This is a genomic window from Ignavibacteriales bacterium, from assembly GCA_015709675.1.
Lineage (GTDB): Bacteria > Bacteroidota > Ignavibacteria > Ignavibacteriales > Ignavibacteriaceae > H2-BAC3.
The window spans coordinates 288,357-346,027 of sequence record CP054182.1; the positions used below are offsets into that span (position 1 = coordinate 288,357).

The window sequence follows — 57,671 nt, forward strand, 5'->3', positions numbered from 1 at the left end:
TATTATATTAGCCCCACCAATAGAGAATATATATTATGCAAAGGCAGTTATTCTATTGCGTTAACAACTAACAAGGAACTTGCTCAGCGCATTAGAGAAGGTCTTTCAAATTTGAATACACCCCTATATCTTGGCTCAAATGATGGGTGGATTGAAGTTATCGCGGAGGTATCTGATGAAAAATTATAGTTTTTTACCAAGATATGGATTGGCATACGCTTGTCACCACTTTAAGAAAACGAACCCTGGTGAATTAACCGCAAAAGATTTATCAGAGGTACTTAATTTAGAACTTAGTTATTTCAGATTGGCAACAAATAATGATCCGCAAATAGAAAGTGAATTAAAGTTTGAATATAAAAATGTTGCAAAAGGAAATGCAGCAAAAGGTCTTTATTTGTCATCTCATGTACTTAGCACTGATAAATCTTCAGAACAAACTCACAAAAGTATCACAAAAATTATATCAGAACTAAAAAATGGTTCACTCGACCAACGAATAAACCTGGATAAATCATTTTCCGTTACTACAAGTAAAATTAATAATGGAAAAAGATCTCAAACCACCCCAACGGGTGAACTTGAAGAAGCTGCCCTGAGTGCAATTGGGGCAATAACGATGCGCAAACCCGCCCGATATGATGCTGTAAGCAATAACTACAGTTCAATAATACCCGACTTGGAACTCAACGACCTTATTCTTTTCATTAAGGTTTTTGAAAATATGCAATCATCAGGTCTTATGGATTCTGCAAAAACTGCAAAAGTGAACGAGAAAAAGCGTGGCTTTAAGCGACCTCAAATCAGTTATGGAAACTTTCCTTTTGCGCCTCTTGATTCAACCTTTGCGGCTATCGGACTACTGGCTGCCCTGGGGCAATGGGCTAAAAACAGCGAAACCTTTTCTGAAGAGGCGATTCAAGTATGTGAACTTTTGGGTAAAGCGCGAATTTACATAGTAAGTTATAGTGGTGTTCACCAAACCCAATTCAGTCATGCAGCGGTTTCTCTTTCAAAAAGTGGTGCTCTCTATAACTTTTTACAAAGTCTTTACAGAGCGGGCTGGCAAGGTCTGCAAAACAAACACGAAAATGACAGAAAGTTGTTTTTCTTGTTTACCGCAAGATTTTTACAGTTTTTTACCCCTCACTACTTTAAGGATTTTTTATCAATCAGAATGGAATACGAAAATGAAATTACCAACTTATTTAAGGAATACTTCACTATGAACGGTATCAAAGAAAGTCATGTGCAATCCGTTTCAACACTTGGGCGATGGATTAACAGAGCAGCATACTTTTATGCTTTGGAAAATTCAGATAACAAGCAAGACTATGACAAGATAAACACACTCAAAGCAAAAACACTTGCCGAGATTGAAAGTACTGTTTTGGCTGCAAAATCAGCCACTGCTTTAATCTCACAAGTAATCACAAGAATCGGGCGACTGAGCTATCAGGATGCTCCGGCTGAAGCAGAATTATTTATAAATGCGGTGATGACAGGTGAGATACCTTTGCAAAACTCAAAAGAATTAATCATGGCTTATTCCCGTATTAAAAACACTTCCAAAACTGAAACTGAAATTAACAACAACCCTTATCCAACTGAAGGAGTCGAAAATGAAGACAATTAAAGGAATCCTTATCTCATCCGTAGTTCCAATGGCAAATCATATTGCTAATGGCGGTGAAAAACTGCTTGGCAATGCCTCGTCAATAAAAAGAAGACCTGATAACAGAGTTTATATTTCTGGGCAGATGCAGCGTCATGTTTTGTTCCGTACAATGGAACTACTTAATTTTGAAGATGGTAACCGGGGCACTACCTATGTATCAAACGGTGACGGCGTAACCAATATGGTAGAACGCGATCTTAGGGCTGATATGGGTGGCTTCCTGCATACATCACTTGGCAGCTACTCCGGAAGAAGAACCGCACCACTTACGGCAACTCCGGCAGTTTCACTTGGCGAAAGTGAAGTAGGGCGGGATCTTCTTATCCGTCTGAAGGTTAAAAAAGATTCCGGTGCTGATCAGGCATTAGCCACTAAGGAGTATTCACAGGCAGACGACATGTTAATGAATTTCCATCTTGATCTTATTAATCTGAGCATCTCCAAAAAGTTTGAATATGCAGGTGAAAAAGACGGAATGCATATAGAAACAAAATATGTTAAACATTGTAGTGAAGAAGAACGACTGCGACGCGTAAAATTGTTCATTAACTCAACTCGCTATATGCTTCATTATGCAAATCAGGCACGAAATGCCGTTCAGGGTGAACCGCAGAAAGTGCTTATCGTACTTGATACTTTATTAAGCAGAAAAGCAATCAGATTCTTTGAAGCTGAAGAACAAGAAAAGCAAAACATATTGGCAGAATTAACCGACCGAGGTGCATTATGGTTTCTTGGTGATGATACAGGCAAGACTCCTGATGCTTCCAGTGTGCTAACTGCATATACAGAAGCACTTAAATTTTTAACGAGCTCTGAATGTCAGATCTTTGATATAACCACTGGTGCTGCACCCGTAGCGTTTGCGGAGGCGTTTAAAGAATAAGATATGTATCTGGCAAAACCAACAGGCATAACTCTTAAAGAGCATACCGCTCATGTAATGGAGGAGGCGGAGTATATTCTCTCCGCCTGCCCATTCTATGAAGAAAAGTATTTTGCTTTCACTGGCGTCCCACTGAGAGAGATGTTGTTTAATGCGGTTAAATATCATGATGCAGGCAAAATGCATGACAAATGGCAGAAGGCCTGTCAGCAAGATTATTTGCTGTTTAAACAATCTGGAGTTGATAAAGCTGTAAACCTGATGAAGGCAAATCTTCGGCATGAGTTTGCATCAATTGACTATTGTAGAATTAAAAATATTTCATTAAGCGATGAAGTTACAGTTGCAATTGCTGCTCACCACCGTAAACTCAGCAGGTATTATCAAAGTAGGCTGGAACGAGAAGGTTGGACTGATATTTTTAATCAAATACTCCGGTTGAATAACCGTGAGTTAAGCAGAAATGATAATATTTTTAATGATATCATCAAGAAAAAATTTCGTTTTTCAGCAGTTCGTGCATTGCTGCAGCTCGCAGATCACCGCGCCAGTGCTAAAGAGGGGGGTATTAATGTTCTGCCGTTAACCAAATTTTCCTACAAATTCCCTCATCCCGAGATGAATCAGGTGCAGAAACTGGCTTTAGAAGGCGCCTCTCAGCTATTGACTCTGCTAAGAGCACCCACAGGTGCAGGAAAAACCGATGCAGCATTTTTATGGGGAAGCAAATTAATTGAGAATAAACTTGCTGACAGAGTGGTGATAGCCCTCCCCACAAGATTCACTGCCAACTCCATGGCAGTGGGCGCAGCGGAAAAACTAAGCAGCACTGGACTTTATCATTCTACCTCTGATATGTTTTTGAATGATAAAAATCTCAGGTCATTATCAAGATTACTAATGACCCCGGTTACTATTACAACTATAGATCATTTGCTGATAGCTCTTACAGGTACTGAGGAAGATCATCATACAATTTTTTACAATCTTGCAAATGCGGCATTAGTTATTGACGAGGCAGATTTTTATGATTCATTTACTCAGGCAAATATTCTAACTCTCTTGCAGGCACTTTCCGTGCTCAAAGTTCCGGTATTGGTAATGAGTGCGACACTGCCCGAGGTATCACAAAAATTTTATCAGGTGGAAGGGAACCAGCTCCCTCAGATTCTTAATGATTCATTTGATGAATCAAGAATTAAGTGCACCATCAGTAAAATTGAAGAGGAAGAAGCAATCACTTATGCACTTAATCAAATAAAGTCCAGTGGTAAAAAAATAATTTTTTTCGCTAATACCATTGACCGGGCTCTTAATTACTATAAAGCAATAGAGGAGCAAGGATTTAATGCCATATTATATCACAGCAGATTCACAGAACCCGACAAGAAAGAAAAAGAGTCACTCCTTTTGAATGCATTTGGACCTGAGAGCAAAGCCGATGCAGTCAGAATTGCAATACTTACCCAAATAGGTGAAATGAGTGTAAATATCAGCAGTGACATAATGTTTTCAGATATCTGTCCGGGTGATAGAATGGTTCAAAGAATTGGCAGACTAAAGAGATTTAGTAAAGAACCAGGTGAACTTTTTTATATTGAACCTAAAGATAAAAATGGTGAGTTTTATCCAGCGCCTTATGGCGAGTTTAACAGAGCCAGCAAAGCATGGATACCAGCATTAGCCCTGCAAAAAACCCTGACACTAATAGAGCAGAGGTCATATACCTTTAAACAGCTTCTGGAATTAGTGAATAGAATTTATTCTGAACTGCCTGATTGTGATGCAACTGCTCTTGCCAATAAAAATTTATACTATTCACTAATCTGTAATAATAATATTGTGTTGCCGGCAGCGGATGCTGACGAAGACAACGCAACTGCCGGTGACTGGAAGAGCCGTCAAGGTATTGACCAGGTTAAAGTTTTTATTAATCTTAATGGTCAATTTGAGTTTGCAAACCGTTATGATTTTTATCAATTTGAATTTGAAAACACCGTGCAGATTCCTATTTACTTAAAACACAAGCTCATAAAAGACAATCTATTGGGAAAAGAAAAGGTAATCATTCGCTCTGATGAACAGGAGATAAATATACTTACTGCCCGCTTTCAGGATTATTCATTTGAAAAGGGATTTATGCCTTCAGCAGATAACGATACATTCCTCTAAATAACATCCTTATGACCGGCACATACATTCATTATTACTATCTCTGTAAAAGGAAGCTCTGGCTGTTTGCCAAGACCATTGATATGGAGCATAACTCTGATCTTGTGCACTCAGGTAAATTTATTTCCGAAAGCACCTACACAAGGGCAGAACATGAACTTAGGATTGGAGATATCACGCTGGATTTTTTTGACAGAAAAACGCGCACTATCCATGAAATAAAAAGAACCGATGCCCTTGATGAAGTGCACACCTGGCAGGTTAAGTTTTATATTTTTTATCTTGAAGCAAATGGCGTTGACGGCGTAACCGGCATAATTGACTACCCCAAACTCAGGAAAAAGATCAAAGTGCAGCTTTACCCCGATGACCGCGAGGAGTTGCAAAAAACAATTGAAGATATTAAGAAGCTCTTAGCCCTGCCCACTCCCCCGCCCGTGATTGACAAGCCATTTTGCTCTAAGTGCGCCTATTTTGATTTGTGTTACAGTTAAGCCTGATATGAAAAGACACTACTATATATTTTCAAACGGAAAACTAATACGCCGCCAGAACACTCTTTACTTTGAAGAATCTAAGGAACAGGAGTTGCGTGAGGAGACCGAGGAAAGCCCTGATACAGATTTGCTTGAGGTTGAAGATACTCAGGCAGAGGAATCTGAGGAAAGCCAGGAGCCAAAGAGGGTTCAGCGAAAACCAATTCCCGTTGAGGATATTGAATCGCTCTACTGCTTTAGTGAGCTTAAGTTTAACACAAAATTCCTGAACTTTATTGCCAAGAACCAGATTACCCTGCACCTGTTTAATTACTATGGCTACTATAGCGGAAGTTTTTACCCAAGGGAGCCCTTTGTTTCAGGACGGCTTCTGGTAGAGCAGGTGAGCTGCTACCGTGACCCTGAAAAACGCCTTGCCCTTGCCAGAAAATTTGTTTCAGGTGCGGCTGATAACATGCTAAAAAATCTGCAATACTATAACGCCCGCCAGAGAGATATGGAACCCTTCATTCAGGCAATAAAGAAGTATATGACCGGGATTGACCAAAGCCGTGATATCCCCTCGCTGATGGGCATTGAGGGAAATATCCGCTCTACCTACTATGAATCATGGCATCTGATAATCACTGAAGCCATTGATTTTAAGAAACGCGAAAAGCACCCGCCAACTAATCCGGTTAATGCCCTCATCTCATTCGGCAATTCATTAGTTTATACAACAGTATTAAGTGAGATTTATAAAACCCAGCTTAACCCCCTTATCAGTTTTCTGCATGAGCCGGGCGAAAGGCGCTTTTCACTTTCGCTTGATATTGCTGAAATTTTTAAGCCGCTGCTTGCTGACCGGGTCATCTTTACCCTGCTGAACAAAAAAATGCTTGGGGGAAAGGATTTTGAAAAAGACCTGGGATACTGTTATCTTAGCGAGCAAGGGAGAAAGATTTTTGTGAAGGAGTTTGATGACAAAATTAAAACCACCATCAAACACCGGAAACTGAACAAGCAGGTAAGCTACCGGCATCTGATACGGCTTGAGTGTTATAAAATTATCAAGCACATCCTGGGTGACAGCCAATATCAGCCATTTACTATCTGGTGGTAGGAGAACAGAGCGATGTACGTAGTGTTGTTTTATGATATTAAGAAAGGCCCAAGAGCACCAAAAGTGTTAAAATATCTGAGGCAAAAACTTATCTGGATACAAAACTCCGTATTTGAGGGAGAGGTTACCGAGGCACAGTTTGAGGAGATCACCGAAACCCTGCACGACATGATAAACACCGAGAAGGACAGCATAATATATTATACATTTGACAGCATGAAATATTCAAAAAGAGAGGTATTAGGAATAGAGAAAAACCCTACTGACTCGTTTATATAGAGAAAAAATCGTCGCACCCCCCTGTTTTTTGCAGTATTAGCCATAGACGACAGGAATGGGTAAAAAAACCGCCAAAACACCCCAAAAAGCGGGTTTTTGGGCGGACTTTAATCGCACCTATATGGAATTGAAATTCGTGTCGGTGATGTCTTAGTTGCTGACGGTAAAAACTTTAATCGCACCTATATGGAATTGAAATCTTCAAATACTTCTTTGATGCTCATGCCTGCAACATGAACTTTAATCGCACCTATATGGAATTGAAATTTAATCAGCTACACCGATAACGGCAAAGCATTTAAAAACTTTAATCGCACCTATATGGAATTGAAATGCAGGAACCTGCACGTCGAGTGCATCATTTGCGGAAACTTTAATCGCACCTATATGGAATTGAAATTTTGTTTTCAGCGAGAGCTTCCGTGAAACAATCGAAACTTTAATCGCACCTATATGGAATTGAAATTCAGTCATTTCAACCTCGTCACCGGGAATGAAAGAGACTTTAATCGCACCTATATGGAATTGAAATCGTTTCTGGTCTCTCTGGCTATGTCTGAGGTCTCAGACTTTAATCGCACCTATATGGAATTGAAATTTCTATAAATCAACAGCAGAATAGCTTCCCAATACACACTTTAATCGCACCTATATGGAATTGAAATTACTCCACGGGCAAATATCATCACCTGGTTGATGTAACTTTAATCGCACCTATATGGAATTGAAATAATGCAGATCTCACTCAGCCGACTGTAAACACGATCGACTTTAATCGCACCTATATGGAATTGAAATGAGTGAACCAATATCGGCATTTACTTTATTGTGTGACTTTAATCGCACCTATATGGAATTGAAATTCTGAAATGCTTTGCTGTTAAAGCTGGTGGAATCTTACTTTAATCGCACCTATATGGAATTGAAATTTTTTATGTTTTGTTTTAAGTTGCCGCATTACTATTACTTTAATCGCACCTATATGGAATTGAAATCTGAAACGGCGAAGCTGCCTGCATCCGGGGTGACGGACTTTAATCGCACCTATATGGAATTGAAATGGAGCCAGTTATATCCAATAAGAACCAATATCGATTGACTTTAATCGCACCTATATGGAATTGAAATTTGAATCTTTTGTTGATTCATCAATGGTTCCCCACTGAACTTTAATCGCACCTATATGGAATTGAAATTGATTTGATAACTATTATTAAAATCCTTTTCCGGCTCTGACTTTAATCGCACCTATATGGAATTGAAATTATTTTTACTCCTGTTCATTTACTCTCTTGTTGAGAGACTTTAATCGCACCTATATGGAATTGAAATTTCTTCCTTTGTTACGTTAAGATAAGGTTGCCCGTACTTTAATCGCACCTATATGGAATTGAAATGGGGATTGACGATGTTCAAAATATCGTCCCTCATCAACTTTAATCGCACCTATATGGAATTGAAATGGATTAACATATAACTCCGCTGGTGAGGTTAAGTTAACTTTAATCGCACCTATATGGAATTGAAATGAGAGACCATCGGAGAGAAGATATCGCTGGCATATATACTTTAATCGCACCTATATGGAATTGAAATACGTGCTAACATTGGACTTATTCATTGGTTTTGTGAACTTTAATCGCACCTATATGGAATTGAAATCGTACATTTCGATTTCGCGCTGGGTGAAGAAGCGTTTACTTTAATCGCACCTATATGGAATTGAAATTCAGAAAGGCAATACTAATGCTACTAATCCTTACATACTTTAATCGCACCTATATGGAATTGAAATGTATGTAAAGTTTTGTTTTCCAATTAAACCAATTCAACTTTAATCGCACCTATATGGAATTGAAATTGTTCATTACGCTTGCATAATCAGCACCGCCGCCGGACTTTAATCGCACCTATATGGAATTGAAATGAGTGTAGAACTGAGAAACTACCATAGAGATAAATCACTTTAATCGCACCTATATGGAATTGAAATGGATTCCGTTAAAGCTATATACGGCAATCCCTGCGAAACTTTAATCGCACCTATATGGAATTGAAATCGGAAAGAAGTCGTAGAGATTATCTCTGAAGCCAGAAACTTTAATCGCACCTATATGGAATTGAAATTGCAAGGAGCAGAGCAGCGGAGAATTTATCTTCACCACTTTAATCGCACCTATATGGAATTGAAATGCACTTGAAGCGCTGAGCTGATCCAGAACAAGCAGAAACTTTAATCGCACCTATATGGAATTGAAATTACCGTAACCGTATCGGTCGTTCCCGTTCCGGGTATAGACTTTAATCGCACCTATATGGAATTGAAATGGTAGATATAACGCTGCAACAGCCGGCAACAAACCTACTTTAATCGCACCTATATGGAATTGAAATCTATATACGCGCATATATTCGATATTTTGGTATTTATACTTTAATCGCACCTATATGGAATTGAAATTTTGTCCGGTACTCTTTGTAGGTGATTTTAATCTCCACTTTAATCGCACCTATATGGAATTGAAATTATATCATCTACGATAAAATCGTATTGATTGTTTATACTTTAATCGCACCTATATGGAATTGAAATGCGGCAATTGTTTGCGTATTATATAGAGTGGTGCTCACTTTAATCGCACCTATATGGAATTGAAATGACGGTCCAGAACCCAGTAGGTTGTAAGTGCCTCCAGACTTTAATCGCACCTATATGGAATTGAAATCAGAGCTTTATGTGATAAGGGAGCCGGAAGGAGAGGACTTTAATCGCACCTATATGGAATTGAAATGAGATTTCCAGCCGTGTCACCCCAGTAAAGCGTTTTAACTTTAATCGCACCTATATGGAATTGAAATTGAGGCATTTGTGCGCGATTTCTGCGGCTTCTTTTAGACTTTAATCGCACCTATATGGAATTGAAATCGACCCGTCCCTTCTTCGTGTCGGTGATGTCTTAGTACTTTAATCGCACCTATATGGAATTGAAATAGGCAAAATTGACAAAATGTCACACTGGATTTCTGCACTTTAATCGCACCTATATGGAATTGAAATAGGGTTTTATGCGTGTGTTATCGACGCCGTGCGGAAACTTTAATCGCACCTATATGGAATTGAAATTTCATTAAAACATGATTTAAGGTAAGGTATATAATTTACTTTAATCGCACCTATATGGAATTGAAATGGGCTTTATAAAAATCGTTATCAGGGGAATAGTGAAACTTTAATCGCACCTATATGGAATTGAAATCGCAAAGTAATTTCTGCAAATTACTGAGCTGATGGACTTTAATCGCACCTATATGGAATTGAAATTTCAAAGGCATCAACATGGATGAGACGCTGCGCGAAACTTTAATCGCACCTATATGGAATTGAAATGTCAAAGGTCATAGATTTTCGATTGCCTTTATGAGTTACTTTAATCGCACCTATATGGAATTGAAATTGAGGAATTACTTAATCATAAAGGATAATATATATGAACTTTAATCGCACCTATATGGAATTGAAATGCATATTTATTAGTTTGCACCTCATCTGCCTTCGGGCTTTAATCGCACCTATATGGAATTGAAATGTCTTCGCAATGCCTTATAACTCAAAGGCAAAGCATACTTTAATCGCACCTATATGGAATTGAAATAAGAGAAAATTACCGATAAAGATGTTGCTGCCTGCGACTTTAATCGCACCTATATGGAATTGAAATAGTTGAAGAAGATATGTTGTCGAAACGAGTCCATCTACTTTAATCGCACCTATATGGAATTGAAATAAATCCCAGACGGAAACATAATAAACCCAGCAACAACTTTAATCGCACCTATATGGAATTGAAATAATCAGTAGTGAACGCTTGCAGAGAGAGAGTAGAGACTTTAATCGCACCTATATGGAATTGAAATTTGCCTGAATAAGTTTTTCAAGCAATGAATTTGCTTACTTTAATCGCACCTATATGGAATTGAAATCTACTAAAGATGCAGCAATATCCTCAAGTCGTGCTTACTTTAATCGCACCTATATGGAATTGAAATAATTCTTACAGCAGAGAAATGGTTATTGAGCCAAAAACTTTAATCGCACCTATATGGAATTGAAATCCAAAAGTGCAAAATTCAGGAGGTTGGAATTGATAAACTTTAATCGCACCTATATGGAATTGAAATGTACAAAGCTCAGAAAAATCCGACTCAGTATGATCCAAACTTTAATCGCACCTATATGGAATTGAAATATCTTGAGGCGAAAATTGATTTACTTGAAGGCAAGGACTTTAATCGCACCTATATGGAATTGAAATTACTGAGCAATTATAAATAATGACGAATCATAAACAACTTTAATCGCACCTATATGGAATTGAAATTGTTATCACCGAGCAGAAGTTTTGCAGAATTGATGCCTTTAATCGCACCTATATGGAATTGAAATGAGTGTAACGAATTGATTCAGGACTTTGAGCAGGTCACTTTAATCGCACCTATATGGAATTGAAATACCTGTGCACTGTATTTTGAGGGTCAATTCGTTCACACTTTAATCGCACCTATATGGAATTGAAATTTATTTGTTGTCTCCATCCGAAACAAAAGGTATTTGTACTTTAATCGCACCTATATGGAATTGAAATCTTCTATTATTGAGGATATTAAAAAAAGACAGAGAAACTTTAATCGCACCTATATGGAATTGAAATGTACATCATCAATTCAACAGATGCGGGAATATATATCACTTTAATCGCACCTATATGGAATTGAAATGGGGGCTTTTGTTGCAATGCGCACCGGGATTACATTAACTTTAATCGCACCTATATGGAATTGAAATTGAATACTACGATGAAACTGGTGCGGCTTCTGCGGAACTTTAATCGCACCTATATGGAATTGAAATGGTTATATCGCTACGCTGCAGAAAATCATCAGCATAACTTTAATCGCACCTATATGGAATTGAAATTTTTTCTTCTGCTGGGATATAACGAATAATATCGCCGAACTTTAATCGCACCTATATGGAATTGAAATCGGAAATGTATGTGAAAGTTGCAAGCGGAACGGATGAACTTTAATCGCACCTATATGGAATTGAAATGTGGGAGTTCGGATATAAAAACACTGGCGGCGGAAACTTTAATCGCACCTATATGGAATTGAAATAGCGCAAAGCCGACGGCTCCGCCTGCCGCTGCCTGACTTTAATCGCACCTATATGGAATTGAAATATCTCTAAAACCATTACCAATGGAAGCTGTATTACCAACTTTAATCGCACCTATATGGAATTGAAATTATGGTATATCCTCAATGCCGTTTGTAGTTCTCCGGACTTTAATCGCACCTATATGGAATTGAAATCCTGAAAGCTTATCAGGATTCAGGCGGAGTTTGGACACTTTAATCGCACCTATATGGAATTGAAATTAAACTTCACCGTTAAGATATTTTTCATAAGTTTTAAACTTTAATCGCACCTATATGGAATTGAAATACGCTTTGCTGAAAAAGTATGAAAATAATCCTGACTACTTTAATCGCACCTATATGGAATTGAAATTCCTGAATAATCTTCACTATTATAAAAATGTTTATCCTTTAATCGCACCTATATGGAATTGAAATAATGCTAAATTCAGCTGAAGGCGTATGCTTGTTTAGTACTTTAATCGCACCTATATGGAATTGAAATTGAGCAGATTAAAGAACGTTATGCGAAATCCGGTGACTTTAATCGCACCTATATGGAATTGAAATCTGGGACGGAGATGATGTTTTCGCACGGGCAGAGGAACTTTAATCGCACCTATATGGAATTGAAATTTCTGTTTTGTTTATGAGTGAATGTTAAATCCTCTTCACTTTAATCGCACCTATATGGAATTGAAATTCATTTGGCAGGTAATTTAGAACCGCCATTTTGATAAACTTTAATCGCACCTATATGGAATTGAAATCCTGCTGAAGTCCGTTATCAAATTTCATTTCGGCATAACTTTAATCGCACCTATATGGAATTGAAATGCATAAGATCTGCATTTCTAAGATTTCCCGCCTTGACTTTAATCGCACCTATATGGAATTGAAATGCTGAATAAACTTTGGTGATTTCCTGTGCGTTGAGGACTTTAATCGCACCTATATGGAATTGAAATGATAGCGGGGATAAATTGGGGATAAAATTTACCGAAACTTTAATCGCACCTATATGGAATTGAAATGTAACCGACTCAATTACCTCCCTCAAAAAAGCATAGACTTTAATCGCACCTATATGGAATTGAAATATTTTTCAACATTGTTTTATAATGCGGCCGGCACTTACTTTAATCGCACCTATATGGAATTGAAATGCTTCTGTTATGCTGTAAATAACTGCATAAACAGAAACTTTAATCGCACCTATATGGAATTGAAATGGATAACTGCTATTACTATGTGGATCGGGTTATCCCAACTTTAATCGCACCTATATGGAATTGAAATTTTGAGGGTTCCACCGGCTGTTTGATAAATTGCAGGACTTTAATCGCACCTATATGGAATTGAAATAGTTCACGGTTAATTTTGTATATATTAGCCGTCATCACTTTAATCGCACCTATATGGAATTGAAATCCCTGAATCTTCCAGTAATTATCAGAAGCCGCGGCAAACTTTAATCGCACCTATATGGAATTGAAATCTATCAAGTCCAGGGAAAGAGTATCTCCCCACTCCCACTTTAATCGCACCTATATGGAATTGAAATATTTTTGGGACAGAGAAATGCTATCAGGTCTTCCGCACTTTAATCGCACCTATATGGAATTGAAATTAAGTCGTCCTTTTTGGTGCTGCGGGCAAAGGAGGGACTTTAATCGCACCTATATGGAATTGAAATTGTAATGCTCAAACAATTCATTTGCTTTACTTTGTGACTTTAATCGCACCTATATGGAATTGAAATAAATACTCCCGCTTGAAGTACAGGTCTATAAACCACCTTTAATCGCACCTATATGGAATTGAAATGTAGGTTCCTTTAAGGATGATTGGGAGAATATCCGTACTTTAATCGCACCTATATGGAATTGAAATGCGGTTTGGTGATCTCTTTACGCTGTTCGTCAAGCTACTTTAATCGCACCTATATGGAATTGAAATGCAAAATAGATCTTACCTTAAGCGGCAATAAGCGCGCTTTAATCGCACCTATATGGAATTGAAATCTATATACACGCCCCCTGAGCTCTGCACCATTGAGCAACTTTAATCGCACCTATATGGAATTGAAATTAATCATGTAGTTGGTTTTTCTCCGCTCCGGGTTACTACTTTAATCGCACCTATATGGAATTGAAATAAGCCCTGCAGAAGCTGCGGCAAGGAGATTGTTTTCCACTTTAATCGCACCTATATGGAATTGAAATGAGCAAATGGATAACTCGGGTTAGACTGCTCAATCTGACTTTAATCGCACCTATATGGAATTGAAATATCGGCTCGCCTCCGAAACGAAGGTATAAAATCCAGACTTTAATCGGACCTATATGGAATTGAAATTTCGGGGAATTATGAAGTTTGAAGTATGAATTATGAACTGATTGGGGGCCCTGTTCTTCAATTATTCATGGTTCATTATACATTGTTCATTATTTTTGTACCTATATGGAATTGAAACTTCGGGGAATTATGAAGTCTGAAGTATGAATTATGTACTGATTGGGGGCCCTGTTCTTCAATTATTCATTGTTCATTATACATTGTTCATTGTTTTCGCACCTATATGGAATTGAAACCTCTAAGAATTATGAGGTTTGAATTATGAAGTATGAATTTGTCCCGCAGTACATTACTAATTGCTAACTACTAATTACTAATTGTTTTCCGCCTTTATGGAATTGAAACCTCTAAGAATTATGAGGTTTGAATTATGAAGTATGAATTTGTCCCGCAGTACATTACTAATTGCTAACTACTAATTACTAATTACTAATTGCCCTGATTCTTCTTAGTTATAAATTATGATTTCCGTAACTTTTCTCCTTCAATCAGGAAAATTATCATGAACAAAAAACAGTGGTACGAAGAGCTTTTTGAAAATTACGCCGCGAAGTATGATCAGGAGATTTTTACGCAGGGGACGTCCGGCGAATGTGATTTTATTGAACAGGAACTGAACTTCAACAAAAACCTGAAGATTATTGATGTCGGCTGCGGTACCGGCCGGCATGCCATTGAGCTGGTAAAAAGAGGGTATCAGGTTACCGGTATTGATCTCTCGGATTCCCAGTTAAAGCGCGCCGGGGAAAAAGCCGCCGCGGCCGGGCTCACCATTGATTTCCGCAGACATGATGCACGGGATCTTCCCTTCAGCGCGGAGTTTGACGCGGCAATCATGCTCTGCGAGGGGGGCTTTCCTCTGATGGAAACCGACGAAATGAATTTTGCCATTCTGCAGAGCGTATCACGCGCGCTTAAAGAAAACGCTCTTCTGATCTTCACCACGCTTAACGGCCTCTTCCCCCTCTTCCACTCCGTAAACCGGTTTCATCAGGATCAGGGCAAGGAAGGCGGGGCTGAGTACCACAGCACAAATTTTGATCTGATGACCTTCCGTGATTATAACATCACAACATTCGAGGATGATGACGGCATCAGGAAAGAACTTCAGTGCAGCGAGCGGTATTACGTTCCGAGTGAGATAACCTGGCTGCTTAAATCGCTCGGGTTTGCCTCAGTGGAAATTTTCGGCGCCAGACTCGGGGCGTTTTCACGCAGTGATACACTCACCACGGAGGATTATGAGATGCTGGTCATCGCCCGGCGGGGTTCTCAGGGCTGAAACCGGTATGGGAGAAAAAAATCCCCGCGGATTTCCTTTCATCCGGCTATATGCTCTTTTATCAATTTTCAGCCGGTTACTCCCTGTTTTATCGTAAATTTGCGTTTTATCATTTATGCCGGAAATGTCAGAAAAACGCACGGAAAAGGAATCCCCGCTCTCAAAACTCTACCGCCTCTACCTGAGCGGCCTGAGCTTAAATGACTTTGACCGGCTGGTAAAAAAAGAGGTCCCGGGCATGTATCAGTATTACCGGGAGCAGATTACGCCTCCGGAACCGGGAACGGATAAATTTAAGCGCTCACTCCTTTTCATCAAAGATTTTTTCATCGTATTCCTCAATAAACTGACCCCTGTCCGCCGGATTGTTTACTCGGTGAGTCTTTTCTTTTTCCTGTGGGGTTATTTTATTGAAAGTTATTTCTATCTGGTGCTGGGTTTTATTATCACTAACATCCTTCTTGCGTTTGAACTGGCTGACAAGCTGAGCATGAGGGATGAGCTTGATGTCGCGAAAAAAATTCAGCAGGATCTTATGCCTGCATGCGCGCCGGAGATTAACGGGTTCGAAATTTCAAGCCATATCTCTCCCGCGCGGGAAGTAGGGGGAGATTATTTTGATTTTATCAGGACGGAAGAAACCGGGGGGCATCTTTTTGTTATCGGTGATATATCAGGCAAGGGGATGGCAGCCGCGCTGAATATGATTCAGGTGCGCACGCTCATTCATGTGCTTGCCGCCGGTCGTGACGGTAATCTGCATCTTCTGCTGCAGGAACTGAATAAGGAGCTCTGCCGTGTTTTAAGGCGCGAATATTTTTTTACTGCCAATGCTGCTTATATTGATAACCGGAACAACATCAGCTTCTGCAGGGCCGGGCATATGCCGGTGATTCACTATTCGGCTGAAAGCAAAGAAATCAAAGTATATAAACCCCGCGGTCTCGGGCTCGGGCTTACCGGTTCTTCCCTTTTTTCAGAAACCCTTGAGGTGCAGGAAATTACTACCACCCCGGGGGATGTTCTTCTGTTTTACACCGACGGCGTGAACGAGTGCATGAATGAGCACGGCGAGTTCTTCGGAGATGAGCGCCTGCTCAGGATAATCCTCCATAACGCCCACCGCCCTGCTGAACAGATTAAGCGTGATATAGCCTACCGCCTGGCTGATTTTGCCGGGGATACTGATCAGCATGATGATATTACCTTTGTGATTTTTAAGGTGCTGTGATGGATGAAAGCAAAAAACCGTTATATATCCTTGCCGCATCCCTTGCCGCGGTAAAGCTGATGCTGCATCTCCTCTTTAACGGCGGCTACGGCTACTTCCGTGATGAGTTTTATTATATAGAATGCGCCAGACACCTTGCCTGGGGCTACGTGGATCATCCCCCTCTTTCCATGCTGATAAGCCGGATTTCGCTTGAGCTCTTTGGCGATTCACTCCGCGCCATACGGCTGTTCCCCGCGCTTGCCGGCGCCGGAGTGGTATATATATCAGCCCTGACCGCCATTATGCTCGGCGGAGGAAGATATGCAGTCCTGATTACCGGTCTGGGCATTATTGTCTCCCCGGTGGTGCTCATTCTGGGGAACTTCCTTTCCATGAATGTATATGATCTGCTTCTTTCCGCTGTCTGGTTTTATTATGTTATCCGTCTGCTTAAGGATGAAAATCTGAAGGACTGGTACCGCATTGGCGCGGTTACCGGGCTGGCGCTTCTTAATAAATATACACTGCTCTTTTATCTGGTGTTTCTTCTCCTTATTCTTATTGCCGGCAGGCAAAGGCATCTGTTCCGCGCCAAAGAGTTTGTTATTGCGGTGCTGATTGCTTCGGTTATGCTGCTGCCCCATCTGATCTGGCAGATACAGAACGGTTTCCCCACGCTGGAGTTTATGAGCAACGCGGCGTTATATAAAAATGCTGATCTCTCCGCCGGTACGTTTATCGCGGAAATGATTCTGGAACTGCATCCGGTTAATGCATTGCTGCTGCTCACTTCCGTCATTCTGATTCTTACGGACAAGGTTTTCGCGCGCTATAAACCGCTGGTCTTTGCGTATATAGCCGTCCTTTTCTTTTTTATGTTTACCGGAGGAAAGCCCTATTATCTTTCCGTGTTTTTCGGCGGCTTGATACCACTGGGGTCTGTTCTCGCGGAACGTGTTATTAAAGGAAAGCGCAGAAAGCTGATTATATACAGCCACGCCTCACTGCTCGCTGTTTCGGGACTGGTTATTGCTCCGGTCGCGCTCCCCGTTCTTTCCCCTGAAGCGCTGATTTCATACACCGCGATGCTGGGCATAGAACACACTGCGCAGGAGAATGCAGAGCAGGGCCCGCTGCCGCAGTATCATGCTGATATGTTTGGATGGGAGGAACTTGTCCGCACCGTGGCTGATGCTTATAATTCCCTTTCGGAAGAGGAGAAAAAAAGTGTCGTGATCTTCGGGCAGAATTACGGACAGGCCGGTGCGGTTTCTGTTCTCGGCAAAAAATATGGCCTGCCTCCGGCTGTATCATCCCATAATAATTACTATCTCTGGGGCCCGGGTACTGATACTATTACTGCTGCAATCATTATCGGCGGAGAGGAGAACGAAAAGCATTTCGATTCTGTTGTTGTGGCAGGAGTAACAGACCACCCTTATGCAATGCCTTATGAACGGAATAAGCCGGTTTATATCGGACGCGGATTCAGGTATAACATTAAAGAGGTCTGGGGTTCCTTAAAGAATTTTAATTAACAACTTTTTACAGGAGAATTTGGTGGCACAACAACACTGGCTCTTTAAGGCTGAACCTGAAGATTATTCACTGGAGCAGTTTAAGAAAGATAAAAAAACATACTGGGACGGCGTCCGCAATTATCAGGCGCGGAACTTCCTGAGGGGTTCAGTTAAGAAGGGGGACGAGGTATTTATATATCAGAGCAATACCGATCCGCTCGCTGTTGTTGCACTTGCTGAGGTGGTAAAAGAAGGATATCCGGACTTCACGGCAATGGATCCCGATAACAGCCATTTTGACCCCAAGAGCACTCCGGAAAATCCTATATGGTATATGGTGGATATCAAACTGACAAAGATTCTTAAAACCCCGGTGCTGCTTTCCGAACTGAAACAAAACCCGAAGCTGAAAGATTTCAGACTCCTGCAGCGCGGAAACCGTCTTTCGGTTATGCCGGTCACTGCCGGGGAGCGGAATGAAATTCTGAAAATGAGTGAAAAATAAATTTTTATGAAACTAATTAACACATTCAATCATCAAAATACAGCGGATAAACTATGTACCGTTTATTTCTCTATTTACTTACAATACAGGTTATGCTGATGTCTCAGGACGCACTTGCACAAAAAGCGAAAGACTTTGATATACCGTATAAGAAATTCACGCTGAAAAACGGGCTTACCCTCATTGTGCATGAGGATAACAAAGCCCCGGTTGTGGCAGTGAATATCTGGTATCACGTGGGATCAAAAAATGAAAAGAAGGGGAAAACAGGATTCGCGCACCTCTTTGAACATCTGATGTTTAACGGCAGCGAAAACTTTAACGACGATTATTTTCAGGCGCTTGAGCGGGTTGGAGCAACCGACCTGAACGGCACCACGAATAATGACCGCACGAATTATTTCCAGACCGTGCCGGTTTCAGCGCTTGATCAGATTCTCTTCCTCGAGTCAGACCGTATGGGGCACCTGCTCGGCGCGGTTACGCAGGAAAAACTTGACGAACAGCGCGGTGTGGTTCAGAATGAAAAGCGCCAGGGTGAAAATCAGCCCTACGCTGTTACCGAAGAACTTGTTACACAGAATACCTATCCGGCAGGCCATCCTTACTCATGGACGGTTATCGGCTCAATGGAAGATCTTGATGCCGCAAAGCTTGAGGATGTTCATGAATGGTTCAAAACCTATTATGGTGCGGCTAATGCAGTTGTAGTAGTAGCCGGAGCTGTTCAGGCGGATGATGTTCTTAAACGCGTTGAAAAATACTTCGGTGATATACCTTCAGGCCCTCCTATCGCAAAACATCAGGTGTGGATCGCAAAGATGAACGGCACAAAGCGCCAGACCGTTCAGGACCGCGTTCCCCAGGCCCGTATATATAAAGTATGGAACATCCCCGAGTGGGGCACCAAAGAGTTAACCCTGCTTGATATGACAAGTGATATTCTTTCCTCGGGCAAAACGTCACGCTTTTACAAGCGGCTTGTTTATGATGAGCAGATTGCAACCAGCGTGAATGCATTCTACTCACCGGGTGAAATCGGCAGCCAGTTCTACATCGTGGCAACCGCGAAACCGGGCGTTGACCTTAAAAAAGTTGAACAGGTGCTTGACGATGAGTTTAATAAATTCCTCAAAGAAGGCCCCACAGCAAAGGAAATGGAACGGGTAAAGACCCAGATATTCGCCTCATTTGTCCGCGGTGTTGAACGCGTCGGCGGATTCGGCGGCAAATCTGATATCCTGGCTGAAAATCATGTTTACGGCGGAACACCGGATTATTATAAAACCCGCCTCAGCTGGGTTGAATCAGCCACCGCTGCTGAAATCAAAAAAGCAGCCAACGACTGGCTTTCAGACGGCGTATATATTCTTGAAGTTCACCCCTTCCCGGAATTTCAGACAACCGCTTCTGATGTTGACCGTAAAAACCTCCCTGCTAACGGAACTACGCCCGATGCAGTTTTTCCTGCATTTGAAAAGGCAGAGCTTTCAAACGGATTAAAAATTGTTCTTTCAAGAAGAAGCTCAATTCCTGTGGTAAACATGACTTTTATGTTTGACGCGGGATATGCTGCCGATATGTTCACCCATGCCGGAACCGCTTCTCTTGCGATGAATATGCTTGATGAAGGAACCAAAACAAAGAACGCACTTCAGATCAGCGAAGAGCTTGATATGATTGGCGCGCAGCTTGGCACCGGCGCCGGACTTGATTACGCGACAGTCCGTCTGAATGCACTCAAAATGAATCTTGATAAGTCATTGGATCTTCTTGCCGATGTAATGCTGAACCCAAGTTTCCCGGAAAAAGATCTTGAACGGCTCAGAGCAGAACGCCTTGCAACCATTGCGCGTGAAAAGAACACCCCCACACAAATGGGTTACCGTGTTTTTGCAAAACTTCTTTTTGGAGAAGGACACGCCTACGGTAATCCGTTAACCGGATCAGGTTTTGAAACTTCCGTAAAGAAAATCACCCGTGATGACATCGTGAAGTATTATGACACCTGGCTCAGGCCCAATAATGCTACTCTTATCGTGACCGGTGATATCACCATGGAAGAACTGAAGCCGAAGCTTGAAAAGGCATTAAAGAACTGGAAACAGGGAACACCTCCGAAGAAGAATGTTTCTGAGGTTAAGCTCCCCGGAAAGCCAGTGATATATATTGTTGACCGCCCCGGTTCACAGCAGTCCATCATCTTTGCCGGACATGTTTCTCCCTCACGCGGAGAAGATGAAATAGCTGTTGAAGCCATGAATAACGTCCTCGGCGGAACCTTTACTTCACGCATTAACATGAATCTGCGCGAAGATAAACACTGGTCATACGGTGCGGGCGCGTTCATTATCAATACTAAATATCAGCGGCCATATCTTTTTTACGGCATGGTTCAGTCGGATAAAACGATGGAATCCATGATGGAGATCTACAAAGAAGCTAAAGAATATATCTCCACCAGACCTGTTACGGCTGATGAGCTGAACAAAGTAAAACTGAATCAGACTCTTGCTCTCCCCGGCTCATGGGAAACCATCGGCGCGGTGAGCGGATCCCTTTCAGAAATGGTAATGTATGATCTGCCGGACAACTATTTTGCGACCTATTCAGACAAGGTGAAAAACCTGAGCGAGCAGGAAGTAAAAGAAACCGCGGCAAGATATATCAAACCGGATAATTTTGTGTGGGTTGTGGTTGGCGACAGAGCCAAGATCGAGCCCTCCCTTAAAGAAACCGGATACGCCATCCAGTACATGGATAGCGACGGAAATGTCGTAAAATAAAACAAATATTCCATAAAAAACCCCGCCACGTGCGGGGTTTTTTATTTTAAACGTTCGGTAGAGACGATGCACTTGTCCCGATGCAACCGGGATGCGTCGTCTCTACGGTGCTATATATATACTGTCCTCACATTACTAATTACTAATTCCTAACTGCTAATTATCCTTCCACGGTCCTGTTATCGCCAGCGTAATACCGGGATTCTGTATGTTTACAAACAGCCATTTGCCGTCAGGTGAAAAACAGCAGCCGCAGAGTTCTTTTTCATTAAGAGCATTCTTGCCGAACTTAAAGATCTCTCCGGCGGGAGTTACGATATCCAGATACTGCACGCCGGGGCCATCCTCGCAGATCACCAGATCGCCGTTTGGTGCAACAGTGATGTTATCAGCATTCTCAATTAAATCAGCGGAAGGGGATTCAATAAAGAGTTCAAGCCGTCCCGGTTTTTCCTTTTCTTTTGCCGTGCCTTCATAGATACTCGGTATATACTTAAATATCTGGCCAACTTTTTTTGCTCCGCCGTTGGTGCAGGCAAAGAACACTGCATCGTTGCCGTACCACATTCCCTCTCCGCGGGCGAAGCGTGCTGCTCCTGCCGCATATCCGCGGTAGCGGAGATCATCTTTTGGTGCCTCAACATCATCAAGATCAATCCATTCTGTTTCATATATCTCTCCCTGGGTAACCACTGCCCCTTCCCAGTTGCGGGTATCAAGTCCGGGCCTGCCTTTCACTGCAAGCGCCTGAAGTTTTCCTCCTGAGCGGAGATTCTGCTTTTCATTCGGAATAAAACGGTAAAGCAGTCCGTCTCCAATATCTTCGGTCAGATAGACAACTGAGGAATAGGGGTCAACCGCGATCGCCTCATGATTAAATCTTCCCATTTCCTTAATCGGATACGGTTCCGCAAGCGAGGGATTCATGGTCGCGGGCACTTCAAACACATATCCGTGGTCATGCTCGTATATATCATCCTTCAGGATAACGGTTTCTTCGCAGGTAACCCAGGTGTTCCATGGTGTGGGGCCTCCGGCGCAGTTACGCAGAGTTCCGGCCAGACTCAGGAATTCCTTCTCTTTTTCACCAGTTTCATTGTTAATAACTAATGTTGTGGTACCGCCGAGCGCCGGTTTTTTGCCCCGGGCGTAGTCGTAAAACCATTTTTTGTCCAGTTTCGGCAAAAGTTCGTTATCTGCCCCGAAAGCGCCGAGAGAGTTATCCGAAGTCGGGTTAATCTCATGATTCCGTATCAGGATGGTTCTGCCGTTCTCCCCTGGGAATGCAGCCATGCCGTCGGGCAGTCCGGGCACAATAAAGCCGTCTGACATCTTATCGCCGGAACGGGAAAGTATTTTATAGGTGAATCCCTTAGGAAGATCAAACACTCCTTTGGGGTCCGGAATCAGCTCTCCATACCCAAGTGCCTGCCGTAACGGGGCCTGAGTAATAGCTGAGTATGCCATCAGTTTGCTTAATCCGCTGAAACCCAGGGTTACCGCGGCAGCTCCTTTTAAGAAATTTCGCCGGGAAATTGACACGCTTTACATCTCCAATAATTATTTTACGCAAGATACACAACTCCCCCAGATTGAAAAGGAAAAGAAGTGTTATATTTCCGTTATTTCCGCGCAAAAACCGCGTTTTATAATCCTCCGTCCGTCCCAATGTTCCCCCGTTCTTGTTTTTTCTCTTCCGGTTATCCTTTCCTTACCGGATAAAGTCTGTATTTTTGTTAAATAACTTTGTTAATTCTTCTAAAAATAAAACAAACGGATAAACTCCATGAAAAATTTCCCGGTAATGTTTTTCCTGCTGGTTCTTTCGGCAGGTACATTGTTTGCCCAGCAGCAGGAGGCGCGGTTGCTCCGCTTTCCCGCTATTCACGGCGATCAGATCGTGTTCACCTATGCTGGTGACCTCTATACTGTCAGTGCCTCAGGCGGAACCGCCCGTAAACTGACCAATGATGAGGGTGTTGAGCTTTTCCCGAAATTCTCCCCGGATGGCAGGCAGATCGCTTTCACCGGCCAGTATGACGGAAACTCAGAAGTATATATAATCCCCGCCTCAGGCGGAGTGCCCAAGCGCGTCACCTGGACCGCCACTCTCGGAAGAGACGACGTGTCAGACAGAATGGGGCCTAACAACATTGTAATGGACTGGAAGAATAACGAGGAAATCCTCTTCCGCTCCCGCTGGCAGGAATTTAACGACTGGAAAGGCAAGCTTTACCTGGCAAAAACAGACGGCTCCATGGCTGAGCAGCTTCCTTTACCCCGCGGCGGATTCAGCAACTACTCCCCCGACGGCCAGAAACTCGTATATAACAGAATGTTCCGCGAATTCAGAACCTGGAAGCGCTACCGCGGAGGTCAGGCAGATGAAGTGTGGATATATGACTTTAAGACAAAAAAGCATGAACAGCTGACCAATAACCCCGCGCAGGATATCATTCCGATGTGGGGCAGCAATAATAAAATCTATTTTATCTCCGACCGCGACAGCCGCATGAATCTCTTCTCCTATGATCTGGGAACCAAAGAGACCAAAAAACTGACCAATTATGATGACTTTGACATTAAATACCCCTCTATGGGAGACAAAGCTCTCGTTTTTGAAAAAGGGGGATACATATACAAAATGGATCTGGCCTCAGAAAAGCCGGAAAAAGTAACCATTTATATCAATGAAGATTTCTCCTCAGGCAGGGGCGGATGGATTGATGTAAGCAAGAATGTTTACAACTTTGAAATTTCTCCCGACGGCAAACGCGCGCTCTTTGGAGCGAGAGGCGAGCTGTTCACCGTTCCGGTAAAAAGCGGCCAGACCCGCAACCTGACCAACAGCTCAGGCGTTCATGAAAGAAATTCCAAATGGTCACCTGACGGAAAGTATATTGCATTCATCTCCGATGAAAGCGGCGAAGATGAAATTTACATCATTCCGCAGGATGGCAGGGGCGAAAAGATCCAGCTGACCAAAAATTCGAAGAACTATAAATATCAGATCCTCTGGTCCCCTGACAGCAAAAAAATTATGTGGGGAGACAGAAATCAGAGCATTCATTATGTTGATATTGAATCAAAATCAGTCACCAAAGTTGATGAGTCTCAGTACTGGGAAATCACTTCATATGACTGGTCCCCTGACAGCAGATGGATCACCTATGGCAAACCTGTCAATGGCGATATCAACGGCGTCTATGTATATTCCCTTGATTCAAAGAAGAGCACGCTGGTTACGGATACCTGGCATAACGCATCAGGCCCGGCTTTCAGCGATGACGGAAAATATCTCTTCTTTACATCAGAAAGAACCTACAGCCCCACTTACGGCTGGACTGAATGGAATCATATATATTCAGACATGACAAAGATCTACTTTGTTACGCTGAGCAAGGATGCAAAATCCCCCTTCGAACCCAAGAGTGACGAAGTAACCATTAAGGATGATGCAAAGAAGGACGAAAAGAAGGACGAAAAGAAAGATGATAAGAAAGCAGACGCGAAATCAGTAACCGTTGCCATTGATTTTGACGGCATCACTGACCGCGTTATTGAACTCCCCTCCCCGGCCGGACAGTTCTTTAACATCACTGTTACAGGAAGCAAAGTATATTACATGAAGCGCAAGAGCGGAGACCGCAGCGCCAAGATATGGATGTATGACCTCGAAAAACAAAAAGAAACCGAAATTACCGATGCCGGCGGATATGAAATCTCTGCCGATAAAAAGAAAATGCTCGTCGGTAATATGGGCAGTTACTATATTATAGACCTCCCTTCGGCAAAAGCAGAACTGAAAGACAAACTTGACCTTTCAGACATGAAAATGAATCTTGACCGCAAAGCTGAGTGGACCCAGATATATAACGAAGCATGGCGCCAGATGCGCGACTTCTTCTACGCCCCGAATATGCACGGCGTTGACTGGGAAAAAATGAAGAAAACTTATGCTCCGCTGGTTGAGCACGTTAATCACCGCATTGATCTGACCTATATCATCGGCGAACTGATCGGTGAACTGAATGCTGGTCACGCCTATGTTGGCGGCGGCGACTACCCGAAAGCTGAAAGAATTAACCTCGGCCTCCTTGGCGCGCAGATTAACCGCGACGGCTCCGGCTATTACAAGATCAGCAAAATCTATAAAGGACGCAACTGGGATAAATCACTCCGTTCACCTCTGACTGAAATCGGCGTGAGCGCAAAAGAAGGTGATTTCATCGTTGCGGTTAACGGCGTTTCAACCAAAGGCATGAAGAATATCTACGAAGCACTGGTAGGCACTGCCGGCAAACAGGTAATGATCTCGCTTAACAGCAAAGCTTCTGAAGACGGCGCCCGCGAAGTGATTGTTATCCCCGTTGAGAGCGAACATGATCTTCTCTATTATAACTGGGTGCAGAACAATATCGAGAAAGTATCAAAAGCCACCGACGGAAAAGTAGGATATATACACATCCCTGATATGGGTGTCCCTGGTCTTAACGAATTCGTTAAGTACTATTATCCTCAGCTTGAAAAAGAAGGTCTCATCATTGACGTTCGCGGCAATGGCGGCGGAAACGTATCCCCGATGATTATTGAACGCTTTCAGAGAAAACTCACCATGGTTGATATGGCAAGAAACGGTATGCCGGGCACCAATCCAAGCGGAATGCACTTCGGACCTAAAGTAGCACTTGCTGATGAGTTCTCAGCATCAGACGGAGATATCTTCTCCTACCGCTTTAAGTTCCACAAACTCGGAAAGCTGATCGGAAAACGCACCTGGGGCGGCGTTGTGGGAATCCGCGGAACCCTGCCGTTTGTTGACGGCGGTTTCCTGAACAGGCCGGAATTCAGCCGCTATGATGTGGATGGCAAAGAGTGGATTATGGAAGGATACGGAGTTGATCCCGATATCTATGTTGATAATGATCCGGCTCTTGAGTTCGAAGGCATTGACCAGCAGCTTGACCGCGCGATTGAAGAAATCAAGCTTGAGCTGAAAAACAGAACCAAGCTTCCTGAACCGCCTCCTTATCCTAATAAGAGCAAGTAATCAGCGGTTACTGATTTATACAAGCCCTGCCGGTGAAAACCGGCGGGGCTTTTTTGTATATATAAAATTATTTTTTGTAGGGACAGCTCGCGAGCTGTCCTATACCCGTTAATGTTATTGAGATAAAACTTCCTCTGCCTTCGTTAGGACAGGTCACGACCTGTACCTACGGTTCTAAAATTCAACACAAGAAATTTGTAGGGACAGCTCGCGAGCTGTCCTATACCCGTTAATGTTAGGCCACTAATTACTATACAAGAAAACGAATCACGAAGTATAAATCAAATACACACCACCCAGAATAACAAGAATCCCGCATATCCGTTTGATCCAGAGAATGACATTTGACCCTTCCGCCCAGTTCATATAACTCTGCACTTTGCCCGCAAGCGTTCCGGCTCCGGCAATCACTGCGCAATGGCCCGTTGCGAATGCGGCAAGCAGCAATATGGAGGTGAGATACTCTGTCTGTGCAGTCTGGAATACAACACCCAGCACCGGCGCCATATAAGCAAAAGTGCACGGACCAAGAGCGATACCAAAAATCAAACCAAGCAGCAGGGGAGCAAGAAGCCCTTCAGCTTTTGTTTTGCCAAACCCTATAGCGTTAAAGTTAACAGAGATAATATCAAGAAGATAAAGGCCTGTGAGAAAGAAAATAAGCGCTACAAAATAATTTCCGTATTCACCCACATCACCCATCAGCCGGCCGAGTGAGGCAGTAATTAATCCTATCGCTGCAATTGTGATCAGAATTCCGAGAGAAAATACCAGCGCTATGACAAATACCCGTTTTGTTTTTAGTCTGCCCCGGGATGTTATATATCCGATGACCAGCGGAATGCTCGACAAATGGCAGGGTGAAAGGATAATACTCAGCACACCCCAGGCAAATGATGCGGCGACAGCAAGCCAGACCGATTGGGTCATTGCCTGGTATAGGGCCGTAAACAGTTCCTCTAGCATTGCGAAGATCTTTTATTCAATGATATATCTTTCAGACGGCAGGCCTTAGTCCCTTGCTCTTCAGAATTTTATCAATCTCCTCCTCCGGATAAAATCCCTCATGACGGTGAAACTCTTTGCCGTTTTTGTCAAGAAAAACCTGCGTCGGAATCAGCCGGATTTTATACATTGAAGCATAGTGCTTCTGTTCTTTTGTCCAGACATCATAAAAAATCACCTTAATTTGAGAACCGTACCGCTTCTCCAGTGATTTCATAACGGGGACCATCTGCTTGCAGGGAATACAGTTTACAGATCCAAGCTCAATAAAGGTTACCAGAGGTTTGTCATCTTTCCTTAGTGTTGCTTCGGCTTCATCCTGCTGAAGCGGCAGCAATGCCAAAAGAATGAGGAATACAACTTTTTTCATACTCTATCCTTTCAGCCAGTTTAACAGCTGAGCTTCTTTAGGAATAACGCCATAGCTTACAACTTTTTCATTCACCACAAGACCGGGAGTCATCATTATTCCGTACTCAACCATTTGGTTAATATCTGTAACCTTCTCAACAATTGCATCTATCTGATGCTTTTCGATAAGCGCGCGGACGTTAGCTTCGAGTGTGTGGCACTTTTTGCATCCCGTGCCTAATATTTTAACTGAAATCATAGTAATAGTCTGCTGATTTATAAATGTGATGTGATATACTCTTCAAGGAGCGCTTTCATGTTTTCGTCGTAGACAATCTTGTGCATCAGGCGGTTATCACCGTCAAAAAGCAGAACGGTCGGTGTAAACAATGCATCGTAGAATATCTGGAGATCGCAGTTATCGTAACTATCAATAATCCAGTAGTACATGGAATGTCTCCTGCCGAAATCAATTATATCAAGGCTCTGCTTCCTTGCCATCTCCATCGTGCAGGGGCAGGAAAGCGAGGCACTGAAAAGAATAATTTTGATGCCCCGGTGATTAAAGAACTCATCATAACCAGCCTGATAAAACATCGCGGAGAACTGCAGGTACCACAGATTAAACAGTACCAGAGATGAATCTGTTGTAATCATTTTTGAAGCAGTTTGATATCCTTCCAGATCTCTGATAAGCGAATCAATTTTTTGATTCTCATCCTCAGCGGCTGATAAAGCCAGGAGGTGTGAAGAAAGCCCGGTAAGTTTTTCTTCAGCAGAAGGTTCATACCGGGAAAGTGAGAGGAAATAATCCCCGGCTTTTTCCTTGATGCTGCTGTAACTCTGTGCAGGCATGAGGCACTGCATGAGAAGTATTAATGCACTGATAATGCGTAGTTTCATGGGAGAAGCAAATATCGCGCTGATCTCAGTTTCACAGTTTAAACCATTTCCGTCAGCCAGTGAGTAAGTGTCGATTTAACAGGGATTTTCCCGCTGACAAGCACTTTGCCGTTCACCACTAAGCCTGGTGTCATCATAATGCCAAAATCTGCAAATTTTTCCCGGTCAGTTATTTTTTCTATCTGTGCTTCAAGATTGTTTTCAGTAACTACTTCTTTAACCAGCCCTTCAAGTCTCACGCAGTTTGCGCATCCCGGACCTAATACTTTAATGTCTAACATGATCTTTTCCTTTAAATATATAAGTCTAATAATTTCTGCTGCTAAAAAAATGCTCCAAACACCATTCCGCTTATGGTAGCCATAACTACTACCAGCGACACATATACAACGGTTTTTTGCGTTCCGATAACGCTTTGTATAACCAGCATGTTCGGAAGTGAAAGTGCCGGACCCGCAAGCAGAAGTGCGAGCGCCGGGCCTTTGCCCATACCGCTGTTCAGAAGCCCCTGAATGATGGGGATTTCCGTCAGCGTCGCGAAATACATAAATGCTCCGGCGAAGGATGCAAAAAAGTTTGCCCAGACTGAGTTTCCGCCGAGTAAACTTTGTATCCATTCCTTCGGAATAATTCCGCCGTTTCCTTCAGCGCTTCCGAGAAAAAATCCGGCAACCAAAACACCTGCACCCAGCAGCGGCATAATCTGGCGTGCAAAGCCCCATGTCTCGCCAAGCCACTGATTTGGTTCATCCTTGCTCAGGCTGAGCGCAATAGTTGTGGCAATGACTGCGGTTATGAAAGGAACTTCCGGAGTATCATAAAAAAAGTAACCCGCCAGGGTGACAAGCAGCGTCCCGGCAATAACATGCCATTTGTTTATTTTGATGATATATATCATTGAAGCGGCAAAGGCAAGTCCGAATGCAGCCGTGATGAACCACTTAGCGGCGAACATATAATACCAGAAGCCCCCGGTATCACCGGCTGGTTTTCCCCAGTTTACAAATACCAGAATGGCAACAAGGATGAAAAAATGAAGTGTGATCTGCCAGAACGGCCGTTCCTCCTCAATTTCGGGCAGCAATAACTGCGCCGCTGACTTTTCCTTTTCTTCATCACGGTATATATAGGCCATAATCGAGCCGATCACGATGCTGAAGGTGACTGCGCCTATAACGCGGGCAACGCCAAGCTCAAAACCCAGGATGCGCGCGGTGAGTATAATAGCAAGGATATTGATAGCCGGTCCTGAATAGAGAAATGCTATAGCCGGCCCCAGCCCCGCGCCCCGCTTGTGAATGCTTGAGAAAAGCGGAAGGATAGTGCACGAACAGACAGCAAGCACCGTTCCGGATACCGCTGCAACGGAATATGCTGCCCACCTCTTTGCTTTTGCGCCGAAGTATTTTATTACAGCATTCTGGCTGATAAATACTGCTATTACTCCGGCGATGAAGAATGCCGGAACCAGGCAGAGAAGAACATGCTCCCGGGCATACCACTTTGCAAGTGAAAAGGCATCAATGACCGCATTCCTGAAGACCTCCCCTTCAACAGGCATGAAATAAGCAAAGAGGAAAAATCCTGTTATCCAGAGAAACGATTTGTATTGTGCTTTCCAGTCCATCCGAGATGCCGGTTTCTGATTAAAAAATTTGTTAAAGTATCTTTTCGTCCCCGGCCTTATTTATCCGGTACTTTGCAGATCGTCCTGATGAAGTGTTTTTTCCGCTTTATCGAGGAGATCCAGAATCAGCGGATCTGCAATTTTATAGTTGGTTCTGACTCCGTCTTTCCATCGGATGAGAACTCCGGCATCGGCCAGGGTGCTCAGGTGACGGGAAAGATTGGACTGCTCAAGATTAAGCTTATTCTGCATTTCGCAGGCACAGAGTACAGGATCCTGGCGAAGGAGGTTGAGAATTCTTATCCGGTTGGGCTGCCCCAGAGCCAGAAAAAGTTCAGCGATTTTATGTTCATTATATGTATTCATGCTCATGAATACACAATTACCATGCCGTACCGGAAAACCTTGTTTTTGAGCGAAAACCGGGGAAAGTGGATCTTTAAGAGATTCTCAGTAATAAGAATGCCAGGGTACCCGTGATAGGCGTGCCAAGGATCAAGAGGGATTGGGCCGGTTTCCTCTGTCAGGCACGGCGAGTCCCCAAAATAAAGCCGCCCCCCGTTTCCGGAGGACGGCCGTCTTATGCGTTACGAATCAGGTGCCGGAACTGGCGGCTTACTTCACCAGCAGCATCTTCTTCGTAAAGAGAATTGTATTATCTGCAGCCATGCGGCAGATATATATACCTCCGGCATATTTTCCAGCGTCAAACTTTACCGTGTAGATGCCCGGCTGCTGCTCAGCATCAACAAGTGTTGCTACTTCGCGGCCGAGGATATCATAAACCTTGAGAGAAATGCGCACCGCTGACCCCTGACTGCCGCTTCCGGGTATTGCATAGCGGATATTGGTTGAAGGGTTGAAAGGATTGGGAAAATTCTGCTCCAGTGAAAATGTTCCGGGTAGGGGAGCGGGGGTATCATCCACACCAACGATTATGCGTTTAATGAAATTGATTGCCTCAACCCTGATATCAATATCTCTGCTTACCGTGCCTGAACCAAAGATTACAGGGCCGCCGGGGTAATTATGCCCGCCGCCGGTAATTCTGTAATATCGTACCATTTCCCTTCCTGTGGAGTCATTATATATCATTCTGTCAGTATATGTGCCGTCACCGCTGTTGCCGTTTATCCGCACTGAGTCATAGAGCACTGTTGCTTTGTTCTTATTTCTCCACCAGGATACTGTTTGCGGTATGCTCCAGAATCCGCTGCCTCCTGAATAGGTTACCTGATTGTCGGATGTTCCGTTTACAAGCATGATGGGCGCGGTTGTTGAAGCAAGGGTACCTCCGGTCATTAGTGACGTAAGTGTGGCAACGTTTGATATTACTGCCCTGAACTTGTCCCCGGCAGCAGCAAGAGCTTTCTGAACCATGAAGCCGCCGTTAGAAGTACCAAACAGGAAGACGTTATTGGGATCAATACGATACTTTACTTTAAGAGTGTCAATAAGTTTCAGAATAAAATCAACATCATTAATACTGGGAGCCGGGTATCCGGAATTTGCACTTATGCCGCTGTTCCAAACCAGATCATAGGCCTCAGGATATACGGTATAGAAGCCAAGTGTGTCGCAGTACTTAAAAAGTTCAAGAATATTCATCTCCCAGTCAATACCGCAGCCGTAACAATTAAGGTGCAGCATGACTGGCCGGCCGCTGTCTCCGGCGAAAAACTTTGGAGGAATAACAACATAGTTTCTTTGTAAGCCGTCATGGCTGAAACTGTGTAATATTCCTCTTGGCAGTTCAGGTGCTGATCCAATGGAGTCATCCTCTTCAATAGCTCCCAAATCAGGCCTGCTGAATGAATTCCTCGGCCGGGCATTACCCAGAAGATCTGTTGGCGGCGCGGTCATGTTCACATTATTGATATTTGCTGACATTGTTCCGGCGCCAAGACAGGGGCTTGAGGGAGAGAGACGGTATGAAATAGTATCAATAAAAACCGGATCTCCTTTTATATTATTCTTCCCCCGGGATGATTCCCCTCTGATAAGATTATTATGCAATTTGTCCCACCTAATGCCGTCTATATCATGATTGAACGGACCGTGGTTCCAGAAAATATTATTAAAACCGTATACCTGAGACATGGTTGATACAGGAGTAACAGCGAGCAAACCCGAACCCCATGAGCCATAATTCTGCACAATCGTATTATTAACGAGTTCAATGATTGCCCTGCGGTAGGTATATATTCCTCCGCCTCCATCGGGTGCATAGTTTTTAGCGATAATATTATTATAGATATAATAGCGGTGATTCCAGACCGTTGTTGCGTTCCAAACGGTGATTCCTCCTCCGATCTGATTTGCAGTATTTCCCTTGATAATATTATTCTCTATCCTGATGTTAGAGGAAAGACCTGCTTCTCCCCCGAAATGCAAACCGCCTCCTCTGCCAAAATGATACGTTCCGTATGCCTCATTTTTTTCAACAGTATTATTTTTGATGACACCGTTGCCGCCGTAAATCGCACAGCCGCCTCCCCAGGGGCGGTAATTTTCAGTTGCGGTTGATCTGACACTGTTATTCCTAATGATATTATATTCAATGATCCAGTGGCTAATAGCACTGTTTTGCGGATAAAGCGCAATTCCTCCCCCTTCAGTACCGTAGTTGGTATTTAATGAATTGCCGGCTATGATATTGCGGCTTATTCTGGCACCCCCGCCTGAGATGTAGATGCCGCCCCCCAATTTAAATGTAGCAGTACCTAATCCTAACTTAGTACCTGTCCCTCCGGTTATGGTAAATCCTTTGACGATAGTCGTGGTATCGGAGGTCCCGTATATATGAATTACCGAACCTGAATCTGGATGGGAGGGAACCGCCCCGCTGATAATGGTTCTTGAGATATGAGCCGTATCGCCGTCAACAATATACTGACTGGCGAGCACCAGTTTTTTTGGTATCCGGAGATTTTCACTGTAAGTTCCTTCTGATACCAGAATAGTATCTCCCGGCTGGGCTGCATTAATGGCAAGTTGGATTTTGGAATAATCCTGCGGAACTCTTAAAATTGCCGCTTCCGCAAAGGAAACGATGCTAACTAAAAGCATCATGGTAAAAAAGTACCTGTGTCGCATAAGAACTCCTGGGAATAAGTTATTGATGATCATGTTTTCATGCACGGAGCATATAATAAAAGCGGCAACACATAATTTCCTGCAAAGGCCTGCCTCTTCAAACCTGCCGCACTCTTGCAGCAGTCTTTCTCCTCTTCGCTTAGGAGATCAAAAAGCCATTTGCTTTGATTCATGTTGCCGCTTTACTTTCCGGTGTACGTTAGGAGAGCATACATCCGGTTTTATATTTTTGTTTTAATAAATAATGTCCGTCTCTATTTAGCCATCAGCATTTTCTTTGTAAGCATAATCTTGCTGCCTGCTGTGAGTCGGCAGATATAAACACCTCCGGAAAGTTTTCCGGCTTCAAATTTTACCGTGTAGATACCCGGCTCCTGCTCTGCGTCAACAAGCGTTGCCACTTCGCGCCCGAGGATATCGTAAATCTTAAGGATTACCCTGATCATCATACCATCTCCGCCTGTCTGCGGTATGGTATAACGAATATTGGTGGAGGGGTTGAAGGGATTAGGGTAATTCTGCATAAGTGAAAACTCTGTTGGCAGCGATTGATCTTTTTGAGCATCTGTCAGAATATTTTCGTTCGCACCCATGTCAGGATTTGCATAACCCAACGGCCATTGCCTTACGTTGCCGAGGAAGTCCCGCTCCGGGGCTTTAAGGATGGCGCCCCCAACGGTATATTGCATCATTCCTGCGCCAAGCAGAGGGCTGTTATATTCAAGACGGTAGTACGGATCACCGGCTGCAAACTTAGGCGTATCAGTCATATTTCCGAATCCGCTGAACCCGCCATATACACAATTGAAATTTGCGTTTGCCTCTGAACTAACTGAACCGTTTATGAACCGAATCTGATTATTACCAACAGCGGTATTCCAGAGAATATTGTTCATTAACCGTACCCTGCTTGGGCTATTAGAAACACCAACTCCATAATTTCCATCGTTATCTGCAATTGTGTTGTTTATCAGGTGGCTGGTTGTCATATGCAAAAAAACGGTACCATAGTAGGGCCTTGAGGAAGTTGATTCATAAGAGGAATTCTTCACGATAATATTATTCTGCAGAGTTGCCGTGGGATAGTTGTAAGTAACTGAACTGTTATGCGCAATATGGACGGCACTTCCGTTTGGGGTAGCATGATTACCGGAAAAAAGATTTCCGTCGAGAAGAACATTTGCTGTATTAACTGAACCAGTCCAGATTTCAACACCTCCTCCGCCTGAACTGTAGTCCGCTGTTTGTGTTACTTTGTTATCAATAAACCTGTTGTGCATAAGTAATCCACTTCCTGTGATGGAAGCACCCCCACCGCTGCTGGCCCTGAGATATCCAGCGGTTTCATTATTGCGTATTTCATTGTCAGCAAGTATCCAGTAATTGTTTGACGGGTTATCCGGCCAAATGCAGATGCCCCCTCCTATGGTTCTGGGATATATAGAGGTCCCGATTGTTTTATTGTTAATAATTCTGTTGGCAATAATGCTTACACCCTGGGCGCTGACCATAATTCCTCCCCCGGCCCGCCAGTAACGGCTGTTTCTAATTTCAAAGTATCTTGTTCCGGTTCCGTTCATGAGAGTAAATCCGGTTATGACCGTGCCCGTATCGCATGGCGGTTTTACCACAATAACGCTCGCGGTATCCGGATACCAGGGCACTCCGCCGCTGATAATAGTGCGTGATATATGGGATGTGTCTCCGTCTGTATAGTAGAGACTTGCAAGAGTAATTTTTTTACTGATAACCACATTTTCATTATATAAGCCCTCCGATACCAGAACAACGCATCCCGCCTGGGCTGCATTAACCGCATCCTGAATTTTTGCATAATCCTGCGGCACACGGATAATGGCTGAAGAGCAGGAAGCACCCAGAGGATTTTCAATGGCGCCAAGATCCGGCTTTGTATATGACGGACAGCATCTCGGCATGCCAAGGTAGTCTGCCGAGGGCGCATCAAGGCGGGTGACGTCAAATGTGTAGGTTAATAATCCTTTTCCTATAGCGGGACTTTGTGGTGTGAGGCGGAAAAGGGTATCCGGGTTGGCGAAGAGCGGGTCAGCATTAATGATATTTGTTCCGGCGGTAAAGCCGCCCCGTATCAGACAATTTGCCGCAAAGGTATGGTTAGTCAAATCTGATATTTCAACTGTTGCTGCAGGATTCCAGATGATGTTGTTAATCATATATTTCCAGTGGATCACGCCGGAAGGCGTATATATTGAAGTTGTCCCGACCCCATGAACCAGAGTATTGTTAATCAGCTTATAATTGCCTGCTGAAAAGCGAATTTGTGAGCCGTTTGTTGCACTGTTGCGGTAAAATATATTATTTTCAAGAGTAATGGAAGGAGATCTTCCGTTATAAATCATCGTTGTCAGTCCGCCGCCGGCTCCGGTATTGAGAGCAACTGTATTGAAAGCAATATAATTATCTGACACATTGACAATTGCCCTGTCTCCTATGGCGATACCCCCGCCTATGTTTCGTGATTCATTATAAACAATGGTATTTCCGGTTATCCTGCCGGTCGACCAGAATTCAACTCCCCCTGCCTCAGTATTGCCCATGGTGGAAAAGTTTGAATATACTTTGTTGTATTCAAAAATGATATAATGAGGAATGTTGTTTTCAAGCAGGGTTCCGGTTGTACTGAATCCGCCTCCCCAGTTGTTGGTTACACCGTTTCGTGGATTGGTGGAATTATGATGAATAATGTTGTGAGATACTCTCAGGCCGGTAACATTAATAAGATCAATGCCGCCGCCGCTGATGCCATAAGCGTTGTCGCTGGGATAAAATCTTATGTTCCCCCAGCCCTGGGTTATGGTGAAGCCGCAGATGCCTGAAAGAGTATCCAGATCGCCGCTGAAGGTAACAACGGATCCTGAATCAGTATGGGTTCTTTGGCTGCCGTTGATGATGGTGTTGGCGATGTGTGATTCATTCCTGTCAATAATGAACTGGCTTGCCAGAAGAATCCGTTTCCTGATCGTCAGATTTTCATAATAGGTGCCCTCCGAAACCAGCACGGTATCACCCGGCTGCGCGGAATTAATAGCAATCTGAATTTTTGGATAGTCCTGCGGAACTCTGATGATGGCAGCTTCCGCGAGGGAAACGATGCTGACAAAAAGCATCAAGCGAAAAAAGAAACTAAGTCGCATAAGAACTCCTGTAAAGTTGGTTGTTATAAATATTTTTTTAGTGTGAAGGAGAAGTCACTGATTCATTCTCCTTCACACCTGTTTCTCCTGCAATAATTATTTAATGAACATCATTTTTTTCGTAATAACCAAGCCGCTGCCTGATCTGATCTGGTATATATAAATGCCTCCGGCAAGCTTTCCGGCTTCAAACTTCACGGTATAGATGCCCGGCTCCTGCTCCGCGTCAACAAGCGTTGCCACTTCACGGCCGAGGATATCGTAAACCTTCAGTGTTACCTTCACCATCATACCATCTCCGCCGGTCTGCGGTAAGGCATAACGTATATTGGTGGAGGGGTTGAAAGGATTGGGGTAATTCTGCATGAGGGTGAATTCTGCCGGAATAGTTCCGTCTTCAATCAGATTAGTGAGAGAGTTTTCGGTAGCACCAAGATCAGGATTAGCATAATTGGTTGGCCAAGGACGGACATTACCGAATATATCACGCTCAGGTGCAGTGAGCAGCTGATCCCCCACTGTCCATTGCTGCGATCCCGCGCCCAGTGCAGGACTGCTGCTGTTCAGCCTGTAATAAGGATCATCAGGTACAAACTGAGGATCTGCTGAGATATTACCAAAGCCCTCATACCCCCATTGAATACAATTAAAATCAGCAGAAAGAACAGCCGGACTTGTTTCCAGTCTGAATTTAATTTGTGTGCTGCCTGACGTTGGATTCCAGATAATGTTATTCATCAGGGAAACTTTTTGAGGAAGGGTCCCAATATATATGGCATAGTTTCCGAGATTATCAGCCATCGTATTATTTATAAAATAAGAATATGTACCCCGAAGATGAATTAGTCCGGTATCTTTATTGGTAGCCGCGTAATTCGGCGGGAAAGCTATATTTTTAACCATGATATTATTCTGGATTGTCAGCTGCGGGACCCGCTCTGGAGGTAAATTTTCCGCACCGTAGGAACGCAGTACGCTTCCATAGCTGCTCCTGTTACCGGTAAAAAAGTTTCCATCCATCAGGACTTTTGCGGTACTGGATAAGTTGGAATAAATGCCAATTGCACCTGAGTAACTCCCCAAAGGGACGCTTGCCCCTGTTATCACCAGCCAGCGCGAAGAGTTATTAACAAATTGATTCCTCACGATCTTTCCGCTGCCGGTCAGATAAATGCCTCCGCCGTTCGCCCCTGTTCCGTTTGCATCATTTTCTTTAATCAGATTGTCAGATATCTCATAACCGGTAATTTCTCCGTTTGCATTATCTATGTTTATTCCCGCTCCTGCCGTAACTGGCAAAGCAACAGTCCCGGAGACCTGGTTATTTATTATCCGGTTGTAACGAATTGAGGCCCCGCCGGCAAGAATATTTATTCCACCCCCTCCAATATAGTAGTACCCGTCCTGTGCCAAATACTTCGTTCCGGTTCCGTTTGTTATTGTAAGACCCGTGACGACTGTATTTGTATCGGATCCAAGACCGATATTTATCACACTCCCTGAATCAGGATTCTCCAGCCCGGCTCCGGAAATTATTGTTCCGGATATGTGTGAAGTATCGCCGTCAATAAGATACTGGCTTGCCAGGGTAATTTTTTTATTTATACTCAGATTTTCATAGTATATACCGTCAGAAACCAGAATGGTGTTTCCTTCTGCCGCTGCATTGATGGCGGCCTGAATGGTGCCGTAATCCTGCGGAACGCGGATTGTTGTTGCCAAAGCTGGTGCACCGAGAGGATGCTCAATGGCGCCTATATCCGGATTTGAGTAAGCGGGGTTAGGACGGGGGAGCCCGAGATAATCATTACCAGGTGCATGCAGTATATATGAGGAAAGAGCAGCAGATAATACCCCAGCTCCAATTGCAGGGCTTGCCGAGGTGAGCCGGAAGAGTGTATCACCCGTGATAAACAAGGGATCGGAATTAACAATATTGGTTCCCCCGCTATATCCTCCGCGTATCAGGCAGTTAACAGCAAATACGGTGTTTGCCGGTGCCTGAATGTCATTTACTATTAAAGGGTTCCACAAAATGTTGTTCATCAGATAGACAAAAGCAAAATTGATGCTTGGAATAATGAGGGCTTTGTGATTGCCTCCGTTTACAAAAGTATTGTTTACCACTGTTACTTTGCCTGCCTGTACATAAAGATGAGATGCTACTGCATTATTCCCGCTGAAAATATTGTTTGTAATTATTACTTCCGGATCTCTTTCCTGGCTTCTGTAAACAGAGATACCCCCGCCGTATCCTTCCGGCGCAGTGTTGTTTGATATATAGTTTTCAGCTATGAGAACATTTGCTTTATCACCTATATGGATGCCCGCCCCCTTGTTTTTTGCTGCATTGCCCGTGATGATGTTTCCAACGATTCTTCCGTTGCTCCAAAAGTCAACACCGCCCCCTTCACCACTGCCAAGTGATGAAGTGTTATTATATACACGATTGTATTCAAAAATGATGAAATGTTCAAAGAACGGCTGTTTAAATGATCCGCCCGTTGAGAATCCGCCTCCCCAGTTGTGGTTAATAGTATCCCGTGAATTAGATGAGTTGTTTTTGATAATATTGTGTGAAACACGCAGCCCTGATACCTGGTAGAGGTCAATCCCTCCGCCGCTGATAGCAAAAAAATTTCCATCAGGATAGAATCGGATGTTTCCCGTGCCTCCTGTCACCGTAAATCCGCAGATGCCTGAAAGAGTATCCAGATTTCCGTCAAAGGTAACAGCAGACCCTGAGTCGGTGTGAGTCCTCTGGCTGCCGTTAATGATGGTATTGGTGATGTGGGATTCATTCCTGTCAATAATGAACTGACTTGCCAGAAGAATCTTTTTTGTAATTTTCAGATTCTCATAGTAGGTGCCTTCTGCAACCAGCACGGTATCACCGGGCTGGGCTGCATTGATGGCAAGCTGAATTTTTGCATAGTCCTGCGGAACTCTGATGATGGCAGCTTCCGTAAGGGAAATGATGCATAAGAAAAGCATCACACGAAAAAAGAAACCAGGTCGCATAAGAACTCCTGTAAAAAAAGTTAAATGATTCCTCCGTGTTCTTTGCATTTGCCGGTTCCGCAAACGGGGTGTGGCAGATCCGGCGGTCGGGCTTGCTCCCGGCCGGGAAAGGATGAGTACTGAGAGTGCGGCCTATGCCGGAAGTCTCTCCCCCTTGTTATGCCCATTAAGAAACTGTGAAGAAATGCAGGAAAGGATAATATCAGCCAGCCGGATTCGCTTCCTCCGTTTTGCTGACGGCTCCGGTTTTCTGGCGATAGTCTGTTTTGCCGGTTTAATACTGCTGATGATTTCATTGCCTGTAGCACAATTTTTTAAAACTCTGTGTCAGAGGGGGCTAATTAACTGAAAAAGCAGGGGCAGGCGTTAACACAAATCTTTCATTTTATACCACAAATCTTTCATTTTTTCAAAAAGTCATAATTTTCAGCCCGGAGACGTGCTAAAACATGTACTGGGAAGGTATCAGGAACGGAAAAATCTGAAAAAATGCGGGAACAGAATGATGATGAGAATATTCAGGCGAATGGTCTGAGACAAAGAGAAAATGAACTCCTGAGCGGCTGGATTCGGAGAGGTGTCTGATAAAAACACCCGCTCAGCAGGAATTATAAATCAGCGGGGTATCGTAAGGGGACTTTTAATGAGGAAGAACCATCATCAGCGGAGGCGAAGATGCCCTGTCCTTTCAGAACAGTACATCCTCGTCTCCGCGAAAATCGTCTTGGGAGATTACCTATTTGAGCAGCATTAACTTGCGGCTTTCACGGTAATTCCCTGCTTCAAGGCGGTAAATGTAAACACCGCTCGGAAGGTTCGATGCTTCAAACTGCACTTCATGGCGGCCTGCCTCACGGGTACCGCTTGCTAAAACCGCTACTTCGCTTCCCTGTGCATCAAAGACCCTGAGTGAAACATCTGACTTCTCAGGCAGCGCGAATCTGATTGTTGTAACCGGATTAAACGGATTCGGATAATTCTGCCCGAGTGAAAACTCTGTAACAGCCCCTATCTCAGCTGTTTCGGGTCCGTATATACGCATACTGCCGTCATAGTCATACTGCAGCAGACGGTAATAAACGGTTCCTTCAGGTGCGCTGTTGTCTGACCAGCGGTATTCGGTCAACTCAGTTGTGGTGCCTGCGCCGGCTTTCCAGCCGAGGGTTATCCATTCAGCTCCGTTCACCGAGCGCTGAACCTCAAAGCCCCGGTTATTGGTTTCCGAGGCGGTTATCCATCTCAGTTCTGCTGAGGTGCCTATGCCTGAAGCCGTGAACGATGTCAGTTCAACCGGAACTACTCCCCACGTATATATACCGATATCGTCAATATACCAGCCGTCCTGATTCAAACTGCCGTCTGTGCCAAGTTCAAAACGGAGTTTAATATTTTGTCCTGAATAGGAGCCGAGATCAATTTCTTCCTGAACCCATCCGCTCATCGTACCTTCATAGACAGGCGCTCCGGCGGGGACCTGTTTCCCCTGTCCAGCCGCAGGTTTGGTATATCTTCCGGCAAGCGGAGTCCAGGTTGATCCGTTATTGGTTGAGATTTTTACAAATCCGGCATCCCAGTCTGCTTCTATGAACCAGCGGGTCCAGAACGTCAGACGCGGATTCGGAAGTCCGGTCATTTCAATCGGATTGGTTGAGGTCATGGTCACCGTTGCATTGGATACATAGTTGCCGTCCTTGCTGTCGGCATAAGAGTTTGGTGAACTGTTATAGCTTTGCGTGGTTGCTTCCCATCTCGGTGTTGAAGGACTTGCCGCAATGGTCCACAGTGCCGCCGGATTATTGGTTGTATCAAAAAATGTATATACCGGCATACCGATTACGATGCGCACCGTATCGCTGCTCATCAGAACTCCCTGTGAATTGATTCTGATAACCAGTTTATGCTCAGAGCCGATTGCCGCATCCGGTGCAATGGTAAACGGCAGTGGTGCTGTGACCTGATAATCGCCTCTTGCGCTGATAGAGTCAATCTGCACGGTTCCGCTTCCGGTGGTTATCTGGGCAGATGCGCTGGCAAGGGAAAGACTCAGATTATAGGCTGCAGAGAGTCCCTTGTTTTTTAACTGCACAAACATCTGCGCTGTTTCCCCCTGACCGAAATACTGCCGGTCGTAACTGACATTCTTCTTTGAAACATAGTCCCCCGCAACCCATGCGTAATAAAGATTTGGAAAAAGATTTTCCTGCACGTGAGGATATATACGTGACTGCGGCGGCCAGAATCCGTCTGATGTGGTTCCCACTTCCGGAGTCATCGCCAGTACTTTTCCTCTGGTGGTAAGATCGCCGTCATACATATAATCGTCACTGTTGCCGCGCGTTGAATAGCCCACGGTCTGCATATCCGTTCCGGGGGAGTATCCGTTAAACTGCGTCATCTCTGCCGCATATTCACGGAAGATCATTGAGTCGGGGGTTTCGCGTGAAAGCGCCCCGTAAGGATAAATCAGCAGATTGCTGTAGGTATGATAGTTAAGCGCAACCCTGAATCTGCGGCTGTTCACCAGATCACGCATTGCCTGAGTTTCCGGTTCGGAAAATGGCGAAGGTCCCCGGTAGGTATCTGAAGATGGTGAAGTGCTTGAACCGCCGTTAGGAGCGTTCCAGTATGCCTGTGGTCCGTAATTACGGTTAAGATCAATGCCAAATGAGCCGCCGTTATTCTTGCGGTTCTTGCGCCACATTCCGCCGCCGTTTGGGCTGGTGTTGCGGTTATATTCATATCCGTCAGGATTAACAACAGGAATAAAATACAACTGGCGGTTATCCACCAGATATTTCACCGAAGGATTTGTCGCATAGTTTTCGAGAAGATAATACATAAAGTATATGACGGTCATCATTCCCCCCGGTTCGCGCGCGTGATGCATCGCGGTGTAAAGCGCTTCCGGCTCCGGTTCATCCATATCAGGATTGTCGGAGATTTTAACCATATATATCGGACGGTTCTCAACGGTGGTGCCGACCTGCATCTTCGAAGTTATCAGGTTCGGATACTTCGCCTTCATACTGTCAAGCTGGGCCATTGCTTCGGCAAAAGTATAGTATCCCGCAAGGCTGCCAAATCCAAATCCCTCAACGCCGTATTTTTCCTTACTCTCCTGTTTAAGCGCGGCAGTTTCCGTTTCGCTCATCCGGGGGAGTTTTTCAAAATACTCAGCCCAGTCATCTATCAGTACGTCCATCCGGTAACCGCGCCGGTTCAGCTCCTGGTAAGCATAGTCATCCATAAAAATAACATAACTGCCGTCTTTTTCAACGATAGCATGTTCAACATCGGCGCCGAGCTCCTCCATTTCACGGAGCTGGGTCTGGGGGTTCGGCACAAATACCTTCACCTGCTTAAAGACCTGGCTCTGGGCAGTAAAGGAAATCAACAATAAAAACAAGGCGGCTAAAAAGCGGCTCATGGGCAGTATTCCGGATTAAATAAGAAGATAAACAGGTAAAATAGGGGAAATTCAGGAAAAAAGCAGGGGTAATCTGAGGCAGAGGAACTTTTTCCCTTCCGGGAGCACAGGTCTCCTCTGCCTCACAAAACCGCTACCTGAGCAGACTCATCTTACGGCTGATGCTCATCCCGCCGTTCAGAGTGAGGGTATATATATAAACCCCGGAGGCAAAGCGTTTTCCGCTGAAACGCACGGTATGCCTTCCCTGATCGTAGAGTCCGTCCGCAAGTTTAACAATCTCCCTGCCGAGCGTATCGTGAACTTTGAGCAGTACATGGCTTCTGTTCTTCAGTACGAATGAGATTTCCGTGTTCGGATTAAAGGGATTCGGATAATTCTGCAGCAGCTCGAATGAATCGGGTATTTCGTGCAAATCTTCAACCCCGGTGAAGGGAGGATACTTCGTGCGGATGTTGTCGGTATGCAGATATCCGGTATATATATTGCCCGGAACACCGGAACTTCCCATCACAAGGGTTACCGCCTTAAGCCTGAGAGGATAAACAACTGATGCATTCTTCGGCAGCGTTGCCCGGATGGTTTCAAAGATATTCGGGTTTGAAAGAGTTTTATGCCCCATCGTGCGGTATTTTGCTCCGTTCACATCCTCAAAGTCAAAGAAAATCCGGTGCGAAGGCCCGTCCCCCTTCACATCAATCAGAATAGAGTCGGGTACGCCGAATATCTCCCTGTCGGTTTTCAGATAAATATAATTATACATCCCCTGCACAAAGGTAAACCGGTAATCAAGCCGGAGCGAACTGCCTCCCGATGAAGAAAGGGTATCAGCAAGTGAAATGGCTGTATATATTGAATCGTAATTATCACCCCCGACCGTCCAGCCGGCAAGTGACTCAACTGAATCAACCGAATGATATCCCATCCCCACCTCAACCCGCACTGTGGCGGTATCAGCAAAGTTCTGGAAACGGGCAATAATCCTGGTTGTTCCGGGCGATAATCCCTTAAACTGTCCAACTCCGTCAATTTTCCCGACAAGAGTGTCAGTCGAGGTCCAGGTATAGTTCTGCTGCGGAATTACCTGCTCTACTGAATCGGTGTCAAACGCTTTGGCGGTGAATGCAAGCAGGCGGGTTACATCAGTGACCGCCATCTTCGGTACCACCTGGATATAGTTGAGTGCCTTTGAGATTATCAGCGCGCTGTCTTTTATTCCGCCGTAGGAGACTATAAGGTAACCCGTGTCTGCCACTGCTCCCGCGGTATATATACCCCCCTGCGTTACCGTTCCGAGAGTCGGCTTGCTCAGGGTATACCCTATCGTGCCCGGAGGTATGGGAATGGGATTATAATATTCATCCGTAGCAGAAGCTGAAAAAGTAACACTGTTGCCCGCGAACACCTTTGCCATCTTCGGGAAGATCTCGATGTGGCTCAGTGATCCTGAAGGTGCATCAGAGATTACCAGAAGAGCATTGGCAACAGAGCGTTCTCCTCCGGGATCAGACGGGGAGTTCATAATCTCACCGCGTACCACCATTGCAGTGGAACCTCCGCCATCCAGATTGATTCCCTGATGAACGCCATGCCTGATCATCAGATTTGCAAATTCAGTCAGATTCATCCCGGCGCTCAGTCCTACCTGTCTGCCGTCAACGGTGAAGAGAAAGAGAGTTGTGGTGTCTGCATTAAAACCAACACCGGTTCTTGGATGGCGCGCTGTTACAAAAGGATCTCCAAGATTCAGGTTTGCAACTGCTCCGTCTTCAACAATCACCGGCCTGCCGCCAACCATTCCGATCAGATTTTTTACGGAAGGCATCAGATTCATAATCAGCTTAACCGTATCTCCTTTAGCGGAACGCCCTGCAAGCAGTGCAGAAGTGGTTCCGGCTCCTGAAAGGACGATGTGATTTGACAAAGGATGACTTCCCCTGCCGGTGGCAACTGAATCAATCACGCATAGAACCGTGTCATTCATTCTCCAGCCGCCGATTGGGCGGAGCATCACTTCAGTACCGTTTCCGTCAGTACCGGTTGTCACGCCATAGTAGGTATTGTAATAGTAAATCTTTCCGGTATCACGCGCCGTATTTATATCGCTGAAGTTTGAACTGCTGCCGTTTCTGAAAATTACCTTACCGCCGAAAACCGGTACCGTAATGCTCAGATTATTGTTATTGTTAAAACCAAAAGCAGGCCAGCCGTTCTCCCGTTTTGTCATCAGTCCGTTCCCCACATGTGTATTTACGGTAGCTCCGTTAGCTTCAAAAAAATCCGCATTAACGGCACCCACCACCCAGTGGCCTGAAAAATTACGCCGGGCAGCCATGGCGCTTGTAAGCTCCCGTCCGCCTGAAATCCGCTCAAGCGCTTTTACTGCTTCAAGCTTGATATATGGATTCGTGAGATCAACTCTGAGGAGATCAATGCTCCAGGGAATAAGGGAATCAACCAGCTTCGTATAAGTTACGCCGGGACCCACCGTCCGGTGGACAATAGTATCCTGCTGATTCTGGGGAAAGAGTCCTGAGACCATCAGAACAAGAAGAAGAGGTATAGCCGAAAGTTTCATTTGTCAACCAAATTGAAGGAAATAGTAAACACAAAAATAAGTATGAAATCTGAATTATGAAGTATGAAATCCGGATTATGAATTAAGCAGAGTTACATTTTCACGCGGCTATGCATTTGTTAAGCCCGTGAAAAGTCTCGCCTGATTTCGAATTTAAACACTGAAATCATTACTAATTACTGACTGCTCATTACCAATTAGTTACTGAGCCGGTAATTAACCTTTAAGACTATCTGTTTTTGTTCAACAGAGGGGGAAGGCGTCATGGTCGTGGCAACATCATTCACCACGATATATATATACGAAAGGGGCTTAAACTCAAAGGACGCCCGTATGTTAAATGCCGCTGTTTTTGTTAATGAGTTATACTGATAAAACAAATTCAGATGAGCACGCGGGTTCATTGAAATCCTCAGCTCAGGGGCAATAACGGAAACATCCTTGTTTTCCCTCAGAGCTCCCAGTTCCTTAAACTGATAATAGTCCCAATTCGACGCAACCACCAGATGCGGCACCGGATTATATCTGAACTTCACGTTATAATGCCTCAGGGTTCCGTTATAAAATGCACCGTCATCATACTGAACACTTGCTCCTATAAAATACGACTGATCCGAAGTCAGTTTAAGGGCGTACCGGAAATATTCATATTCCCCCTCGTTTATAATGATGTTGCTTAACCGGAAGCTTCTCTGTGCCCTCTGCACATTATAGTTTATGTATGACTCAAACAGCGTGTTATCCTGAAGCCGCACCGTTAACGGCACAAGCGATATATACCCCTCGCTCAGTTTTCCGCTTCCCGCCTCATAATAAAACTGCGCGAAGCCCCCCGGTTCGAATGACCGTATATACCCCGGCTTCCATCCGGGGCGGAGGTTAAAGAATGCATAGGGATACGCCATCATCATATTGCTGCCTATCTGGTAACCTGCTTCAGCAAGATAATTGGCTGAAATAAGATTGGTAACAAGCCCGAGCGCCCCCCATGACGCGGTATTGGCAATTGAGTGATAAAGAGCAAAGCCGTCTCCCTTCCCGTGCCAGGTTTTTGATCCGGAAAGAGTAAACTCCGTGGAGAGCGTTTTCCCGATGCGAAAAAATCCGTCCGCTGAAAGCGTTGCGTTGGTTTTTCCCTGCGGAGCCGCGGCGGATGCCTCATCACTTCTCACCGTCATCAGCGCTCCGAGTGTTGACCGGTTTCCGGTGAACTCTTTCAGGCGAAGCACTCCGAAGTGGGAGCCGGGCTGTAAGGCTGATGCCTCCTGATGTATATACAGCGCTCCTATATTCCTGTCCGTTGATTTACTCACATACCGGGCTCCTCCCGTTACCGGTACCGGATTCCCGGTTGCGTCAAGCCCAATTCTCCTGCTGAAAAAAGGATAAAACGAATTGCTCCATCCTGTTGTGAACAGTCTTTCGTTCTCCAGAAAAAATCCCCGCTTCTCAGGAAAGAACAGCGAAAACCTGGTAAGATTAATCACCTGATTATCCACTTCCGCCTGAGCAAAATCGGTATTATAGGTAAGATCAAGCACTGAGAACGGATTAATTGCCCACTTCACATCAACTCCCGCCTCGGCGGTATAGCCCTTAATATCAGAGTAACGGTTATCGGATGCCAGTATATATGGCTGAATATCAACATTCAGCGGAGCCGGAGGCGGCTGTATGCCGGTGAGTTTGCCCGCGTAATCCATCCGGTAGCCGGAAAATGCACGCGGATAAAGCGACCACGCGGTGAACTGGTTTATCCTTCTGATTGATCTGGTGAAATTGATTCCCCATTCTTCTTTTTCCGATGGATAGCGGAGCGATTTCCAGGGGATGATAATTTCTGCGTTCCAGCTTGAATCGTTAATTGACGTCCGCGCATCCCATACAGCATTCCAGTTCCTTTCAAACAGCAGGTCCTCAAATACCCGTATATCACGCAGCGCGCCGTATGGATTTAACTGAAAGGAAAGAGATGTTTTTTCATCAAGAAAGGTATCAAAATTGATTCCGAAGAAGTCAGTTTCAAAGAATTCAAAATCCCGCCTGAATCCCTGAGTGCGTATTCCTTTTCCCCCGGGTTCATCATAACAGACCGCGCCAATATATATTGCCTCATCATCAAAAAACACGCGGACATCGGTCTGAAACGCGGGGGGCGCTCCCTGCTGCGGATCTATCTGAAAAAATTCCCCCGCCCCCGGGGTCATTTTCCATACTTCCTCATTCAGAATACCGTCTAATACTATTTGTGCCGTCTGCCGCAAAACATGATAACTGCGTTTCTCTTTCGGCGGCGGAAAAACCTCACTATTCTGCGCAAAAAAAGCCGAGGCAGTCATGAGGAAAACTGCTATGTGAAATACTTTAAGGATGATCTCTCCGGGTTTACCAGTTTAAAATTTACCCTTATCCATGAACAACCCTTGCAAATATTGCAGGAAATTATGAAATAACCAAATGTGCAGTACGTGTAAAATCGTGAAATTCGCCCCGTTCTTCCGTATCTTAGGGGTTGAAATTTTCAGATATTCTTAACCAAGAGCAATGTAATTACTATGCGTCAGAGTAAAATATTCATCCCGACCCTAAAAGAAGTGCCAAACGATGCCGTGGTGCCAAGTCATGTGTTTATGCTGCGTGCAGGCATGATGCGCCCTCTGGGTGCGGGTATTTACTCCTTCCTCCCCCTCGGATACCGTGTAGCCAAAAAGGTCATGGAAATTATCCGGGAGGAAATGGATGCCATCGGCGGCCAGGAGTTCCACCTCCCCGCGCTTAACCCAAAAGAAATCTGGGAGGAAACAGGAAGAGTAGCCGCATTCGGTGATATCCTTTTCACCGTTAAGAATCGTGATTACGTCCTTGCTCCCACCCATGAAGAAATTATAACCTATCATGCACGCAAGGTTGTCCGCTCTTATAAGGAAATGCCGCAAATCTGGTATCAGATCCAGACTAAGTTCCGCAATGAACCCCGTCCTAAAAGCGGTGTTCTCCGCGGCCGTCAGTTTACCATGAAAGATGCCTATTCACTTGATTCTTCTTGGGAAGGGCTGGATAAGTCATATCAGCTGCACGACCAGGCATACCGGAATATTTTTACCCGGTGCGGACTGAAATTCTTTGTTGTGGGTGCTTCAAGCGGAGCAATGGGAGGAAGCGGTTCGGAAGAGTTTATGGTTAACGCTCAGGCCGGAGAAGATACCGTAGCACACTGTGAGCACTGCGGATATGCTGCCAACGTCGAAGTGGCAGCTTCCCGGGCTGCATCAGTGGCTCGCCATCCCGAAAGCAAAGCCAACGAACTGATTTATACTCCGAATGTAAAGTCTATTGACGAACTCTCAGCATTCCTTAGAATCCGCGAGGAAGAATGCGCGAAGTCCCGCGTATATATCGCCGACGGTAAAGCCGTGCTTGTTCTGATGTGCGGTAATGATGAGGTGAACGAAACCAAATTGCAGAAGGTGCTCGGCTCGGAGCCGCGCCCAGCGCATCCTGAAGAACTGCTTGAAATCACCGGGGCAGATGCCGGTTCTATCGGGCCGGTCGGCTTTAAGGGGAGAATCATTGCTGATATCCGCCTGAAAGACGGCAACAATCTCTACAGCGGCGCCAATAAAAACGATTACCACATCGGCGGTATTGACCTGATGCGTGATGCTGAAGGAATTGAGTATTTTGACCTGCGTACCGTTAAATCCGGTGAAGGATGCCCCTCCTGCGGAAAAGAAATGCAGGTATTCACCGCAATTGAACTCGGCCACATCTTTAAGCTCGGCACCAAGTATTCCGACTCCATGGGCGCTACATTCCTTGATGAAGACGGTACTGAGAAACCGATTATCATGGGCAGTTACGGCATCGGCGTTGAGCGTGTGATGGCATGCTATATCGAGCAGCATCATGACGAGCGGGGCATTATCTGGAATAAAGCCCTGGCTCCGTTCCACATTCATCTGCTTGGTCTTAATATGAAGAAAGAAGGAGTGCAGAAGGCATCAGAAGAACTATATACCAGACTTGCTGCTGCAGGTTATGAAGTACTCTTTGATGACCGTGAAGCACAGGCAGGATTTAAGTTTAATGACGCAGACCTTCTCGGTATGCCGGTTCAGGTTATCGTGGGAGAAAAGAAACTTGCTGAAGGCAAGGTTGAAGTAAAACTGCGCGCCACCGGAGAACGGGAAGATGTTTCGATCACAGAGCTTGAATCATATCTACAGAAAGTGCTTCGCTGACCATGAATGATCTGCACAACTATTCAGATGATAATCTGCTCGCGCAGATTGAAAACAGCACGTATGAACTCGGTTTTTACCGGGTAAAGTTCTATACGAAAAACGGGCTCCCCTCTGATCAGCCGACAGATACCATAGAGGAGTTTTATCTCTACCCAAGCGGCGGCACTCTCAGAGATAAAAAGTTCAATATTATCTTCTACAGTTCAAAGTTTGACACCTACCGCGGATTTGTACCGCCCCATTTGAAGTCCTAATTCTCCCAACCCCTTTAAAACCGTAGAGACACGCCGCGGCGTGTCTCTACTTTGCTTTAGCATTTCTTTTTCTTTGCACTTTTGCGCGAACGTTGCAGATGGTTGAAATGAAGGACATAAACCACGCCATCTATTTTTGCAAATGCATTTAAAACAACAGAGGCATGCCGCTATGACATGCCTCTGTTTGTATATATTTTCGCTTATTGAAAACGAAGTGCGAATCCTTTCAATTCATACTTCATAATTCATACTTCATAATTCATACTTCGTAATTCGTAATTCGTAATTCATACTTCTAATTTATAATTCTTACTTCAGATAAACCATCTTTTTGGTCTGAACGAAGTTACCTGCAGTAATGCGGTAGAGATAGGTTCCGGCTGCTACAACGCTTCCTGCGTTGTCATCGCCTGCCCACTGAATTGCATAGCTCCCGGCTGATTTGGTATCAGCTATCAGAGTCTTCACTTCTCTTCCGAGCATGTCATATATCTTTATCGTGACATACATCTCCTGAGGCAGATTGAATCTGATAACCGTTGCTGGGTTAAACGGATTCGGATAGTTCTGCTCAAGGGAGAACTCAGAAGGAATAACCGCCGGCTCTTCAGTGCTGGTTGGTGTATTCGGGATGAATCTCTCTGCCTTTGAATATGCTGAGTATAATCCTTCTGTATTCTTGGAGCGCACTCTCCAGTAAACCGGAGCGCCTGAAGGCAGTGCATTAGCCATATATGAGGTTGCAGATATATTACCGACAGTTACCGCATTGCTGAAGTCACTGTTCTGTGAATACTGCACTTCATAAGTAAGTCCGCTTGCCAGTGATGGCAGGAACCATGAGAGCTGAGCATCATTGCTGGTAAGAGAAACGCTGTTAACCGGTGAACCGCCCATCGGACGAACCGGGCTTGAGCCTGCCTGTGTGGCAAAGGTCTCGGTGTTTGACCATGCTGAATATGTGGTTCCGTTATTGCTTCTGACCTTCCAGTAGTAGATAACACCCGGAACAAGGCCTGTCAGCTGAGTTGAAGTACTGCTTCCGGCATTGACCGTTACCGCGTTGCTGAAGTCAGATTCACTTGCATACTGAACCTGGTAAGAAACACTCGGTGAAGTGCCGTTTATATACCAGTAAAGATCAACCGTTGTACCGGTAGCTGCACCTCCGAGAGGCCAGGTAAGTATTGGTACTAAGGTTCCTGCATTTCCGGTTACTTCAAAGGTTTCAACATCGGTCCAATCTGAATAAGCGTTTCCATTAAAGGAACGCACTCTCCAGAAGTAGGTTGTACCAGCCTGAAGTCCGCTCACTGTATAAGAAGTTGTGTCAAGAGTAACTGTTGAACTGAAGTTTGAATCATTAGCTTTATACTGCAGTTCATAGGTTACGGTATCAGCAGAACCGACCATATACCAGCTCAATGTAGTTGAAACTGAATAGAGTATCTGGCCTCCGGTCGGGAAAGCGAGAATCGGTCTGATATCTCCGGTGACACCAAAGGTCACAAATGATTCATACCCTGACCATGCTGATGTTGTAGTTCCATTGTTGCTTCTCACCCGGAAGTAGTAGGTTTTTCCCGGCAGAAGTGGTAATGAATGCTGATAATTAATATCTGTAATTCCGGTTACGCTATAAACAGTATTACCCGGAGCTGTAGTATCAATTTCTACCTCAAAGGTAAGTCCGGCATGTGACTGCCCGATCCACCAGTACAGTGTCGGCATAAGTGTATATACCATAACTCCGCTGGTCGGATATGAAATATAGGGCTGAACCGCAGTTACCGCGGAAGTGCTGTAGGTGGTAAACAGCGCTGAAGCTGACCAGTCAGATGTATCAACTCCGTTTAGCGACCGTACCTGCCATTCATATTCTGTTCCGGCGGTAAGTCCGCTCAGTCCGTACGTGAGTGATGTTCCTGCGCTTAATGCAGATGACCAGGTGCCCGATGAAACTTCCTTGTAACGGATTTCGTAAGTATATCCGAATGACGTTGTCCCGAGATACCAGTAGAGATCCGGTGATAAACTGTAAACAGTTGCTCCGCCGATCGGCCAGCTCTGAGTCGGAATGGTGTTAACCTCTCCGAAGGTGGTAAAGCTGTTATGAGCTGAGTAAGTAATAATCGCATTTGTGTTCTTGCTTCTTACTCTCCAGAAATACTGGGTAGCCGGAAGCAGCCCGCTCAGGGTATCGGTAATTGCCGCACCTGCGTCAAGTGTGGTTGTCAGTGCAGACGGGAAGGTGCTGTCAACTGAATACTGGACATCATAGCTGATGCCGGCACCTGAGACATTAATGTTCCAGTGCAGTGTCGGGCTCAGGGTATATACCAGATGATTGTTAATCGGATGTGTCAGATACGGAATAACTTCGGTAACTGTTCTGAACACGCTTGATGACCAGGGGGAAACATCCGGATTTGCATTTTCAGCATACACTCTCCAGTAGTAGAGGGTGTTGTTTGCCAGAATGCTGTCAATATATAAAGTAGTATCAGTCAGCACGCTGTCATACATCAGAACGGAGAAATCTGAGAGAGCCGAGAACTGAGCGCGGTAATTATCAGCGCCGTCCACGGTGTTCCAGACCAGGGTCGGATGTATTGAGTTGCCCGGTGAGAGGTATCCCGGTGAAACCAGATCCGGAGCATCAATTTCGGTCTCAAATGACCAGACTGATGAGAAAACAGTTTCATGAGGACCGTCAAATGCGCTTACTCTCCAGTAATACACTGTGTAATAATCAAGCGCTGCTGAAAGCGTATGACCGCTTGAGCTGATACCGGGGATGTTTCTTACAATGTTTGTGAAAGCCGCATCGGTTGCAACCTGCAGGCGGTAACTTGTAGCACCTGTTACGTCATCCCAGTCAAACACGGTGTTAACGGGCTGAACAACTGCCGCATCAGCAGGTGAGCTGAGGTCAGGAGTGGTGATGAGTGTTCTGAAACGGAATGGTGTTGAATAACCCGTTGTTTCAGATCCGTCTGTAGCGCGGACTCTCCAGTAAAAAACCGTGTAGTGGGCTAAGGGACCGTTCAGTGTATATGAAGTTCCGGTTTCACCGGTGTGACTTAATGCAATTCCCACAAAGTTACTATCTCCGGAAATCTGAAGATCGTAGGCAGTTGCACCGGGCACTGCATTCCAGCTGATGGTCGGAGTCACCGAAACAAAAATACTGCTGTCTGCCGGAGTGCTGAGCACCGGAGAAGCAAGAAGCGTTCTGAATGAGTATGCTGCAGAAAAAGCCCCTTCTTCAGCGCCGTCAATTGCTTTCACGCGCCAGAAGTAGTTGGTGTAGTTTGCCAGCGGTGTATATACACTATAACCAAGTGCCGCCGTAACGGTATCTTTAGTAATCGCGGTAAATGCGGCATCTGTGGCAAGCTGCAGGCGGTATTCTGTTGCGCCTGAAACCGCACCCCAGCTCAAAGCCGGAGTAAGCAGCTGCGCCGTAGCATTGTTGACCGGAGATGCCAGTGCAGGCACATCAAGTTCGGTTCTGAATGAAAACGAAGTTGAAAACGCACTTGAATCTGTTCCGTCAAATGCTTTAACCCTCCAGTAGTATTGAGTAAAATTGGAAAGACCGGTATAAACAGCATAGGAGGTTGCCGCAGTTACTGTATCAGTCAGCACTGAAACAAATCCGGCATCAGAAGCAAGCTGCACACGGTACTCAGTTGCACCCAAAACTGAACCCCAGCTTAAAGCGGGAGTTAACGATTGCCCTGTGGCAAGATCAGCAGGCGCAGTGAGCGTTGGAACTGCCGGCTGAGCCAGCAATCCTGTGTTTGCTGCAAACACAAGCCCAAGCACCAAAACTGCTCTGGAGAAATTTATAAAAAAGCTATTCATGCTATAACCCTTCGATGAATATATTACAGTTATTAAAAAAATCGTGATCGAATCAGGAAAAGGCAGCCCTCACTCTAAGCATACAGATAACCCGCCGGACAGTCTGGGCATAATGCGCTCTGCTGAATCCGGATACTGAAGCTTTGGTAGATCGGGGAAAACCCGCCCTCTGAACGGCTCCCGGTGGGGAACCCTCTTTTTGAAAGTATGGTGTTCGTGTGGTTAAACCGGACTGACAAGCTCTCATCACCAGACCGGTTGTGCGGTAACCGTATAATAATATATTTTACCGCAAAATGGATAGGCAAGATACAGAATTTTAAATATTGGGCAAGGAAATTCGGCTTTTACTGCTGAGTTTTTGAACAACAGACGGCGGGGTGTGATTAAAATCTCATCAGCCGGGGTTCGGAGACAGAATAATGGTTTCAGCGGGCTGACCGCAGCCCTTTTGCCAGGCCAATGGCACGACTGTCTTAAAAGGAGGTTGAGGCAACGCTGATCTTTACGGATCGGAAAAATCTGATGTAATTTGCCCTCCACCACGATGGACTATGGAAAATTTTTCATGTACCCCTCAGATTCACAATTCACAATTCACAATTCATACTTCATAATTCATACTTCATACTTCATAATTCATACTTCATACTTCATAATTCATAATTCATACTTCATAATTCATACTTCATACTTCATACTTCATAATTCATACTTCATACTTCAGAACGTGTTTTTTGCCGGAGGGTTCAAGTGCCTCAACGGTATAGGTGCCTTTTTCACCGGTTATCTCTTTCACAAAAAGATGATCGGTCATATAGGCCCCGACCCACGGATGCTTTGCAGGCATACCGTCTCCGTCAAAAAGATCAACTGCCCGGCTGTCCTTAGCCAGTTCCCGGGTCATCAGCCCCAGAGAGTCAGCTCCCTTATACAGGCTAATCTCCCAGCCGCTGTCTGCCGCCCAGACGTTAGCAGCCAGATACTTCCTGCCATCCCTTGAATATACCATCGCTTCCATCTGGTAGCCGTCAGGTTTGCCGGTTCCTTTGTAACGCCGGTTAAGGGTACTGCCGTTCACCTCATAGACAGCATAACCGTTTGGTGTACCGTCACCGCAGATATCGGAAGTCCACCACGCTCCGCAGACCGCCCCAATAATATCAATACTGCATCCGCCGTCCTGTATATACTCGCTTTCGTGAGTATGGCCGCAAATGATGGTTGTCTTATAGGGTTCAAGAATCCGGTAGAGCATCTCCCGGTTGGTGACCACAAGGGAGTTTGAGGGGGATTTTTTGTCATTCCGTTCGTGCTGTCTGCAGTACACCGGGATGTGGGTAAATATCACCACCCTGCTTCCTTTTTCAAGATGCTGCAGATCCCGCTGCAGCCAGCGCAGCTGATGATCCGGTATATATCCTATATATCCGCTGAACCAGAAAACATCATCCAGCACCACGTAATGCACTTCCCCCCGGTTAAAGGAGTAGTAGGCCGGACCGAACTTCTCCTCAAAGCCGGCTGCTGACATTTCATCACTCTTTGAGCCGGGCACCACATCATGGTTCCCCAGCACCTGAAGGAAAGGCAGCCCCGTTCCTGCAACTCCTTCTATATAATCGGGGTACAAATCAGGCTTGTCAAAAACGATATCACCAACGGTAACGCCAAACATCCCCATGCCGGCATACTTCTTTACCGATGCGGCAATATCCGGAACCGACTCTTTATGAAACCGCTCCATATCCTGCTTATCAAGCATCTGTGTATCACCTAAAGCAAAAAAGACATGATTACGGTCATCAGCCGGATTTTTTGCCAGGTCAAAGGACGCGGTGAACTCCCCGTTGCTGCGCGGGGTTATCCGCCGGTAATGCTGAGCTATTCCTTTCTCATTAACCGGAAGTATATATCCTGATGGCACTGAGCAGTGGACAAAACGCGCGTCTGAGGATGTAACAAGTTCATAGGTGCCATCGGAGGAGGTTACCGCGGTCTGAAAACCGTCAGAAACCACTGCTCCCTTTACCGGAAGCGCTCCGGAGGAAACTTTCCCGCGAATTCTGATTCTGCCTTCCGTTTCGCTTAGCGGGCGAAGGCGGGCAAATACGTCTGACGGCAGAAATGCGGCTGCTGAGCCAAGAAGTGAATATTTAAGAAAATCGCGGCGTGATGCCATGGGAAAATACTCCGGATATTTTCTCAAAACTTACGGAAATCCATGATACCGGAGAATTATTTTTTTGTTAAAAGAGCTTGTTTTGCCGGCTATGTGGATAGTAATCTGCCTCGACTGATCTCAGACTATTTTTGTCCCTGTCTGCCTGCAGTCCTTATCGTCCTTAAAGTCCTTGCTGTCCTTCTTTTACTCTTTGTGGCTTAGCGTCTATGCGCGGGGTATAATAAAAAAAAGCGGAGTACCTGCTCCCGTGGCGGGGAGCCGGCATCCGCTTTATCGTATATATAAGAGAATTTTTTAGATTACTTCTTTACAACCTGAACTTCGCAGAGGAGCTTTACTTCATCTGAAACCAGAACTCCGCCGGTCTCCAGAGCGGCATTCCAGGTAAGACCAAAATCTTTTCTGTTGATCTTTCCGCTCAGAGAAAATCCTGCCTTGGTGTTTCCCCAGGGATCTTTCATCAGTCCGCTGTATTCAGCGTCAAGAGTGATTTTTTTTGTCACGTCACGGATAGTGAAGTCACCGTTTATTTTATACTGATTGTCATCAACCTTGGTAATGCCGGTTGAAACAAATGTGAGCTTTGGAAATTTTTCAACTTCAAAGAAGTCTCCGCTTCTGAGATGATTATCGCGGTCTGCGTTCGCGGTATCAATGCTGTTTACATCAGCACTGAAGCTGATTGCGGAAGTTTCAAATTTGTCATCTTCATTTTCGACAGATGCGTCAAATGAACTGAATTTACCGGAAACGTTGGTAAACATCATGTGTTTTACCTTAAATCCGATTTCTGAGTGAGTCGGGTCAATTGCCCATACTGATTTTGCCATTGTGTTATCCTTTCGTTATATATATGTTCTTGTTTATTAATTCTGTTTTGTCATCGGAACTTCCATCAGCAGGAAGGAAGCATCCGTTTCCGCGGTAATTTCCGCGCTGTCTGTTTCCCAGATACCGTAACCGTCTCTGGTCTCAAGTTTTTGGCCGTTTACGGTAAGAGAGCCCTTCAGATTGAATATATAGAGCCCGTTTCCTTCTGCCTTAAACCGGTATTCCGTCCGCATGCCCTTGTCAAAATCCGCCAGATGGAACCATGCGTTCTGATGGATCCACACACCGGCATCATCGCGGTCGGGAGAAAGTACCTGCTGAAGTTTATTTTTTCTTTCAGCCGGATCAAGGGTTATCTGATCATAGCGCGGCGCAACATTCCGGGTATGGGGGAAAACCCAAATCTGCAGGAATTTAACCTCACGGTCAGCATTCTTATTATACTCACTGTGCAGCACTCCGGTCCCGGCACTCATTACCTGAATATCGCCATATTTAATAACCGTTGTGTTCCCCATGCTGTCCTTATGCTCAAGATCTCCTTCAAGGGGTATGGATATGATTTCCATATTGTTG

32 protein-coding genes, 1 pseudogene and 1 CRISPR repeat array (2 of these 34 cut by a window edge) are annotated in these 57,671 nt (G+C 44.7%); of the genes and pseudogenes, 15 read left to right on the plus strand and 18 right to left on the minus strand.

The features are described from left to right. From HRU80_00965 to HRU80_01020, 12 genes are all read left to right on the plus strand, one after another. On the plus strand, nucleotides 1–189 hold the end of the coding sequence (locus HRU80_00965; protein QOJ27507.1) for a hypothetical protein. Its footprint begins 483 nt before the window's first position; 189 of the gene's 672 nt are visible here — the last part of the coding sequence; its start codon lies off the left edge, out of view; its stop codon occupies nucleotides 187–189. Then, nucleotides 176–1,636: a hypothetical protein gene (locus tag HRU80_00970; protein ID QOJ27508.1), complete on the plus strand. Its 1,461-nt coding sequence runs from the start codon at nucleotides 176–178 to the stop codon at nucleotides 1,634–1,636. Before HRU80_00965 ends, HRU80_00970 begins: the two co-directional genes overlap by 14 nt. Next, nucleotides 1,623–2,564: a type I-PGING CRISPR-associated protein Cas7/Csp1 gene (gene cas7p, locus HRU80_00975; protein QOJ27509.1), complete on the plus strand. Its 942-nt coding sequence runs from the start codon at nucleotides 1,623–1,625 to the stop codon at nucleotides 2,562–2,564. The genes HRU80_00970 and cas7p overlap by 14 nt, the downstream gene beginning before the upstream one ends. 3 nt (nucleotides 2,565–2,567) lie before the next feature. Further along, complete coding sequence (gene cas3 / locus HRU80_00980; protein ID QOJ27510.1) at nucleotides 2,568–4,736, plus strand: CRISPR-associated helicase Cas3'; 2,169 nt, start codon at nucleotides 2,568–2,570, stop codon at nucleotides 4,734–4,736. 11 nt (nucleotides 4,737–4,747) lie between these two features. After that, on the plus strand, nucleotides 4,748–5,230 hold the full coding sequence (cas4, locus tag HRU80_00985) for a CRISPR-associated protein Cas4 (protein ID QOJ27511.1): 483 nt from the start codon (nucleotides 4,748–4,750) through the stop codon (nucleotides 5,228–5,230). Nucleotides 5,231–5,237: 7 nt separating this feature from the next. After that, on the plus strand, nucleotides 5,238–6,335 hold the full coding sequence (gene cas1b / locus HRU80_00990; protein ID QOJ27512.1) for a type I-B CRISPR-associated endonuclease Cas1: 1,098 nt from the start codon (nucleotides 5,238–5,240) through the stop codon (nucleotides 6,333–6,335). A 12-nt stretch (nucleotides 6,336–6,347) separates the two neighbouring features. Then, a complete protein-coding gene (gene cas2 / locus HRU80_00995; protein ID QOJ27513.1) occupies nucleotides 6,348–6,614 on the plus strand; it encodes a CRISPR-associated endonuclease Cas2 in 267 nt (88 codons plus the stop codon). 104 nt (nucleotides 6,615–6,718) lie between these two features. Continuing rightward, nucleotides 6,719–14,171: direct repeats of the CRISPR family, unit length 30 nt; unit sequence ACTTTAATCGCACCTATATGGAATTGAAAT. 502 nt (nucleotides 14,172–14,673) lie between these two features. After that, a complete protein-coding gene (locus HRU80_01000) occupies nucleotides 14,674–15,453 on the plus strand; it encodes a class I SAM-dependent methyltransferase (protein ID QOJ27514.1) in 780 nt (259 codons plus the stop codon). Nucleotides 15,454–15,577: 124 nt separating this feature from the next. After that, entirely contained in the window at nucleotides 15,578–16,684 is a 1,107-nt protein-coding gene (locus HRU80_01005; GenBank protein QOJ27515.1) for a PP2C family protein-serine/threonine phosphatase, read from the plus strand. Continuing rightward, on the plus strand, nucleotides 16,684–18,204 hold the full coding sequence (locus HRU80_01010) for a glycosyltransferase family 39 protein (GenBank protein ID QOJ27516.1): 1,521 nt from the start codon (nucleotides 16,684–16,686) through the stop codon (nucleotides 18,202–18,204). Before HRU80_01005 ends, HRU80_01010 begins: the two co-directional genes overlap by 1 nt. A 22-nt stretch (nucleotides 18,205–18,226) precedes the next feature. After that, nucleotides 18,227–18,691: an EVE domain-containing protein gene (locus HRU80_01015; GenBank protein QOJ27517.1), complete on the plus strand. Its 465-nt coding sequence runs from the start codon at nucleotides 18,227–18,229 to the stop codon at nucleotides 18,689–18,691. A 53-nt stretch (nucleotides 18,692–18,744) separates the two neighbouring features. Beyond that, nucleotides 18,745–21,477: an insulinase family protein gene (locus tag HRU80_01020; protein ID QOJ27518.1), complete on the plus strand. Its 2,733-nt coding sequence runs from the start codon at nucleotides 18,745–18,747 to the stop codon at nucleotides 21,475–21,477. Between the two features lie 156 nt (nucleotides 21,478–21,633). Here the strand turns inward: HRU80_01020 and HRU80_01025 are convergent. Continuing rightward, nucleotides 21,634–23,028: pseudogene (locus HRU80_01025) on the minus strand (DUF839 domain-containing protein). A gap of 235 nt (nucleotides 23,029–23,263) precedes the next feature. On the opposite strand from HRU80_01025, the gene HRU80_01030 reads away from it, so the two are divergent. After that, entirely contained in the window at nucleotides 23,264–26,527 is a 3,264-nt protein-coding gene (locus tag HRU80_01030) for a PD40 domain-containing protein (GenBank protein QOJ27519.1), read from the plus strand. A 267-nt stretch (nucleotides 26,528–26,794) separates the two neighbouring features. On the opposite strand, the gene HRU80_01035 is transcribed toward HRU80_01030, so the two are convergent. The 13 genes from HRU80_01035 to HRU80_01095 form a co-directional block, all read right to left on the minus strand. Next, complete coding sequence (locus HRU80_01035; GenBank protein ID QOJ27520.1) at nucleotides 26,795–27,493, minus strand: cytochrome C biogenesis protein; 699 nt, start codon at nucleotides 27,491–27,493, stop codon at nucleotides 26,795–26,797. A 31-nt stretch (nucleotides 27,494–27,524) separates the two neighbouring features. Next, nucleotides 27,525–27,902 (minus strand): thioredoxin family protein, encoded by a 378-nt coding sequence (locus tag HRU80_01040; GenBank protein QOJ27521.1) that lies wholly within the window; start codon nucleotides 27,900–27,902, stop codon nucleotides 27,525–27,527. A 3-nt stretch (nucleotides 27,903–27,905) separates the two neighbouring features. Then, nucleotides 27,906–28,142, minus strand: coding sequence for a TM0996/MTH895 family glutaredoxin-like protein (locus HRU80_01045; protein QOJ27522.1), 237 nt, complete (start codon nucleotides 28,140–28,142; stop codon nucleotides 27,906–27,908). A gap of 17 nt (nucleotides 28,143–28,159) precedes the next feature. After that, on the minus strand, nucleotides 28,160–28,786 hold the full coding sequence (locus tag HRU80_01050; protein QOJ27523.1) for a hypothetical protein: 627 nt from the start codon (nucleotides 28,784–28,786) through the stop codon (nucleotides 28,160–28,162). A 38-nt stretch (nucleotides 28,787–28,824) separates the two neighbouring features. Next, entirely contained in the window at nucleotides 28,825–29,067 is a 243-nt protein-coding gene (locus HRU80_01055) for a TM0996/MTH895 family glutaredoxin-like protein (GenBank protein ID QOJ27524.1), read from the minus strand. A 41-nt stretch (nucleotides 29,068–29,108) separates the two neighbouring features. Beyond that, nucleotides 29,109–30,413: a permease gene (locus HRU80_01060; protein ID QOJ27525.1), complete on the minus strand. Its 1,305-nt coding sequence runs from the start codon at nucleotides 30,411–30,413 to the stop codon at nucleotides 29,109–29,111. Nucleotides 30,414–30,473: 60 nt separating this feature from the next. After that, complete coding sequence (locus tag HRU80_01065) at nucleotides 30,474–30,779, minus strand: winged helix-turn-helix transcriptional regulator (GenBank protein QOJ27526.1); 306 nt, start codon at nucleotides 30,777–30,779, stop codon at nucleotides 30,474–30,476. Nucleotides 30,780–31,028: 249 nt separating this feature from the next. Further along, nucleotides 31,029–33,485, minus strand: a complete 2,457-nt coding sequence (locus tag HRU80_01070) for a prolyl oligopeptidase family serine peptidase (GenBank protein QOJ27527.1) — start codon at nucleotides 33,483–33,485, stop codon at nucleotides 31,029–31,031. 278 nt (nucleotides 33,486–33,763) lie between these two features. After that, a complete protein-coding gene (locus tag HRU80_01075) occupies nucleotides 33,764–36,682 on the minus strand; it encodes a T9SS type A sorting domain-containing protein (protein ID QOJ27528.1) in 2,919 nt (972 codons plus the stop codon). 96 nt (nucleotides 36,683–36,778) lie between these two features. Beyond that, nucleotides 36,779–39,703, minus strand: coding sequence for a right-handed parallel beta-helix repeat-containing protein (locus tag HRU80_01080; protein QOJ27529.1), 2,925 nt, complete (start codon nucleotides 39,701–39,703; stop codon nucleotides 36,779–36,781). A 736-nt stretch (nucleotides 39,704–40,439) separates the two neighbouring features. Beyond that, nucleotides 40,440–43,130, minus strand: coding sequence for an immune inhibitor A (locus HRU80_01085; protein QOJ27530.1), 2,691 nt, complete (start codon nucleotides 43,128–43,130; stop codon nucleotides 40,440–40,442). Between the two features lie 133 nt (nucleotides 43,131–43,263). Beyond that, on the minus strand, nucleotides 43,264–45,708 hold the full coding sequence (locus tag HRU80_01090) for a phosphodiester glycosidase family protein (GenBank protein ID QOJ27531.1): 2,445 nt from the start codon (nucleotides 45,706–45,708) through the stop codon (nucleotides 43,264–43,266). A gap of 197 nt (nucleotides 45,709–45,905) precedes the next feature. Next, nucleotides 45,906–48,047 (minus strand): hypothetical protein, encoded by a 2,142-nt coding sequence (locus HRU80_01095; protein QOJ27532.1) that lies wholly within the window; start codon nucleotides 48,045–48,047, stop codon nucleotides 45,906–45,908. Nucleotides 48,048–48,263: 216 nt separating this feature from the next. Here HRU80_01095 and HRU80_01100 point away from each other — a divergent pair, with 216 nt between their 5' ends. Both HRU80_01100 and HRU80_01105 read left to right on the plus strand, forming a co-directional pair. Further along, complete coding sequence (locus HRU80_01100; GenBank protein ID QOJ27533.1) at nucleotides 48,264–49,949, plus strand: proline--tRNA ligase; 1,686 nt, start codon at nucleotides 48,264–48,266, stop codon at nucleotides 49,947–49,949. 2 nt (nucleotides 49,950–49,951) lie between these two features. Further along, nucleotides 49,952–50,206: a hypothetical protein gene (locus HRU80_01105; GenBank protein QOJ27534.1), complete on the plus strand. Its 255-nt coding sequence runs from the start codon at nucleotides 49,952–49,954 to the stop codon at nucleotides 50,204–50,206. Nucleotides 50,207–50,518: 312 nt separating this feature from the next. On the opposite strand, the gene HRU80_01110 is transcribed toward HRU80_01105, so the two are convergent. The 4 genes from HRU80_01110 to HRU80_01125 form a co-directional block, all read right to left on the minus strand. Continuing rightward, nucleotides 50,519–54,079 carry a fibronectin type III domain-containing protein gene (locus HRU80_01110; protein ID QOJ27535.1) on the minus strand — a complete coding sequence of 1,187 codons (3,561 nt, stop codon included), beginning with the start codon at nucleotides 54,077–54,079 and terminating at the stop codon, nucleotides 50,519–50,521. 709 nt (nucleotides 54,080–54,788) lie between these two features. Continuing rightward, on the minus strand, nucleotides 54,789–56,261 hold the full coding sequence (locus tag HRU80_01115; protein QOJ27536.1) for a calcineurin-like phosphoesterase C-terminal domain-containing protein: 1,473 nt from the start codon (nucleotides 56,259–56,261) through the stop codon (nucleotides 54,789–54,791). 302 nt (nucleotides 56,262–56,563) lie between these two features. Then, nucleotides 56,564–57,094, minus strand: a complete 531-nt coding sequence (locus HRU80_01120; GenBank protein QOJ27537.1) for a YceI family protein — start codon at nucleotides 57,092–57,094, stop codon at nucleotides 56,564–56,566. A 36-nt stretch (nucleotides 57,095–57,130) separates the two neighbouring features. Next, nucleotides 57,131–57,671, minus strand: partial view of a pirin family protein gene (locus HRU80_01125; protein ID QOJ27538.1) — the 3' portion only. 179 nt of this gene lie beyond the right edge of the window; only the last 541 of its 720 coding nucleotides appear in the window; its start codon lies off the right edge, out of view; the stop codon is at nucleotides 57,131–57,133.

Coding starts and splice junctions, on each gene's coding strand:
- HRU80_00970 (QOJ27508.1), top strand. CDS start 176: ATGAAAAATTATAGTTTTTTACCAAGATATGGATTGGCATACGCTTGT.
- cas7p (QOJ27509.1), top strand. CDS start 1,623: ATGAAGACAATTAAAGGAATCCTTATCTCATCCGTAGTTCCAATGGCA.
- cas3 (QOJ27510.1), top strand. CDS start 2,568: ATGTATCTGGCAAAACCAACAGGCATAACTCTTAAAGAGCATACCGCT.
- cas4 (QOJ27511.1), top strand. CDS start 4,748: ATGACCGGCACATACATTCATTATTACTATCTCTGTAAAAGGAAGCTC.
- cas1b (QOJ27512.1), top strand. CDS start 5,238: ATGAAAAGACACTACTATATATTTTCAAACGGAAAACTAATACGCCGC.
- cas2 (QOJ27513.1), top strand. CDS start 6,348: ATGTACGTAGTGTTGTTTTATGATATTAAGAAAGGCCCAAGAGCACCA.
- HRU80_01000 (QOJ27514.1), top strand. CDS start 14,674: ATGAACAAAAAACAGTGGTACGAAGAGCTTTTTGAAAATTACGCCGCG.
- HRU80_01005 (QOJ27515.1), top strand. CDS start 15,578: ATGTCAGAAAAACGCACGGAAAAGGAATCCCCGCTCTCAAAACTCTAC.
- HRU80_01010 (QOJ27516.1), top strand. CDS start 16,684: ATGGATGAAAGCAAAAAACCGTTATATATCCTTGCCGCATCCCTTGCC.
- HRU80_01020 (QOJ27518.1), top strand. CDS start 18,745: ATGTACCGTTTATTTCTCTATTTACTTACAATACAGGTTATGCTGATG.
- HRU80_01030 (QOJ27519.1), top strand. CDS start 23,264: ATGAAAAATTTCCCGGTAATGTTTTTCCTGCTGGTTCTTTCGGCAGGT.
- HRU80_01035 (QOJ27520.1), bottom strand. CDS start 27,493: ATGCTAGAGGAACTGTTTACGGCCCTATACCAGGCAATGACCCAATCG.
- HRU80_01040 (QOJ27521.1), bottom strand. CDS start 27,902: ATGAAAAAAGTTGTATTCCTCATTCTTTTGGCATTGCTGCCGCTTCAG.
- HRU80_01045 (QOJ27522.1), bottom strand. CDS start 28,142: ATGATTTCAGTTAAAATATTAGGCACGGGATGCAAAAAGTGCCACACA.
- HRU80_01050 (QOJ27523.1), bottom strand. CDS start 28,786: ATGAAACTACGCATTATCAGTGCATTAATACTTCTCATGCAGTGCCTC.
- HRU80_01055 (QOJ27524.1), bottom strand. CDS start 29,067: ATGTTAGACATTAAAGTATTAGGTCCGGGATGCGCAAACTGCGTGAGA.
- HRU80_01060 (QOJ27525.1), bottom strand. CDS start 30,413: ATGGACTGGAAAGCACAATACAAATCGTTTCTCTGGATAACAGGATTT.
- HRU80_01065 (QOJ27526.1), bottom strand. CDS start 30,779: ATGAATACATATAATGAACATAAAATCGCTGAACTTTTTCTGGCTCTG.
- HRU80_01070 (QOJ27527.1), bottom strand. CDS start 33,485: ATGATGCTTTTAGTTAGCATCGTTTCCTTTGCGGAAGCGGCAATTTTA.
- HRU80_01075 (QOJ27528.1), bottom strand. CDS start 36,682: ATGCGACTTAGTTTCTTTTTTCGCTTGATGCTTTTTGTCAGCATCGTT.
- HRU80_01080 (QOJ27529.1), bottom strand. CDS start 39,703: ATGCGACCTGGTTTCTTTTTTCGTGTGATGCTTTTCTTATGCATCATT.
- HRU80_01085 (QOJ27530.1), bottom strand. CDS start 43,130: ATGAGCCGCTTTTTAGCCGCCTTGTTTTTATTGTTGATTTCCTTTACT.
- HRU80_01090 (QOJ27531.1), bottom strand. CDS start 45,708: ATGAAACTTTCGGCTATACCTCTTCTTCTTGTTCTGATGGTCTCAGGA.
- HRU80_01095 (QOJ27532.1), bottom strand. CDS start 48,047: ATGACTGCCTCGGCTTTTTTTGCGCAGAATAGTGAGGTTTTTCCGCCG.
- HRU80_01100 (QOJ27533.1), top strand. CDS start 48,264: ATGCGTCAGAGTAAAATATTCATCCCGACCCTAAAAGAAGTGCCAAAC.
- HRU80_01105 (QOJ27534.1), top strand. CDS start 49,952: ATGAATGATCTGCACAACTATTCAGATGATAATCTGCTCGCGCAGATT.
- HRU80_01110 (QOJ27535.1), bottom strand. CDS start 54,079: ATGAATAGCTTTTTTATAAATTTCTCCAGAGCAGTTTTGGTGCTTGGG.
- HRU80_01115 (QOJ27536.1), bottom strand. CDS start 56,261: ATGGCATCACGCCGCGATTTTCTTAAATATTCACTTCTTGGCTCAGCA.
- HRU80_01120 (QOJ27537.1), bottom strand. CDS start 57,094: ATGGCAAAATCAGTATGGGCAATTGACCCGACTCACTCAGAAATCGGA.